This is a genomic window from Bradyrhizobium sp. HKCCYLRH2060, from assembly GCF_051168135.1.
GTDB lineage: Bacteria > Pseudomonadota > Alphaproteobacteria > Rhizobiales > Xanthobacteraceae > Bradyrhizobium.
Genome location: NZ_JBNPUK010000005.1, coordinates 282,852 through 338,834, shown reverse-complemented (window position 1 = coordinate 338,834; position 55,983 = coordinate 282,852). Strand labels below are relative to the sequence as shown.

Sequence of the window (55,983 nt, the reverse complement as noted above, 5' to 3'; positions counted from 1 at the left end):
GGCCCTATGCCTCGACGCTGTTCGACTACGTCCGCCACGCGATGCCGTTCGGCAGCCCGCAGTCGCTGAAGGTCGACGAGTACTATGCGCTGGTCGCCTATGTGCTCTATCTGAACGACGTGATCACCGATCAGAACTTCGAGCTGAGCAACAGCAATCTCGCCACGATCAAGATGCCGAACGAGGGCGGGTTCATCATGGATGACCGGGCCACGAGCGAGAAGGCCTTCTGGCAGAAGGATCCCTGCATGAAGAACTGCATCGCGCCGGTCAAGATCACCGGACGCGCGACGGCGGTCGACGTCACGCCGGAAGAAAAGGACGGCAAGCCGCGAGGCGTCGAGTGAGGATTGCCGGATGCAGCCGCCGCGAGATGCTGTTGGCGGCCGCATCCGTCGCCCTGGCCGGAAGCGGGGTTGCATCCATCGCCGCTGCAACCGAGCCACATAGGCTCGCGTTGCAGATCAGCGACGAGGATCCGGCCAAGATGCGCGCGGTGCTCGACGTCGCCGCGAATGTCTCCCGCCACTATTCGGGCGAGGGCGCGGAGGTCGAGATCGTGATCGTCGCGTTCAATGGCGGACTCGACATGCTGCTGGCCGACCGCTCGCCGGTGAAGGAGCGGGTGCTCGGCTTCGCCAAGTCGATGCCCAATGTGAGCTTCATCGCCTGCGGCAATACCTTGGAGACGCTCGCGAGCAAGGAGGGACGGCGGCCGCCTCTGCTCGATGGTGTCACGGTCGTCAAGACCGGGGTCGCGACCCTGCTGGAGCTGTCCGAGAAGAACTGGACGATCGTGCGTCCCTGAGGAATTTGCGATGCGGTGGTGGCTCGCTCTTGTCGTCTCGTTCATTGCGTCGATCGCATTCGCGGCCGAGGAGCCGCGCGAACTCACGATCGGCGGGCGTACGGCGCTCGGCACGCTCCGACTGCCGGCGCAGTCTGGACCGGATGTGCCGCTGGTGCTAATGACGCACGGCACGCTCGCGCACAAGGATATGGAGACCATCCAGGGCCTGTCCAAGGCGTTGGCCGAGCGGGGCATCGCCTCGCTCGCGCACAATCTCGTGCTCGGTCTCGATCGCCGCACCGGCATGTACGATTGTGCCAAACCCCATGACTATGTGACGGACGATGCGGTCGTGGAGATCACCGCCTGGCTGAGCGAAGCGCGCAAGACGTCGTCGCACGTCTTCGTCCTCGGACATTCGCGCGGCGCCAATCAGGTCGCGCGCTATCTAGCCGCCAATCCCAAGGCCGCGGTCGACGGTGCGATCCTCCTGGCGCCGGCGACGGCGAGCATCGAGACCGGCTTGAGAGACGCCTATGCGGAGAGCTACGGCCAGCGATTGGCGCCGCTGCTCGACAAGGCCGAGGCTGCGATCGCCGCCGGGCGCGGCGGTGATTGGATGTCGGTGCCGGGCTTCATCTATTGCCGCGATGCCAAGGTGACGGCGCGCGCATTCGCAGCATTCTATCGCGCCGACCGGCGCCAGGATACGGCGGCGCTGATCGCCGATGTGAGCCTGCCGGTTCTGGTGCTTGCGGCAGCGCAAGACAAGACGGTGCCGGACGTGGCAGCGTCGTTCGCGCCGCTGGCCTCACGCGCCGGCAGCCGTGTCCGACTGGAGACGATTGACGACGCAGATCACTTCTTTCGCGATCTCGCCGCCGAGGATGCCGCTGATCGCATCGCAGGATTCATTGCAGCCGCGCGCTAGGAGCCACCATGGAACGTCGATCTTTGATGCAAGCTGGTCTTGCCAGCCTGTTTGGAATCTTCGGTGTCAGCAGCGCACGCGCGGCGACGGAATCTCCGCGCCAGCGCGTCGCCTATCATCTCGCCGATCAGGACCGCGCCCTGTTCGTTCTCGGCAACCTCCAGAACCACGTCGATGGCACCGGAGGACCTGGACGCGCAGACATTCGCCTGGTGATCCACGGTCCGGGCTTGCGGGCCTTTCATGCGATTTCGGCCGACCAGACCATCTCGGCTCTGGCCGAGCGCCTCATGAAGGCCGGCGTCGGCTTCGAGGCCTGTGCGAACACCATGAAGGCGCAGGGCGTGAAGCTCGACGATCTCTTGCCGGGCTTTGCGGTGGCGGAGAAGGGCGGCGTCGTGCGCCTCACCGAGCTGCAGCAGAGTGGATACGCCTACCTGCGCCCGTGACGGGCACATGCGTCCTTGCCGATGCCGCCCGGCAGGTTGAGCGGCCGGCCTGAACGACGGGAGCGCCTGTGCTCACCGCATTGATCGATCTTCTGGGCGAGGAGCTGGTGTCGCTGCTGTGCGGGCTCGCGGCCGGCGGCGCGTTCGGCTTCTTCGCCCAGCGCAGCCGCTTCTGCCTCCGGGCGGCCACGATCGAGTTCGCGCGCGGGCAGGGCGGTCCGCGGCTGGCGGTGTGGCTCCTCACCTTCGCCTCGGCGCTGCTGGGCACCCAGGCGCTGGTGGCAATGGGCCTGCTCGACGTCTCCGAAGCGCGCCAGCTGGCGCAGCAGGGCAGCATTTCCGGCGCGATGATCGGCGGCACGCTGTTCGGCTGCGGCATGATCCTGGCGAGAGGCTGTGCCAGCCGTCTGCTGGTGCTCTCGGCCAACGGCAATCTGCGGGCGCTGCTGTCCGGCCTCATCTTCGCGGTGACGGCGCAGTCCGCCTATCGCGGCCTGCTCGCGCCGGCACGCGAGTGGCTCACCAATCTTTGGCTCGTCGACGGCGGACCGTCGCGCGACATCATGAGCCTGTTCGGCGGCGGTACGCCCGAGAAGCTCGGCTTCGGCATGCTGTGGTTCCTGGCCGGGCTCGCCGCCGTGTCGAAGTTTCAGGTTGGCCCGAAGATCCTGCGCTCGGCGGTGGCCGCGGGCGCGGCGGTCGCCGGGGGCTGGCTCCTCACCTATCAGCTCGGCCAGGCCTCGTTCTCGCCGGTGCCGCTGAAGAGCCTGACATTCAGCGGTCCTTCGGCGGAGCTGCTGATGCAGGTGCTCGCCAGCCCGCAACTGAAGCCGGGCTTCGATCTCGGCATCATTCCGGGTGTGTTCATCGGCTCGTTCGTTGCGGCCGCGCTGGCGCGCGAACTCAATCTCGAAGGCTTCTCGGATGGGCGCGGCATGCGCCGTTACATGATCGGCGCCGTCCTGATGGGATTCGGCGCGATGCTGGCGGGCGGCTGCGCCGTTGGCGCCGGCGTGACCGGGGCATCGGTGTTCGCGCTCACAGCGTGGATCGTGCTCGGTGGCATGTGGTTGGGTGCGGCCGTCACCGATTTTGTCGTCGACCGCTGGCTGTTCGCCACCAAGCCGGCGCAGAGCCCGGTTCAGTCGCCCTCCGCCATGCCTTCTTGAGGCATCCTGCGGAAGCGAGCCTGCCTCTGCCGAGCGGCATTGCAAATGCAGCGTTAAAGAGCAGCATTCATGAATCTCCGGTCACAGGCTCGTCGATGCCTGGTGTGTCGGCGCACTTCCAGCCTCTGACGAAAAATACTGTCTGATCAGATCAGATCGAACCTGAAGACACGCGTCTTTGCGTCGTCACGCCGGCGCGCAGATCGCGTAGTCCGCGGTTGGCTACAGGAGATGCGCGCCGAACACGGCATTCGGACCATCACGCCCGAACATCACGTTGGTAGATCCCATTCTGGAGATCCCGCATGTTAACCAATTTGCGAAGGTCGGGTGTTACCGTCGCGCGGGGGACGGCGCAATCATGCGGCGGACCGATACGAATCGCTGGGACGACGAAAGGCACGCGAGATGTCGCAACTCTCCATTCGAGCAAAGATGGCGGCCGTCATTGCGCTGCTGCTGGTGGCGATGTCCATCGTCGGATTGCTGGCCGTCCGCGGCATGCAGACAATCAATACGCATACCGAAATGATCGCCAAGAACTGGCTGCCAAGCGTGCGCGTGCTCGGCGAGTTGCGTTCGGCGATCAACCTCAATCGGGCGCAGCTCCGGGCCTACATGACGGCTGATACGACTGAGGAGAAGGACAATCTCGACCGCAACATGAAGGCAACGCTCGTCGTCATCGCGACGGCGCGCCGCTCCTATGAGGCGATGATCTCGTCGGCCGAGGAGCGCAGCCTGTTCGAGAGCTGGTCGCGGGGCTGGGAGCAATACGTCAAGGCTGCCGATGGTGTGCTCGAGGTGCTGCGCGCAGGGAACGGCAATACGACCAAGCAGGCGAGCGATCTGTTCAACAAGACGGTCCGGAGCGTCGCCAATCAGTCGGACGAATTTCTTCGAAAGCTGATTGACCTCAACAATCGTGGCGCCGACGCCGAAACCAGGATCGCCGCGGATGGCTATGCGGAGGCGTTTGAATTGATGTCGACGGTCATCGTCCTTGCCGTTCTCGCCGGCATCGGCATCGGAAGCTGGTTCGTTCGCGACATTTCCCGGTGCATCGCTTCCATCATCAGGCCGATGCAGGCGCTCGGTGAGGGCAACCTGGCGATGGAGATCCCCTATCGCGGCCAGAAGACCGAAGTAGGCATGATGGCCGACGCCCTGGAGGTCTTCAAGACCGCCCTGATTGCGAAGAAGCAGGCCGACGACATCGCTTCGAAAGAGGCGCAGGTGAAACTGGAACGCAGCCGGCGGCTCGACGAGATCACTGGCCGCTTCGAGGCCGTGGTCGGCGAGATCGTCGACACCGTGTCCACGGCATCGAGCACTCTGGAGGGTCACGCCGGCGGGCTCAGCAACACGGCGAGCCGAGCCCAGAACCTCGCCACGTCCGTCACCGCGGCTTCCGAGGAAGCCTGCACCAATGTGCAGTCGGTGGCATCTGCGACCGAGGAGCTCTCCGCGTCCGTCAACGAGATCAGCAGGCAAGTCCAGGATTCCGCCCGGATGGCCAATGAGGCGGTGGCACAGGCCCGCAAGACCAATGAACAGGTCAGCGAGCTTTCGAAGTCCGCTGCCCGCATCGGCGACGTCGTCGAGCTGATCAATACGATTGCCGGACAGACCAATCTGCTCGCGCTGAATGCAACGATCGAGGCCGCACGCGCCGGCGAGGCCGGCCGCGGATTTGCGGTGGTCGCATCCGAGGTCAAGGCGCTGGCCGAGCAGACGGCGAAGGCCACGGGCGAGATCGGCCAGCAGATCTCCGGCATCCAGTCCGCCACCCAGCAATCGGTCGGTGCCATCCGCGACATCAGCATCACCATCGAGAAATTGCAGGAGATTTCGTCGACGATCGCATCGGCCGTGGAGCAGCAGGGCGCCGCGACGCAGGAGATCTCGCGCAACGTCCAGCACGCGGCGGCGGGAACGCAGCAGGTCTCGGCCAACGTTGCGGATGTGCAGCGCGGCGCCGTCGATACCGGAACCGCCGCGTCCCAGGTGCTGTCCGCCGCGAAATCGCTGGCCGACGACAGTGCCAGACTGAGCATGGAAGTGAAGAAGTTCATCGCCGGCGTGAGAGCCGCCTAGGAGCTCGCAGCGACCGAGAGCCGCAGAGATCCGATCTCGCCGCCATTCGCCGGGCCGCGTCGGGGGTGCTGGACAGGTGCGCAGGCCCCGGCCACCCCTCGCCGGCCATCGCTTCTGCGTTGGCCTGCGAGCCCAATCTCGATGACTTCTCCCTGCGGCCGCGGCAAGCTGCGCGACCGAGTCGCGTGGTGACGATGGGCTTGCGAGGCCCGCGCCGACATGAATAGAGCGCGTGGGGCCGCGGCGGATCAAGCTCCGCCGCGGCTTGCGCGGGGCTGCCGTTCCCGAAGTCGTCAGTGCCGCTGTTTCCTCACCGTCACGCTGCCGCAGAGCCCCGCCTCTTCACCTATCGGCATCGTCACCTATCGGCACCCGCTGAATTATAATTGCATAAATTCGAATATATGCATATAGTGGCGTACGTCGGTCGCGGCGCTGGGCCGCGTCAGCAGGGAGGACCCGTCGTGGCAATGATGAACGACGTCATGGTCAAGGATCTGGGCACGTCCCGGGGGATCGACTGGTCGCCTTATCTGGTCGGCGCCGGCATCGGCATCCTCAGCTGGGTGGCCTTTGCCGGGTTCGGCGACCCGCTCGGCGTGACGACGGCGTTCTCGCGCATCGCGGCGCTGTTCGCCGCGCCGGTGATCGGATCCGACGCCGTCGCCGCCAACAGCTATTGGAAGTCGATGCCGCTGAAATGGGACTATGGCGTCTGGTTTCTGGTCGGCATTCCGCTCGGCGCATTCCTGTCGGCGGTCATCTCCGGCACGTGGCGCCTCGAGCTGGTGCCGGAGGTCTGGAGGGAGCGCTTTGGTCCGTCGGTGTTCAAGCGCTTCGTCGCTGCGTTTCTCGGCGGCATCGTCATCATGTATGGCGCGCGTCTGGCCGGCGGCTGCACCAGCGGACACGGCATTTCAGGCGGTCTGCAACTGGCGCTGTCGAGCTGGCTGTTCCTCGCCGTGATGTTCGCGACCGGCCTTTTCGTGTCGCGCCTCATGTTCCGCAAAGCGTAGGAGAAGGGCCATGACGTCGCTGATGAGCATCGCCGGCCCGCTGTTGATGGGCGCCGTGTTCGGCTATCTGCTACAGCAGGGCAAGGTCACGAGCTGCAACGTGATCGAGAATCAGTTCCGGCTGCGCGACTTCACCGTCTTGAAGGTGATGGGCACCGCGATCGTTGTCGGCGGCATCGGCGTGCTGCTGCTGGTCGACACCGGCAACACCAAATACTACGTCAAGGACGCCAACATGCTCGCGGTCGCGCTCGGCGCGGCGCTTTTCGGCATCGGCATGGTGGTCTACGGCTACTGCCCGGGCACCGCGCTCGGCGCCATCGCCAGCGGCAGCGTGCATGCCGCAGTCGGCGCTTTCGGCATGATCGTCGGCGCGATCCTCTACGCGCTGAGCTTCGACTGGGTGAAGGCCCACGTCCTGAATGTTTGGGCGCTCGGCAAGGTGCGGCTGCCCGACATCACCGGCGTGCCGGATGGCGTCTGGTTCGCCGCGCTCGCGATCGGCGCAGGTGCGTTCTTCTTCTGGGTCGAAGCGTCCGAGGCCAAGGCGAAGCGGATACAGGGCTAGGCTGAAGTCGCCCGAGTGCCCCCACGTCAAACAGTGAGAGGTTCCTCCCATGCTATCAGGACTGTTCAGCAGGTTGACCGGGTCGACCAGCGTGCCGGCGATCGAGCATGATGAGCTGGTGCGGGCGCATCAGCAGCGAAGCTGCGTCATCGTCGACGTGCGCGAGCCGCATGAGTTCAAGGGCGGCCACATCCCGGGCGCCGTCAATCACCCGCTGTCGCGTTTCGACCCGGGCAACCTCGTGCACGACAAGCCGGTGGTTCTGATCTGTCAGGCCGGCGGCCGCTCGGCCACCGCCCTGCGGCGGGCGCTGTCGGCCGGGCGGCAAGATATCCGCCACTATGCCGGCGGCATGAGCGGCTGGCGGGCGCGGGGCGGCCCTGTCGCGTAGGCTCGTACTGTCCGACCAGCCCGACATTCAGCGATGTCATGGCCTGAGATCGAAGATATGCGAAGTTGAACGTCGGCATGTCTGCAATCAACGGGGATTGCGGCAGGTTAATAACAAGTCGGGGGACGGGAGTTTCGCTAGCAACGTCGCGCCGCCCCGTCGCGAGAGTTTGCTGTTAGTCCGCTACAATGGCTGACTCGTTCAGGAATAATTAGTTGCAGCGCTGCAATACTCGGACACCAGTCGACGTTCGAGGATCGCATGTTGAAGTTTGTTGGCTTGAGAACCCGGATCACCCTTTCTCTGGTGATCGGTGCGGCAGCGACGGCCCTCTTCGTGCTGCTGGTCGCCATGTGGATCATCGGCGGCATCATCGACCGCGCCAATGAGCGCGAGCTCCACGCCCAATATGACACCTTCAATTCGCGCCTGCAGCTGGAGTCGACCCGCGCGGAAGCGATGAGCGCGGTGGTCGCCAAGATCCCCGCGGTCCAGGACGCCATGGCGCAGAACGACCGCGACGCCTTGATGCGGCTGTTCGGTGCGGGCATGGCCAGCCTGAAGGCCGATTACGGTGTCGACCAGTTTCAGTTTCACACGCCGCCGGCGATGTCCTTCCTGCGGGTGCACCAGCCGGCCAAGTTCGGCGACGATCTGTCGGGATTCCGCAAGACGGTGGTGGCCGCCAACACCGACCGCAAGCCGATCGTCGGGCTGGAGGGCGGCGTTGCCGGCCTCGGCCTCCGCGGCGTCGTACCGATCGTTTCCGCCGGCAAACATCTGGGCTCGGTCGAGTTCGGCCTGACCTTTGGCCAAAACTTCTTCGACGAGTTCAAGCGCAGCCGCAGTGTCGACGTCGCGTTCCGCCTGGCTGGCGACACCGGCTTCAAGCTGTTCGCGACGACGATCGGGGAGACCTCCTTCTTCGCAAGCGGCGACTATCGGGAGGCGTCGGCCGGCGGCTTCCTGTCGCGCCAAGGACAGCTCAAAGGTGTTCCGGTCGTCGCGTTGCTGGGCCCGATCAAGGATTTCTCCGGCAAGCCGATCGGTGCCGTCGAGATCGTCATGGACAACAGCGAGTTCATCCAGGCTCGCAATCGCGCCGGGGCGTTGGCAATCGGGATGACGCTGGCCGGCCTCGTGCTGATCGCGCTCGCCGGGCTGTTGATCGCGCGCAGCATCTCCCGCCCGATCGTCCAGATGACGAGCGCGATGCGCGAGCTCGCCGACGGCAACCTGGACGTTCGCGTCCCGGCCGACTGGCGCAAGGACGAGGTCGGACAGATGGCACGCGCCGTTTCGATTTTCAGGGACAACGCCGTCCGGATGAGGGATCTGCAGGCGGAGCAGGAGAAGGCCCAGGCTCGTGCCGAGGAGGACCGGCGCCGCATGCTGATGGAGGTGGCCGATGGCTTCGAGGCCAGCGTCCGCGGCGTCGTCGACGCAGTGTCGGCTGCGGCCATCGAAATGGAGGCGACCGCCCGTTCGATGTCGGTGACGATCGATCAGTCGAAACAGCAGGCCCTGACGGTATCGCAGGCGTGCGGCTCCGCATCGGACAATGTCAACACCGTTGCCTCGGCGGCCGAAGAGCTGTCATCCTCGATGAACGAGATCAGCAAGACGCTCGAGCGTGCGTCGTCCGTGGTTCGCAAGGCGGCGGACGAAGGGCAGCAATCCAACGACAAGGTGCAGCGGCTCAACCTCGCGGCCGGCAAGATCGGCGAGGTCGTCGCGCTCATCACCCAGATCGCCAGCCAGACCAATCTGCTGGCGCTGAATGCGACGATCGAGGCCGCGCGCGCCGGCGAGTCGGGCAGGGGATTCGCCGTCGTCGCCAGCGAGGTGAAGACGCTGGCGACCCAAACGGCCAAGGCAACGGAAGAGATCGGGGCTCAGATCGCCGCGGTTCAGGCCGAAACCGCCGCTGCCGTCCACAGCATCGGCATGATTTGCGCCACGATCCAGGAGGTCGATGAGATCTCGACCATCATCGCCTCATCGATCGCGCAGCAGGACGCGGCGACCCGCGAGATCGCCGGCAGTGTGAACGTCGTTGCCGGCAAGACCCAGGACGTCACGCGCAACATCGCGGGCGTCACGTCCGGCGTCGTGCAGACCGGCCATGCCGCCAACGAGGTGCTGTCGGCGGCCGGCGAACTCGCGCAGCAGTCGACCCGGCTGCGCAGCGAGGTCAACCAGTTCCTGGCCCATATCAGAGCGGCCTGACCGCTCGTTGGGCGGCTGACGTATCGAGCTCGCCGACACGCCGATCGCTCCGGCGTATCCGCCACGGGCGCGAGCCGGGGCGGGGCATCCTGTCCCGTGGCTCACGCCTGCTTCGCGGCCGCCTTCTCGAGCCGCTTCGCCATCACGCGCCAATAGGTGCCCGGCATGAACCGCTGCAGGAGATCCATGAAGCGGGCATCGCTGCCGATCAGGATGCGGGGCTCATTGCGCTCGATGCCCTGGATGATCCGCAACGCGGCGTCGCGTGGGCTGGTCCTGGCGAGCCGCTCGAACCGCTCGATGGCCTGCACGCGGCGCGCATTGTCGGTCATGCCGTGGCCAGCGCGAGCATTGCGCGCAATCGCCGTGGCGATCCCGCCGGGATGCACGACCGACAGCCGCACCGGACTGCCGGCGGCTGTGAGCTCGTGGCGCAGGCTCTCGGAAAATCCCCTTACCGCGAACTTTGCCGCGGCGTAGGCCGATTGGCCGGGCGGAGCGATGATGCCGAAGATCGAGGACAGGTTGACGACATGCGCTTCGCGCCGGCGCGAAAGATGCGGCAGGAACGCGCGCGTGCCGTGCACGACGCCCCAGAAATTGATGTTGAACAGCCAGTCCATCTCCGCCTGATCGATCTCGGCGAAGCTGCCGAACAGTGCCACGCCGGCATTGTTGACGACGATGTTGAGGCCGGGATGCGCGCGGGTCGCGTCCTCGGCGAACTGCGTGACCGCAGCCACATCGCTGACGTCCAGCCGGTGCGTGGTCACCTTGCGGCCGCTTGCGGTGAGCTCGGCGGCGAGGCTTGCGAGGCCCGCCTCATCGCGATCGGCAAGTGCGAGATCGCAGCCGCGCGCCGCCAGCTCCTGCGCCAGCGCACGGCCAATACCGCTGGCTGCGCCTGTCACGGCGGCAGCTGCGCCTCGAATGATCGTCATTGTCGCTTCACTCCCCTGATGGACCGGTTCCACGTGCCTGGTTGAATTGCAGCTGGGTTTTCTGCCACTTTTTCTGATTGGAACCGAACCATCCGGCGGTTCAGCTTTTAACTCACATTACTTTACGAGCACACATTCGTGGAGGACCTGCATGGGACAGTCGCAACCTTTTCGCGCCACCGCACTGATCGTGGAAGACGATCTGGCGCAGCGCGAGATGATCACGCTGCTGCTCGAAGAGAGCGAGTACGACGTGATCGCGTGTGAGAGCGCGGAGGCCGCCGAACTCGTCCTGAACAAGCCGGGGCATCGCATCGTGCTGCTGATGACCGACGTCAATCTGGCGGGCCGCATGAACGGGGTCGAGCTTGCCCATGTCGCCAAGGCGCGTCACCCCCACATCAATGTGGTCGTCACGTCTGGCCGCCCGTTGTCGCAGCCGCTGCCGGGCGGCACAAAGTTCTGGAGCAAGCCGTGGGCGCCGCTGGACGTGCTGCGCGAGGCCGAGGTGACGCTCGAGCGCACGCCCGATATCGGATGAGGCAAGGTCTCGCGTCGCCAGCGTTGCTCAAAGGGTGATGCGTGGCAAACGCCGACCGGTGGAGACGTAGTAGAATCGGCTAGCGGTCGAGCCAACTGAGAGCCGGGTGGAAGCCGCGCTCCCACCCGGGAAGTGCAACTACTTCTTCTTGGCAGCCTTCTTGGTCTTCTTCGCAGCTTTCTTGGTGGCCTTTGCGGCCTTCTTCGCCTTCTTCGCCATGGAATCCTCGTCAGGAGTTTTGATGGATTGCAACGCGACTTCGAGGCTTCGCTGGCGCACGCCAGCCATGCATCAGCCTCGGGTGTCGATCCCAGCAGATTCGCGAAGCTCTGCCTCACGCCGTCACCAGCGCCGTTGCGCTTATCCACAGCTCGATGCATTGGCCGGCCAGTTGCGCCGCTGGCGCTCGGGTCGTGACAAGGTTAGCGGATCGTAAAAAGTGTCTTCATTGATTCAAAACCAAGGCGCAATCTTGGTTGCGCCCTTGAGGAACCGTTAACTGCGCCGCGCCCATGTTGCCCCGAACAACAGGGTAGCTCATGAGCGTGGCGTTATTGAACATCGAGGACAGGGCCTGCGGCGTCCTGCTGTCGGGATGCTGAACGTTCCGACGCTGTGGACCGCCTTCGTGGTCAATTTCCTCGCGTTGGGCCTGATCTGGGCCTACGTGATGCGCAGCTATCCCAATCTGGATTCGGCACGGTACTGGACGGCATCTGCGTTCATGTGCGCGCCGGCGGCGACATTCGCGCTGACGCGGTTCTATTTTGGCTCGTTCGTTCCGCTGCTGGCCGGCGGCTCGCTGATGACCTTCGCGATCTGCCTCGCGGCGATGGGCGTGGAGCGCTTCTACGGCTACAGGGCGTCGTGGCGGCTGAGCCTGACCGTCGTCGCGATGACCTGCGCGTCGATCGCATTTTTCCAATACGCATACGACCACGGCCCGCTGAGGATCCTGTGCTACTCGATCGGGCAGGCGGTCCCCATGGCGATCATCGCGCGACTGGTGCTGGATGCGAGGCGCGGGCCCGTCAATCCGGGAGCGCGGCTGGCCGGCCTGCTGTCCGTTCTGATAATCGCGGTGTTTGCCGCGCGGTCGATCGGGGCGTTCATCGGCGCCGATTTCAATTTCAGCCACTCCACCGACGGCCAGGCCGCCGCGGTGCTGCTGCTGATCTTCCTGTCGATGTCGCTCAATTTCGGCTTCCTGCTGATGGCGGTGGACCGGCTGCGCAACGAGGTCGCCGATCTCGCGCTGCTCGACGATCTCACCGGCGTCGCCAACCGCCGTCACCTGATGCAGCGCCTGAGCGAGGAGTGCGCGCGCGCCGAGCGCTCGCGGCGGTCGTTCGCGCTGTTGGTGATCGACCTCGACGGCTTCAAGATCATCAACGACACCCATGGCCATGCCGCCGGCGATGCCTGCCTGCAGCACTTCACGCTGATGGCCCAGACCCGGCTGCGCCCCGGCGACATGCTGGCCCGCACCGGCGGCGACGAATTCTGCATCGTGCTGCCGGCGTCCTCGCTGCGCGAGGGCGCGATGATCGCGCGGCGCATCCTGCAGGTCTGCCGCGACGATGCGGAGGCCTGTGCCGGCGCCGAGGTGCCGATCGAGGTCTCGATCGGCGTCGCCGAATGGAGCGAGGATGTCGGCGCATTCCCCGACCGGCTGATGGCGCGGGCGGACCAGGCGCTGTATGTCGCCAAGAAGGACGGCAAGAACCGGTATGCCGTCGTCACTCCTGACCACGAGACGCCGGCGCTGGCCCCGGACCAGATCGAGCCGCTGGTGGCAGCGCCGCGCCGCCAGGATGCCGCCGCCGGGTAGGCGGTGCTATCATTGCCGGCCATGAGGCCGGTCCTGTTCTCCCTCCGCGCAGCGCTCGCGCTGCTTGCCGTCACGCTCCCTCCGCCGGCCTCGGCCGAGGAGCTCGCCGCGCTGGCCCGATCATCCGGCACGCCGGAAATCCCGGGGCTCAGAATCGTCTGGCTGGCGCCGTGGGGCGATCCGCACCTCGCCCATCCCTGGACCAACATCATCGTGCACCAGACCGAGGGGCCGGCCGGGTCGGCGCGGGCGGGGGCGCTGGCGCAGGCCAAGAACCCGAAACGGCGTGGCGTCACCCTGTGGGTCGAAACCGACGGCACCGTGTACTGGGCAGTGCCGGAAACCCTGGTGACGCTGCATGGCGACGGCGCCAACCGCAACGACAACCGCTATATCGACAACGGCCCGACCTATCGCAAGGTCGTGCGCGACAATTCCATCGGCGTGGAGTTCGCCGGCAACTATCCCGACGTCACCACGCCTCCCACCGAGGCCCAGATCGCCGCCTGGCGCATCCTCTCGAAGCTGCTCCGGCTGCGCTACAACATCCCGCGGGAGCGGATCTATGCGCACAACTGGGTCGACTACAAGGACGCCCGCTATTGCGAGGGCTGTGCGCTCGCCGGGCTCGCCCGCGCCGCGCCGGACTGATCGCACCTAACAAAGAAGCCGGCGTCTCCGCCGGCTCCGATCGCATCCAAAGACCACCTTCAAGCAAGCCGCGCGCCTAGTGCGCGGCCTCCAGCGCCGCCGCCTCCTGCTTGGCGATGGCGCCCTTGACGGCGGACTGCACCTTCTCGAACGCGCGCACCTCGATCTGGCGCACGCGTTCGCGCGACACGCCGAACTCGGCCGCGAGGTCCTCGAGCGTCATCGGCTCGTCGGCCAGGCGCCGCGCCTCGAAGATGCGGCGCTCGCGCGCGTTGAGCACGCCGATCGCGCCGTTCAGCGCCTGCCTGCGGTGGTCGTACTCCTCGTGCTCGGCCATGATGGCTTCCTGGTTGGGCGAGTTATCGACCAGCCAGTCCTGCCATTCGCCCGCTTCGCCGTCGTCGCGGATCGGCGCGTTCAGCGAGGCGTCGCCGCCGAGGCGGCGGTTCATGTCGACCACGTCCTGATCGGTTACGCCGAGGCGCTTCGCGATCAGCTTGACCTGATCCGGATGCAGATCGCCTTCATCCAGCGCGTTGATCCGGCTCTTGGCCTTGCGCAGGTTGAAGAACAGCTTCTTCTGGTTCGCGGTCGTGCCCATCTTCACGAGCGACCACGATCTCAGGATGTACTCTTGTATCGACGCCTTGATCCACCACATGGCGTAGGTGGCGAGGCGAAAGCCCTTCTCGGGCTCGAACCTTTTCACCGCCTGCATCAGGCCGACATTGCCTTCCGAAACGACTTCGGATATCGGCAGGCCGTAGCCGCGATAGCCCATGGCGATCTTGGCCACGAGCCTGAGGTGGCTGGTCACGAGTTTATGCGCTGCGTCGCTGTCGTCATGCTCACGCCAACGCTTGGCGAGCATGTACTCCTCCTGCGGTTCCAGCATCGGGAACTTGCGGATCTCGGCGAGGTAGCGTGAAAGTCCCGATTCTCCGTTGAGAACCGGCAGAGTAGCTGTACGGGCCATCGAGCGCCCTCCAGTTGGTTCAGGCCCCCGATAGCGGCGGGCCAGGCAAAGCGGTCGCTTGGTTAAAGCCGGCCGGTTTGCGACGTTCCATGCGTCGACCATTCGACGCAGGCGCAACATACACCATTTTCGCCCCCCGGTGGAAGGATTCCGGGGGTCACGACCCCGTGTGGCTCCATTAAGTTTTTGACATGCTTGCGTTTTTCTGAAGGTCCTGCGTCATAGCGCCGCTCGCAGGGCGCGCCCCAAAAGAGAAAGATCCTCCGGAAGCTCCGATTCCCAGCGCATTATTTCTCCCGTCCGGGGGTGCTCGATCACCAGCAGATAGGCGTGCAGCGCCTGCCGGCCGAGCGCCTCGAGCGCCGTCCGCGCGCCCGGCGCGAGCTGGTTGGCCTTGGTCTTGAAATGCGGGCCATAGACGGCATCACCCATCAGCGGGTGCCCGAGATGGGCGAGATGCACCCGGATCTGGTGGGTGCGCCCGGTCTCGAGATGGCAGGCGATCAGCGACGCCACCGGCTTGCCGTCGCGGCCGGTAAAGCTCTCCTGCACCTCGTAATGGGTGATGGCCTCGCGCCCCTTGGGCCGCACCGCCATCTTGTCGCGGGCATGCGGATGGCGGTCGATGGCCGCGTTGATGGTGCCGTGCGGCCGGTGCGGCACGCCCCAGGCAAAGGCGAGATAGCCGCGCTCCATCGCGCCGGTGCGGCCGTGATCGGCGAACTGCGCGCTCAGCGAGGCGTGGGCGTGGTCGTTCTTGGCGACCACCATCAGGCCGGTGGTGTCCTTGTCCAGCCGGTGCACGATGCCCGGCCGCTTGACCCCGCCGATCCCGGAAAGACTGGCGCCGCAATGCGCGATCAGCGCGTTGACCAGCGTGCCGGTCTCGTGCCCGGCCGCGGGATGCACGACGAGGCCGGCCGGCTTGTCGATGACGACGATGTCGTCGTCCTCGTAGATGATTTTCAGCGGGATCGCCTCGGCCGCGGGCTCGGCCGGGACGGCCTCCGGAACGTCGATTGTGATCGTGTCGCCGGCTGTGACGTGATAAGCGGGGTCCCGCACCGCCGCCGCGCGGAGCGACACCTGTCCGGCCAGGATCAGCGCCTTCAGCCGCGACCGCGACAGCTCCGGCAGCCTGGCTGCCAGCACGCGATCGAGCCGCGGCGAGCCTTCGTCGCCGGCGACCGTGACCGTCATCAGACCGTGGGATTGTGAAGTCGAGATGTCCATGAACTCTACCGTTGCGCCCGAGCCGTCCTCGCCCGAGCAGGCCCAGCTGATGGCGCGGCTGCGGCGCATGATGATGATCGCGGGCGTGACCACCTCGATCGCGATCGCAGTGCTCCTGGTCGCCATCGGCTACCGCCTTTTCCGCGGCGAGGGAAGCACGGCGTCAGGCCCGGACCTCACCGCCATGCTGCCCAAGGGCGCCCGCATCGTCGCCACCGGCACCGCCGGCGACCGCCTCGCGGTGACCCTGGATGTGGGGGGCACCACGGAGATCCGCACCTTCGACGCCAAGACCCTGAAACCCACCGGCCGCCTCCGCTTCGCGGTGGAACCGTAAGGGCAGGGCGGTTTCGCCCGCCCGTTTCGGCCCCTCTCTCTTTTGGCCCCACCTCCGACGACACGGGCAGTCAGCGCCTCCCCCGCCTGCGGGGCGAGACGAGCGAAGCTCGCTCTGAGAGCTTGCATCGCATCTTCAGTGCGATGCGAGTGGGGGGAACTCTCTCCATTGGCACCAGCGCCCGCGGCGCCCCCACCCCAACCCTCCCCCGCAAGCGGGAGAGGGAGCCCACAGCCCTCGCGGCCGGCTGCTTTCATCCCATGATGGCCGAATGAGCGATCCTCGCCACCCGGGGCAGTCCGTTCCCCTCCCCCTTGTGGGGAGGGGCTAGGGGAGGGGGCCCACACGGGGAAAGACCCTTGGGGCACGGACACCGCACCCCCACAAATTCTGCATCCGCCGTCTTGCGGCGCGGCGCGTTCAAGGCTATGCGGTTCACCTCACGCTCCCTTCGTCTAGCGGTTAGGACGCGGCCCTCTCAAGGCTGAAACAGGGGTTCGATTCCCCTAGGGAGCGCCATTCCCCGGCGCTCAACCCTTCATCTCCGACCCTCGCGACGCGGCTCCTCGGCCTCGCGGCGCACATTCGCGTCCGAGCTTTGCTTCATCTCGGCACCCTCCAGAAGAAGGGCGCAGGGAAGGCCGGGTGCAGGCCGCACCCATGGCCCGCCTGCAGAAAGAAAAGCAGGCGGCAGTCACCACAGGATTGGCCGAACAACCGGCCTTCCCTGCGCGATGGGTTGAACGGCTGCTCCGTGCTCTCCCAGGGGACCGGGCTTGCTTGCCCCCGTCATCGGGATGTCGCCGACCAAGACACCAGCGTCGGGGTGTCGGGACCACACGGCTTGACCGTCCGCTCGGGGTCGTTCGTCCGCACGCGAAACGCGCACTGCGACCCCAGGCGGCCACCGCATCTCCCGCTCCACGGTCCGTGACGATCGCGAAACGCCCCTTCAGTGAGCAGGAGACGGCGAAGAGCATCGATCTGATTTGCCCGACGACACAAGGCCGGATTTGCCCGACGGAATGCGGCAAACTGGCACGACGGGCAGTTGGGGCGGGTGCGGGAGCGAGTTTCTAGCCAGCTTGGGACCGCAATAAGCGATGCCTTCAGCTCAGAGCCGGTAGCTACCTGCGATCGGAACGGCGCGACCCAATTTCGTTCTAGACGAGTTTTCCCTCGCGGTACATTTTTCGCCTTGTTCTTGCTCGTCTACATCGCGCATGCAACTAATGGCTGTGTTTTAGAGGGAAGACGTTTATGCTTTGCCCCGAACCATCGTGTAAAACGGAGGTTCTCCCCCACGTGGAAAGGTGCCACGTTTGCGGTACCGATGTAGGATTTCCAAACGTGAGGGCTGCAGATAGCGCTGAGGAAATTTCTGCGCTGCAGAAGCGTCTGCAAGACGCGCAAACCGCAGCAAATGCTCGAGGTAGCTTGGCGAGGCTCAAAGAGTTCGGATTGGCGGTAGCTCAATCTTCTGCAGTTTTGGCCCGCTCACTTGGCGATTTGGATTCGTTCATAAAGAGCGACAAGTCGCTGTATGTAAGCTTCCACAGCCAAGTCCGCGCAAATTCAAGAATACCAGAAGACAATGACTGGGACAAGGGGCGAATAGCGGCAGAGAGTACTATTCATCCGCACTATACTGAGAAAATAAATTATACAGCTCTATCGTTGGACGGAAGAGGAGTATTTTGGTGGGGTGAATACTCAATTGTATTGAGGAGCCCGCATATCGCACGTCGTACGTCGGTCTTCGAAGAGAACCCTTTCGTATTCTGTGAGCGACATCACATTGTCGCTGGAAGGCGGCCTCCGCTGGGCTTTAGAGCTGATTGGACGCGCAGGCAGGATCTCGCGATGGCGAAGCTCGCAGACAAGATCTCCGTCAACACGCTTCCAGCGGAGTTTGCGACTATTTTGCTCAATCAAGGTACGTCCGCTGGCGACGCGGACTTCGTGGAGTGTCATATCTTTGGACCTCTGCACCGATCCTCCATCGAAAAGGTGATCGGTCCCAAACCTAAGAAGCGAGCAGATCTGGTAATCTGGAAAAGCGTTCTGTCTCAGCTGAAGAAGCTTGGCGTTATCGTGGAGGAAGTGTGATGGACGCCGTTCTGTCTGGCCAAGCCGCGGCATTGATATTCTTGCAAGGCGCAGAGGCGCGTGTTGTGCGATTGGGGGACCGGTCTGAGATTTTGGTGCGGCGCGAGGATGCGGGCTATGTTCTGCAAGGATGCAACGATGCGGTGTTTAGAACAAGAGTAACTGAATCGGAAGCTCGAGCGCAGTTGGAAGATGCGTGGGAAGACGATCGCGCGCTTCGTTTGTCGCTTATTGCCCTCGATCTAGAAGAGGAAAGCGATCTGCGAAATGAGGCTGCCGATTGTCTCGAAGAACTAATTGGCATTAGTCACGCAAAGAGATTCGTAGAAAATCGCTTGTACTCACGGGTGCTGCCGAGCGATGCCGATCCGACTTTTTTGCGGGATCCCGAGCGTTGGCCTTTGGTTTCCGATTTGATCCAAGACCTTGTCGCAAAACAGGCATCGATAGAGCTGCATCGCCGTGCATGGGACGACCTTCGCGAAGAGCTTTTCGCCGAGGGGAAGCCAGCGTTCGAAGAGGAGGCGATTAGGAGGGGGGCATTCAGAGTTCTCGCGTCCGTGGATCCCACCAAGCGAGATCCCAATATCGCAATTTTCGAATGCTATGGAATTCTACGTTCGCTTCCCAATTCGAGAGAAATAGTCTCTGAGTGGACCAGGCACTTTAAGCGAGCCAGTATCCGACCGATTATTGTTCCGGATTTTGATCGTGAAGCCGATCTGTCTCAAGAACAGCTCGATACGGTTTCGGCATACAAAGAATATCAAAATGCCATTCAGCAGCAGAAAGCGATCATTGAAAAGATGCGGGTCGGAAATGTGAAGATCGCTCGCCGGTATACTGATGAATTGATAGACGCTCAGCTCAAAACGAGTGATCCCCATTTTGCTGCCAAGTCGCTTTGTAAGCTAGCGCAGAAAGCTAAATCGCTTGGGCTTTTCTCATTGCAGTTGGAGTGGGCTGAAAGGGCTGTGAAGCTTGCTCCCGATGATAGTTGGGCACATGGCCAAGCTGCCGATGCCCTGATTCAGTTCTCTCGACTAGACGAAGCATTGGCTGAGTTTGACTTGGCTGAGGCTCACGGAGATGCAGGTTTTGCTGCGACCGGGCGTGCTCGAATCCTTCGTCATCAGGGCCGGTTGGATGAGGCTCTGCTTGCGTTTCGGTCTGCGCAAAGCTCTTATCCGGGTGATCCTTTTGCGTGGTCCGGAAGCGCGGAGACATTACGAGACATGTGGAGGCTTGATGACGCCTTGAATGAATATCGTGAGGCAATCAAGCGCTTTCCAGATGAGCTCTTTCTTCAATGTGGGATGGCGGCAGTCCTATCGGATCTCGGTAAGCTAAGTGAGGCCCTTGAGGTCTATAGCTCTCCTCAGTTGAGGGATGAGGTGGTCGCGCTTAGTGGGAAGGCTACGGTTCTCAGAGCTATGGGTAAGTTTGCTGCAGCCTTAGAAGCGGCGAATTACGCGATTGAGCTGCATCCAACTGATCCGTCTGCAAGATGCTCCCAAGCCGAAATTTACCGTGTGCGGGGAGATTTGCCGGCCGCGCTTCAGCTCTACGAGGAAACAAAAAGAAGCTCGCCAACGATATCCGTTGCTTATGCGGGATATGCAGAGGTCCTGCGCGATATGCGGAGATATCCAGAGGCAATCGCGGCTTACGAGTCTGCTAGAAAGTTGTTTCCATCCGACGTTTATATTGCGAATGGATATGCTAACATTCGAAAGGTGAACGATGAACTTGAAGAGGCGTTGCGCCTTTACGAAGAAAATGTGCGACGATTTCCTTATAGTCTGGTGGCAAAGGCAGGGCGCGCGGACCTTCTAAAAAGGCTTGGACAGTACGAGGATGCGCTCGGTGCATATGAGCAGATCATTCGAGTTTCACCTACCTTCGCTGCTGCAAAGAACGGGAAAGCGGCCATTCTCATCGTCCGCGGCGAGTATGCAGCCGCGCTCTCATTGCTGCCGAGCGGAGAGCCATCGACCAGGGATGATTGGATAGCATGGAATATCCGTGGAATGGCCCTCATAAGGAGCGGAGAGATAACGCAGGGCATTGCTCACCTGGAGGCTGGTCGGATTCAGACGCCCTTCGCTAGGGAGCGGCGTTACTTTGAGAGGAGTCTTAGCGTCGCGAGAATGCGTCGAGGCGAATTCGCTGAAGCAATCGATGTCCTGAAAGATGTTGGGGGAATGGGATTGTCAAACGTCTTGAGGCTGCATGCCTACGCTGGGCAGGGGCAATTGGTTCAGGCTAATAAGACATATCAACAGCTGTCGGACAATTGTCCAACTCAGTTGCTAGACCTCAAAGACGCCATCGCTGCACGGTTTGGAATTATTGGGGGCGGAGCGCCGCATGCCAATGATAATTGGATCTTCAGCAGAGAAACCGAGGTGTTGTTGCAGGCCGCTTAGGAACGTCAATTTGCTGGAAATGGCAGGTGCTTGATTTGTGTCATCAATCTAAGCATAGATCTGTATTTCTAGCCATGACGGAGGCTTGAGTCACTGTCTCTCGTCGTCGCTTGCACAGAAAGCGGCGCCACCCACACGATGCCGTTGCGCCGTATCTGGTCCCAAAAGGTTAGGTGACGAAGACTTGTTGCTCGGAATGATGGTCTTTTGATCGTCTCGATAGTCCGCTGTGAATGAGTAATCCCACTACCAGCGACCGGATCTGGGTCATGTGCACTGAGTCGTCACGTAGCTAAAAAATCCTGCGCCTATCCTAACGCACGCTCACCACCAAATTCAGCGGCCCCCGAAACCCGAACCCGTGCCACCGCACGCTGGCTGCATCCACCAGCTCCATCCGTGGAAACCGCTCGAACAGCATCGGCAGCAGGATGGCGCCGACGGTGCGGCGGGAGAGGTGGGCGCCGGCGCAGTGATGGGGGCCGTTGCCGAAGGCCTGGTGGGGGTTGGGGTCGCGCAGCGCGTTGTAGTGCTCGCCGTCGGTGAACAGCTCCTCGTCGCGGTTGGCGGAGGCCTGGATGGTCATCACGGTGTCGCCCTTCGGGATCAGGCAGCCGCGGATCTCGGTGTCCTCCATCACCAGGCGTGAGCTCGCCTGGATCGGCGCCACCCAGCGCACGCCTTCCTCGAAGGCGGAGCGCCATTTGTCCTGCGCCTTCACGGCTTCGAGCTGGTCCGGGTTGGTGAGCAGGCCGTAGAGGATCGTCAGCAGCGCGTCGCGCGGCTCGTTGATGCCGCCGCCGATCGCGATCTTGATGTTGGCGATGATCTGGCTCTCGGGGATCGGGTTCTTCGCGTTGACCATGAAGGACAGCGCAGAGGAATCCGGCGCGGCGCGCACGCGCTCCATGTTGGCGCGGATGCAGCGGTCCATTTCCGCATTGGCGATATCGGACGCGTCGAATGGCCCCGGCGTCCAGCCGAAATTGCCGGCGCCGTCGATCAGCGCCTGCGACCAGCGCTGCATGTCGGCATCGCTGGCGTCCGGTATGCCCATCACTTCAGAGAGGATGCGCGCGGCCAGGGGGCCTGCGAGCGCGGGGAACAGATCGACGATCTCGCCGCGCGGCAGCCGGTCGAGATACGCGGTTGCGAATTTGGTGTAGAGCGGCTCCCAGACGGCTTCGATCGTCTTCGGCATCAAGGCGGGCATCATCGCCATCCGCTCGGCGCGGTGCTCGTCGTGATCCTTGCGCATCAAGGTGTGCGCGAGGAAGGCGCGCTTCATCGGCGTGTTCGGATCGTCGGACGAGAACAGCGCCGCGTTGTCCTTCACATATTTGGTGTCGGCCGCCTTGGTGAGGAACGTCCGGCCCACCGACTTGACCCGCAGCACCGGCGCTTCGCGGCGCAGGCGACGGTAGATGGGATAGGGATCGCGCGTCAGCTCCGCGATGGTGATGGTCTCGTCCAGGGGAGCCGGAGTCTGAGACAGGGTCGCGGTCGGCATGGGGCGCTCCTGTTGGATGCGGGCCAGCGCGTGTCGTGCCCGAGGATAGTGGCAGGGACGGAGCCGTGCAATCCCGCTCCGCTGCCCCGGGCTGGGACGAGCGCCTGATCTGAACGAGCTCCGACCTCGCCAGTTCCGCTGCTGCAGCGATGCCGCCGCGGGATTCACGCCTCCGGCTTGGTCGTGCCGTTCTCGACCGCCGGCGTTGATGACTGCGATCGAGGACTCGCAACGCCGATACAGCCCGATCCAGCAGGAGGTCGCGATCGCGTCGGGGCGGCGGCGGTCGCGCCACAGCAGCAACGGGGGCGGTGAGCCCTCGGCGATCGCAAGCGTCTCCTCATGGCTGAATCAGCGACGGGCCGGTGCCGTGGCTGGATCGCCGATGTCGCCGGTCGTCAGGCAGCGTTCGGGCGGTGAGTTCCCGGCACCCATTTGGCGGGTCAGTCCTGCGCAGCCGGTGAGACCTCCTGCGGCTTCGTCAGCAGTTCTCCCTCGCGGCGCAGCTGTCCTGCGGTGAGAAGATCCTGGAGGCTGCCTTGCAGCACCTCGCGCAGCTGGGCGCTGGTCGACCCGAAGCCGAACAGGCGGGCGACCGCCTGGATCAACTGGTCTTCCTCGGCACCGAAGTTCTGCGCCACGACCTGCATGATGGCCGCCTTGATCTCGTCCGGCGGCAGCATCTCGGGCTTGCGCAAGGACTGCGATTGCACGTCCTCGCGCGTTCGGACGATGATCGCCTGTCCCGGCACGGCGTAGAACGGACCTCCGGCGATCTGCCCCTTCGCCACTGCCGATCCCAGCGCCGTTCGCACGGCATCGCGGATGCGATTGCCGGCGCGGGCAAGGCCCCAGGCCGATCTGATCCGGACGATGATCTCCGATTCATGCACCGGCCCTTCGACGGCGACGATCTCGACGACGTGCCGCGTCATGTCGGCGAGCGGCGTCTCGTGCGGTTCGATCTCCCGACGCACGCGCAGCTTCGCCTCTTCATAGAGGGCCACCGTCGGTGCCTGTGCGAGCATCTCCAGAGGGCGCTGCTCGGCCTGCTCCGGCACCGGCACGGCGGGGAGTGGCGGAGGCTCGGGGTGAGCTCGCGCGGCCCCCTGGTCGATGTCGTGCCAATGCGCCTTTGCCGCCTCGATCGCGCGAACAACCTTGTCTGTCTCTTCCTTGGGACGGAGAAACCAGTCGGTCGACCAGATGCGATGCAGCACCCAGCCATGCGCTTCCAGCACGTTCTGCCGCAGGCGGTCGCGGTCTCGCGCCGAACGGGACGCATGGTACTGGGCGCCGTCGCATTCGATGCCGAGCAGGAAGCGGCCGGGCTTGTCGGGATCGACGACGGCGAGGTCGACGAAGAATCCGGCGGTGCCGATCTGGGTCTTCACGTCGTGGCCGAGCGCCCGCAGCGTTGCGGCGACCTGCTCCTCGAACACCGAGTCGGGATCGCGGCCGGTCTCCAGCGCGATGCCGAGCTGCCCGGTCTGCGCGAAGGTCAGGAACGTCTTCAGCGCGGCGATGCCGCGGCCCTTGGCGCGCGACAGGTCGATGTCGTCGCCCGTGATCGAGGAGAACACCTCGCATCGGAGCTTGGCGCGCGAGATCAGCACGTTCAGCCGGCGCTCGCCGCCGTCGGAGTTGAGCGGGCCGAAGCTCATCGAGACGAAACCCTCCTTCGTTCGCCCATAGCCGATGGAGATGAAGATGACGTCGCGTTCGTCGCCCTGGATGTTCTCGAGGTTCTTCACGAAGAACGGCTCGCTGGCCCCGCGGACGAAGAAGCTCTCCGTTGCCGGATTCTCCTTGCGCAGGATTTCGAGCTGATCCTGGATCGCCTGGCGCTGTGCCACCGAGAAGGTCGCGACGCCAAGGCTGCGATCCGGCGTCTCGCGCGCATGGCGCATGACGGCCTCGGCGACGAGCCGCGCTTCCCTGGGGTTGGTCCGGCTGCTGCCGCGCTCATAGTGTGCATCGGGGGTGTAGTTGAACTTCAACCCCATTCCCGCAACCGCATCGTACGGGCTCGGCACGATGAACAGCCGGTTGTCGTAGAACTGCTTGTTGGACACGGCGATCAGCGACTGGTGCTTGCTGCGGTAGTGCCAGTTCAGCATCCGATGCGACAGGCCCTTGGCAAGGCAGAGGTCGAGAATGCTCTCGGCGTCCTTGACCTGGAAGGTCGGCTGATCCTCGTCGTCATTGTCCTCGTCGTCATTGCCCGTCAGCTTCGCGAAGAAGCGCGTCGGCGGCAACTGCCGCTCGTCGCCGACGACCACCATCTGCCGGCAGCGCGCGACCGCGCCGAGCGCATCGACCGGCTCGATCTGCGAGGCCTCGTCGACCACCAGAAGATCGAAGGCGATCGCGCCGGGCTTGAGGAACTGGGCCACCGACAGCGGGCTCATCAGGAAGATCGGCTTGATCTGCTGAATGACCGGACCGGCCCGTTCCAGGAGCTGGCGGATCGGCAGATGATTGCGCTTCTTGGCAAGCTCGCCGTTCAGCACGCCCAGCGGCCCGATGCCGCCGGCGTTGCGCGGCAGGGCCGCGGCATGCTCGTGGGCGATCTGGTCGCGGGCCAGCTGCATGCGCGCGACGTCGAGCTTGCGGAAGCCGTCGACCAGCCGGTCGTGCGATTCGCCGTCGAAGCGCTTCAGCTCGGGATGATCGGCGAAGATCACGCCGCGCATGGCGTCGTAATAGGACCGGTCGAAGGCGGCTTCGAGCGCTTCGCCGGGCAAGGAGCCGTCGAGCGCGCGGTCGGCCAGCGCGGCGAGGCCCTGCGCGCGCGCAAGGCGGACCCGACCCATGAACGCGATCCAGCGGGTGAGGCGCTCGGTCGCGGTCTGCCACTCCGACAAGGTCTGCGACAGGCCGTCCAACCGGATCTGGTCGCCGTCGTCGAGCGGGATGCGGGCAGGCTCCAGCTGGAGGAAGTCGATCAGCCTGCCGAGCCCGGACCTCAGACTTGCGAGGCCGTCGTCGAGCTGTTCGATGGATCGCCGATCATCGGCCGACAGCGTGAGCTGCGTCAGCCGCTGGCGCGTGTCGTCGTTTGCGAACGGTTTGGGGAATGCGGTCCACCAGCTCGCCAATCTGGACAGCGCGTCCCAGTCCGACTGTTCCTTCTGCCACGCCGTTCCGAATGCGGTGCTGCCGGCGGCTTCGACCTCCGCGAAGGACCGGCGAGCGGCTTGCGCCGCGATGAGGCCGTCGAGCAGCAGAAGCCGCTGCTCGAGCGTTTTCGGCATCGGCACCTTCAGGTACGAGGCCAGCAGCGCCACCTGCTCGCGATAGCGCGGGCTGAGCAGGCGCAGCCAGGAGCGGCCTTTCTCGGCGATGACCTTGCGGCACTCGGCGATCGGTGCATCCCAGGCGGCCTCGACGAAGGCGCTCTCGACGGCCGTCCTCAGTTTCGCGTAGCGCAGTCCCTTGTCGATGATGTCCGTGATGAGTCCGGCCTGGCTCCAGATGGCATTGCGGAAGGCGGTCCGGTCGCACTCCGGCATCGCGGCCGCGGCCTGCGCAAAGGCCAGCACTGCCGTGGCGTCGGCCAAGGTGGCCGGCGGCGGGAGATCGAGCAGCGTGCCGAGGCGGGCCGCGCCCGTGGAGACGCTGCCGACAACATTCGAGATGTCGTCCAGCGATCTCCGCAGCTCGGTCATTTCGGCGGGATCGAGCGCGTCGCGGCCGACACCGCGCCAGGGATGCAGGTGCGGCGCGCCGTCGGCCGCAATTCGTTCAGCGAGTTCGGCGATCAGCTCGCGCCGCCGCTCCAGATCCAGGGGAGACCAGGACGGCGCGCCCTGCAACGGGTAGGGGGGCTGTGCGGAGTTGTCCCCGCAGCGCACGAGATGACCGAGCAGCCTGAACGGTGTCAGCTCGCTCGGCTGATGCGGCTGGTGCATCATCTCCGCATGCCGGTTGAGGCCATCACGGCTGTCGGTCAGGCGCTGCACCAGCGTGGCTTCGCCGCGCGGGACCGCGACCTCGGCCGATTTGCAGCGCTTCAGCTCTTCGAGCAGAACGCGCTTGTTGGCCTTGTTGGAGTGCAGCTCCAGCGCGAGCGCGCCGAGACCGACATGCTTCAGCCGCCGGTGCACGACCTCGAGCGCCGCCATCTTCTCGGCGACGAACAGCACCGTTTTCCCCTCGGCGGCAGCCGACGCGATGATGTTGGTGATGGTCTGCGACTTGCCGGTGCCAGGCGGTCCCTTGACGACGAGGTCGCGTCCACGGACCACTTCCTCGATCACCACGGCCTGCGATGAATCCGCATCGACGACGTGGTTCATCGCCACCGGCTGGATGACGGAATCGATCTTGCCGTTATCGGCCACGATCGGCTCCGCGCCCTCGAAGCCGTCCTGAAGCAGCGCTGCGATCAGGGGATGACGATCGAGGCTGCCATCTGCGGGCCAGTTGTCAGGGTCCAGATCGCGATACATCAGGAACTTGGAGAACGAGAAGAAGCCGAGGACGATCGCGTCCGCCCTGACCTCCCACCGCTGCTTGCTGGCGACCGTCTCCGCGACGCCGGCGAGATAGGTCGCGATGTCGACATCGTCCTCGTCGCCAAAATCCTCGATCTTGAGTCCGAACTCGGCGTCGAGCTTGGCCTGGAGCGAGAGGTTCGGCGACGGCGGCTCAGCCCGCGAGACCAGGTGAAACCGATCGGCGGCACTGCTGCGCTCGAGACGGACCGGCAGCAGGACGAGCGGCGCAAAGCGCTCGACGTCGGATTTGTCGTCCTCGAACCATTTCAGCAGCCCGAAGGCGAGATAGAGGATATTGACGCCCTGTTCTTCCTCCAGCGTTCGTGCGTCGTACCAGATATCCAGCAGGCGCTTCTGCAGCGCCTCCGATGACAGCCGGGTCTTGAGCCGGGTGTCAGGCTGCCGGGTCTCTGACTCCGAAGCATCTAACTCCGAATCAGCCTTGCGCTGTTCCACCTTGACGCTCGGCGCGTCGGACCGAGGTGCCGGCAGGCTCAAGGGCAGGGTGCCGTCCGCTTCCGCAGCCTCCGCCTTCGCCGGCAGGAACGTGAAGCGCTTGCCTTCACCGAGAAGCTCGAACAGCGCAGCGGAGCGCGCGCCGACGATGTCGATGGTGCGGATGGTCTTGGTCTTGAGCGGGATGTGCACGAGCCGGTTGCGCGTGCCCAGATCGAGCAGCGCGCGCCGGTCCGCCAGCAATCGGTCTCGTACGGATGTGGTTGCCACGTGCAATCCTCCTGCGGTTCGAGGATTGCAACCCGGAGTGATCGCGGTCAAGCATCCGGCGCGGTGGCGAAGGGGTCGATGAGTGATGGTTCATCTTCCCCATGAAGAGGTCTCATCTCCCAATCGCGGGAGATGAGACGGGTATTTCCCGGGCCGACTGTTCCTAGGCCGCCGCCTTGTGCCGCGCCAGTTCCGCCTTGTAGAGCTCGAACTCCTCGGCGATGGCGCGCGCGACCGACGGCCGTGCGCGCAGGCGCTCGTAATAGGCCTTCACGGCCGGCCATTTCGCGAGCTGGACCGGCGGCGTCGCCATGGTCCAGTTGATCACGGTGACGAGATACGCGTCGGCGACCGTGAAATGATCGAGCAGATAGTCGCGATCCCGCAGGTGGTTATCGAGATGATCGAGCCGCGACAGGTTCTTGTTCAGGACATGGGCCTTCATTTCCTCGGGCGCGGTCTTGTCGAGGATCGGAATGAACAGGCCCTTGTGCAGCTCGGTGCCGATGAAGCACAGCCATTGATGCAGGCGGCTGCGGTCCATGCCGGGGCCGGTGCCGAGCTTGGCCTCGGGGAAGCGATCGGCGACATATTGCAGGATCGCGGCATTCTCGGTCAGCAGGTCGCCGTCATCGGTGCGGAGCGTCGGGACGAGGCCGAGCGGATTGACGGCGCGGAAATCGGAGCCGTCGTTGAGGACGATCTTGGTCTTGGGGTCGACCTCGAGATAGTTCGCTTTGGCGCCGGCTTCGTAGAGCGCGATGCGGGTGGCGAGCGAGCAGGCGAGCGGCGAGAAATACAGGTCCATGGACGTCTCCCTCGGGCTCCGGACCGGAGCGTTGATTGATTTTTATACTGTCCCGCATAATATAAGGCCGGTCAAGGAATTTAGTGCGAAATGGTACAAAAAAAGAAGGGGCCGCCGCAGGGCGACCCGCCCCCCGATAAAGCGATCGAGCCGAAGCGGCGCGGCAGGCCGCGGGCGTATGAGCCGGAGGTCGCGCTCGGCAAGGCGCTCGACCTGTTCCGGTCGACCGGTTTTGCGGCGACCTCGCTCGACGATCTCAGCGCCGCCACCGGCATGAACCGGCCGAGCCTCTATGGCGCGTTCGGCGACAAGCGCGAGCTCTACATCAAGAGCTATCAGCGCTATCGCGACAACGCGCGCGCCCTCATGGGCGACGTCTTCAGCAACGATTGGCCGGTGCGACGGCAGCTCGAGCAGATCTTCGCCACGGCGCTCGACATCTATCTCTCGGGCGAGGAGGGACCGCGCGGCTGCTTCACGGTGATGACGGCCGGCTCGGAGGCGGTTGCCGATCCCGACATCCGCGCCATGGTGCAGAACGCGTTGACCGAGCTCGACAAGGCCTTCGCGCACTGCTTCCGCCGCGCCAAGGAGAAGGGCGAGCTGCCGGCGGACGCCGACCCCGCCGTGCTGGCACGGCTGGCGTCGGCGACGATCCACTCGATCGCGGTCCGCGCGCGCGCGCGGGTGCCGCGTCAGGAGCTGGAGGCGATCGTCGCCGGCGCAATCGATATGATGATTGGCAAAAAATAGCGTTTCAATATCCCCTGACGCGATCGACCAGGTTGCGCAGCGCTCCGCCGGCCTCGAAGGTCGCGATCTGCTCGGCGACGTAGCGCGAGATTGCGTCGGCGTCGGTGTCGGCTGCGTTGTGCGGCGTCAGCACCACCTTCGGGTGGGTCCAGAACGGGCTGTCGGCCGGCAGCGGCTCCTGGCCGAACACGTCGAGCGAGACTGAACCGAGTGTATCGTCGTCGAGGCAGGCGAGGATGTCGGCCTCGTTCTGCAGCCCGCCGCGTCCGGCATTGATCATGACGGGGGCGCCGAGCGGTGAGCTGCCGCGAAGCCGCGCGAACATCCTGCGATCCAGAATGCCGCGCGTATCCGGCGTCAGCGGCAGCAGCGACACCAGGATGTCGGTCCGCGCCAGGAACGCATCGAGCTGCGCCGCGCCATGGAAGCACTCGATGCCGTCCGCCTGCTTTTCGCTGCGGCTCCAGCCGGCGACCTGGAAGCCGAGCCGCTTGAGCACCTCGGCGGCGTCGATGCCGAGCGTGCCCAGTCCGAGAATGCCGACTCCGATCGCGGCCGCCGGCCATTGATACTTGGGCGCCCAGCGCTTCACGCGCTGCGACTCGCGCAGATACAGCTCCTGCCGATGATGCATCAGCACGTGTAGCACGACATATTCGGTCATCCGCGCCGTGAGATCATCGACCGCGACCCGGACCAGCGGCACGCTCGGCAGCGTCTTGTCGGCCATCAGCGCGTCGACGCCGGCGCCGAGGTTGAAGATCACGCGCAGGTTCGGGAAGCCGGCGAGCTCGCCGGGCACCGGTTTCCAGACCGCCGCGTAATGCACGTCGGCCGGATCGAGGCCGGCATCGGGCAGCAGCACCACCGGGCGGTCGCCGCAGACATCGTCGAAACGCGCCTTCCAGCGCTGCGGCGACCAGTTGTCGGTGCCGCCATGGATCAGGAGCGCCAGCGCGCCTTTGGTCATCGGAGGGTCCTCGAGCTTATGTGACGCGTTCCACATACCAGATCGTGCGGGCAGGCCAATCTCCGGCCATCAACACGGAGACATCGCCATGCGCAAATTGCTTCTCGCCACTGCTCTCGTCATCTCATCCGCCTCGGCCCAAGTCCCGGCTCAGGCCCAGACCATCGACGTCGGCTCGATCCTGTCGGCCAACGGCATTTCCATTGGCAAGGGCGGCAGTCAGCCGCAGGCCGGCAGTCAGCAGGGCGCCGCGGCCGGCATGGCGCAAGGTGCGGGTGGTCAAAGTGCCGCAGGGCAAGGTCAGGGGCAAGGTCAGGCCCAAGGTCAGTCGCAGCGCCAGGCCGGCCGGGCCAAGCAGCCGCGCGAGAGCGCGCAGGAGACGCGGGCGCGCAACATCGCGGCCAAGTACGGTATCTCCTGGTAGGCCGGTCGTTCCGGCCCACGGAACCGGCGAAAATTCTTCGCCGGTCTGTCGGCTCCGGGCATACTCCGCCGTCTTGAAGACGAATGGAGATGCCCTCCGATGTTGTATGCGCTGCTCTGCTATCATGACGAGGACGTCGTCTGCACCTGGAGCAAGGACCAGGACGCCGCCGTCATGGCCAAGCTTGCCGTTGTGCAGGAGAAGCTCGCCAAGCAGGGGCGGCTCGGGCCGGTGGCGCGGCTGCTGCCGACCACGGCCGCGACGACCTTCCGGAAGGAGGATCCGCCGCTCGTCATCGACGGTCCCTACGCCGAGACCAAGGAGCAATTGCTCGGCTTCTATCTCGTCGACTGCGCGAATCTCGACGAGGCGCTCGAGGTCGCGCGCGAGCTCGGCGAGGCCAATCCCGGCGGCTCCTACGAGATCCGTCCCGTCGGCACGTTCAGGCCGGGCGGAGCGCTGGCATGAGCGACGCGGCCTGGATCGATGCAGCCCTGACATCAGCACGTCCCCAGGCCGTCGGCGCGCTGCTGCGCTATTTCCGCGACCTCGACACGGCGGAGGAGGCGTTCCAGAACGCCTGCCTGCGCGCTCTGAAGAGCTGGCCGCAGAACGGGCCGCCGCGCGATCCCGCGGCCTGGCTGATCATGGTCGGACGTAACGCTGCCATCGACGATGTCCGCCGCGTCCGCCGCGAGCAGCCGCTGCCGGAGGACGAGGCGATCTCCGATCTCGACGATGCCGAGAGCGCGCTGGCCGACCGGCTCGACGGCTCGCATTATCGCGACGACATCCTCCGTCTGCTGTTCATCTGCTGCCACAAGGACCTGCCGGCGACCCAGCAGATCGCGCTGGCGCTGCGCGTGGTGTCCGGGCTGACGGTGAAGCAGATCGCCCGCGCCTTTCTGGTCGGCGAGACCGCGATGGAGCAGCGCATCACCCGGGCCAAGGCGCGCGTCGCCCAGGCGAACGTGCCGTTCGAGACGCCGGGCGCGGTGGAGCGCTCGGAGCGCCTGACCGCGGTCGCCGCCATGATCTACCTGATCTTCAACGAGGGCTATTCGGCCAGCGGCGAGACCGCTGCGCTGCGCCAGCCGCTGTCGGAGGAGGCCATCCGGCTGGCGCGGCTGCTGCTGCGCCTTTTTCCGAGCGAGCCGGAGATCATGGGGCTGACGGCGTTGCTGCTGCTGCAACACGCGCGCAGCGCCGCCCGCTTCGATGCGGAGGGGATGCCGATCCTTCTCGACGACCAGGATCGTTCGCTGTGGAACCAGCCGATGATCGCGGAAGGCGTAGCCCTGATCGACAAGGCGATGCGCCATCGCCGCAGCGGACCGTATTTGATCCAGGCCGCGATCGCGGCGCTGCATTCGCGCGCCGCGCGCCCGGAGGACACCGACTGGACCCAGATCGACCTGCTCTATGGCGCGCTGGAAGTGGTGCAGCCCTCGCCGGTGGTGACGCTCAATCGCGCCGTTGCGGTGTCCAAGGTCCGCGGCGCTGAGGCGGCGCTCGACCTGATCGCGCCGCTCGAAGGGCGGCTCGCCAACTATTTCTATTTCTTCGGTGTGCGCGGCGCGCTGCTGATGCAGCTCGGGCGCACCGACGAGGCACGGACCGCCTTCGACCGCGCCATCGCGCTGGCGCACAGCTCGGCGGAGGCCGCGCATATCCGCATGCAGCTCGACCGGCTGATGCGCGACGGTGCGACGGCTCGGGCTCGGGTCGGCCAGTGAAATTCTGCCGAGATTCGATCTAAAATTCTGCACCGGGCTGTCGGTGGCACGCTCCTTCATTCGTCCTTGGAGCAGCATCACGGGGGAGGAGCTGCAGATGACGACGATCACCTTGGAAGAACCGGTCTCGCGCGCCGAATTGTGGAGCGGGCGCATCCTGAGCGGGCTGGTGACGCTGTTCCTGCTGTTCGACGGCGCGATCAAGCTCGTTCCTCTGCCGGTCGTCACAGAAACGCTGGACCAGATGGGCTATGGTGCAAGCGACGCCATGGCGCGTGCCCTCGGCCTCATCACGCTTCTCTGCACCGTGCTCTATATCCTGCCGCCGACATCGTTCGTTGGCGCGATCCTGCTGACAGGCTATCTCGGCGGCGCCATCGCCTCGCATGTCCGGATCGGCAGTCCGCTGTTCAGCCACGTCCTGTTCGGCCTCTATCTCGGGCTGATGCTGTGGGGCGGCTTGTGGCTCCGCGACCGCCGGCTGCGCGGACTGCTGCCGCTCTCGCGCTAACGAATGATCTTTCAACCAAGGAGGATGACGATGATCTGTCCCTATCTGACGTTCAACGGCGATTGCGAACAGGCGTTGAAACACTACGGCGAGGTGCTCGGCGCCAAGGTCGACATGATGATGCGCTATGGCGAGGCGCCGCCGGAGATGCCGTCCGCGCCGGAGCACAAGGACAGGATCATGCATGTCCGCTTCTCGATCGGCGACGGCGTCCTGATGGCCTCGGATTCGCCGCCCGAATATTATCAAGGCAAGCCGCACGGAATCTCGGTCTCGCTCCAGATCGCAGACCCGGCCGAGGCCGAGCGCAAGTTCAACGCGCTGCTCGCAGGCGGTGCCGTCACCATGCCGTTTGGCAAGACCTTCTGGTCCAAGGGCTTCGGCATGGGCGTCGACCGCTTCGGCATTCCGTGGATGATCAATTCCCCGGCGGACGGCTACGCGGCGTGACGCCGCTAGCGGCACGAGGCGTACATCGCCTTGAGCTCGCGCCCGCGCAACAGCAGAAGCCGCGACGTCAGGCCGCCGCGGCGCTCGATCCAGCCGCGCACCGGCCTGGGATAGGTCTGCAGCACCAGCTTGGAAGCCTCGGGTTCCGCATAGACGCGGCCGCGCCGGTCGACCGAGCGTGCGGCGTGGAAGCCGAGGGTGGCCCGCCGCGTCACGCAGATGCGGTCCTCGGGCACCACGCTGAGCACCAGCGTGCAGGCCGACAGGCAGGGCCCGTCGATGATGACCCGCTCGCCGGAGGCGCGCACCTTCTCGAACAGATCGAGGAACGGACCCACCTCGCCGCCGGGCGAGGAGATGATGCGGACGTCGGCGCGCGCCAGCATCGTCGCGATCCCCCACAGGACGGCCGCGAGCAGCAGGGTCAGGATGATGCGCATCCGGCTCGGCATCGTTTCATGTGTTCCTGCGTTGGCCGCGCAAGGTCGGCAATCCGATTCCCGCGGCATCGAAGCCGCCATCGACGGCCAGGATCTGTCCGGTGATATAGCTGGAGCGTTCGGAGCTGAGAAACAAGATGGCCTCGGCGAGCTCGTCCTCAAGGCCGTAACGATTGAGCGGAATGGCGTCGTGATAGTCGGCGCGGATCTCCGGCGTGTGCACGTCCTTGGCCATCGCGGTCTCCACCGGGCCCGGCGCCACCGCGTTGACGCGGATGCCGGCGGACGCGAGCTCGACCGCGAGCTGCTTGGTCAGATGCGCCAGCGCCGCCTTGCTGGTGCCGTAGGCGGAGCGCAGCGTGGAGGCGCGGACGGCCGAAATCGAGGTGATGTTGACGATGGTGCCGCCGTGCTCGCGCATCAGTGGCACCGCGGCGCGCGTGCACAGAAACGGCCCGGTCAGGTTGACGTCGAGGATGCGTTGCCAGTCGGCTTCGCTGGTTTCCATGATCGGGGCGAAGCGCGCCACGCCGGCATTGTTGACCAGCGCATCGAGACGACCGAACCGGCCGGCAATGCGCGCCAACGCATCGGCGACCATCGCCGCGTCCGCGACGTCGCAATGCAGCGCGAGCGTTCGATCGGGGGATTTGAGTGCCGATGTGGCGTCGTCGAGCAGCGTCTTCTCGATGTCGAGAAGCGCCACGCGCCAGCCCTCATGCAGAAATCTCTTTGCTGTCGCCAGCCCGATGCCGCGTGCCGCCCCGGTGATCAGGGCGACCTTGTCAGTCAACGTCGTCGTCGATGTTTCCGTCACAGGGGTCGACTCCTCGGGCCGGCAGTCCGGCTCTTCTCGTCGTTGAGTCCTAACATGCGCTGCGCGGATCGGCTGTGAAGGCCGTCACATCTGTCAGTGTACGTTCAATCCAGCTCCACGCGACGCGTATAGCCAGCGAAGTTCGTGGGCGTTGTCAAACAGCCAGGGGTAGCAGCGGGCACATCGGTTCGCGTTTTCGCGGTGTCAAAGCATCCGAGTCGTGCTCGCCTTGGTCTCCCTCCCGATCGGAGGGAGCAGGGAAGACCGGGAGCTCGCCGCCCCATGGCTCCCGGCGGGAAAAATGCACGGGGCAGGAACCACAAGGTTCTGCTGAGACATCACGGCCTCCCTGCGCGATGGTCTGACGGCTTCTACGCGCTCTCCCCGGGACCGGCTGTCTTGCCCCCGTTTCCGCCACAATGCGTTCATGCATCGGACACGGCATCAGCATCGGGATGACAGGACCACACGATTTCGCCGTACGCGCCGCGTTGTTCGTCTGCGCGTCCTCATATGAGCATGATCTTGTCGGAAAGCTGTGGCGCAATGCGTGTCAACGGCCTCCGGTTCCGAATCATGCTCCACGCTGCAACATCGACGCGTCCACCGCATCCTGCTCCCCACGTTCGTGACGATCGCGAAACGTCTCTCTCGATCGGGAATAGGACGTGGCTAAAAGAGCGTGAATTCTGGAAAGGCGAAATAGAACTATCTTTACGGGTAGGACTGGACAAGGGTAATCGACTTGAAAGTCTTCACGAAAAGAGCTCCGTGGCATGGGCGGTGTCGCGGCCGCGCCACAGCCTGCCAAGGCGCATTCCCCCGTGGAATTGGACAGTCCCGCCGTCGGCTGATTTGCCCGTCGTCGGGTCGCTCTCGGACGTGTCCGGGACGAATCTGAACCGGTAGCGTAGAGTTTTAGAGTCTCGGTAGAATCGACATGGGCGATCTATTCATCAGCCGGCGAATCACTCTCGTCAGAACCACGGAGCTGCACGCTTCGTCGCACGGGTCGAATGGTCTGAGGCGCGGGTGCGGCGCGTTGCTGTTGTCGTGCATTGTCCTCGGGCTCGCGGCGTCCGGCGCCGCCGGAGCGGATGGCAGCGTTGCTGCGAAACCGGCAGAGACCGAGCAGGCCGCGCACGATGTCGCGCCGCCGCAGCAGCCGCAGACCGCGGAGCCCGAGACGGTGGGGCGGCCGTCGGACGTGCAGACGCCGGCTCCGAAGGTGGTCGTGCCATCGACCGAGCCTGCGAAGCCGGTCGCGGCTGAGCGCAAGGGCGACGCCAAGACCACGAAGAATCTGTCGGTGCCTCAGCGCGCGCTGCCGGCCGACGTCGCGCAGATGATCGGCCGCAAGATCTGGCTCAACGAGGCCGGGGGACGGCGCGACGCGATCACGTCGTGGAATGCGGGTGAAGAATTCGCCTCGCTGGGAATCGGGCATTTCATCTGGTACCCGGCCACCGCGAAGCCGCCGTATGAGGAGGGCTTTCCGGGGCTGATCGCATTTCTGCGCAAGGGCAAGACGCCGTTGCCTGCATGGCTCGACAAGACGCCGACTCCGGCATGCCCCTGGACCAGCCGGGCCGACTTCAAGCGGAATTTCAACTCGCCGCAAATGCGGCAATTGCGGCAGTTCCTGCTCGACACGATTGCGGAGCAGACGCAGTTCCTGGTGGCGCGTGCGCAAGGCGCAATGGACAAGATCCTCGCCAACACGCCCGACAGCGCCGAACGCGAGCACATCGTCGCGCAGTATTCGCGAGTCGTCCGCGCCTCGAACGATCTCTATCCGCTGATCGACTACATCAACTTCAAGGGCGAGGGCACCAACCCATCCGAGACCGCCGTGGACAAGGAGACGGGCCAGCGCCAGGGCTGGGGTCTCAAGCAGGTGCTGCTCAAGATGAACGGAACCACGACCGAGTCCAAGGCCGTGCTCGCCGAATATTCCGACGCGGTGCAGGTCGTGCTGCAGCAGCGGGTGCGCAATCTACCCTCGAACCGCGTGTGGGAGGCGGGCTGGCTGCGTCGCGCCGAGACCTATCGCCGTCCGATCGCGCAACTCGAGCAGACCCCCGAGCGCGCGCCGCGCAGGTCGTCGCGTTACAGGGCCGACAACACGCGGTTCTGATGGGAGCATCGTTCCGGACGATCGAGGGGCGTGCGATCCGCGCGGCCCATGCGCGTGTCCGGCAAGTGAGCGTCTGATCACGACTTGCCCGAAGCGGCCTTCTTGTCGGCAACCACCTTCTCGTAAGCCGCCCTCAGCCGCTGACCGACGCTTGGCCCGGCCTTCCTGCGCCGCTTCGTGCCGAGATGAATCTCGCGCAGCTCATCCATGAACTCGGCCCACATCTTCGGCCCGCCTTCCATCAGCAGCCTGGCGCGGATGCCGAGCTCCTCTGAAACCGGTAGATATTTGTAACCCCAGCCCGCCATCTGCGCGAGGATCGGCAGCAGCTCGATGCCCTGCTCGGTCAGGGAATAGATGCCTTTCTGCTTGTGGCTCGGATCGTCCTCGCGGCTGATGATGCCGGCGGCGAGCAGCGTCTTCAGCCGGTCGGCGAGAATGTTCGAGGAGATGCCTTCCTCCGAGCCGCCGAGCAGCTCGCGATAATGCCGGCGATTTCCGAACATCATGTCACGGATGATCAAGAGGCTCCATTTGTCGCCCACTACTTCGAGCGAAAGGTTGATCGGGCAGCCGGAACGCTGAAGGTCGGACATCGACGTCTCATTGGGAGGGATCGCATATAAACCGCTTGCAATATTGCACCGGTCTGGGCATTCTCCAACTGCTTGCAAAATGAAAGCAGTCAGGGAGGAGCGTCGATGGCGAGACTGGTGATGTGGAACATGATGACGCTGGACGGCATGGTTGCGGGCCCGAACGGCGACATCTCCTGGCACGAGGATGTGTGGGGCCCGGAGCTAGAGCAGATCTCCGAGACGCAGCTGCAGGAGGCGGGCGGATTGCTGTTCGGCCGGGTGACCTACGATCTGATGGCCGGCTATTGGCCGACGGAGAAGGGCGTGACCGCCGACTTCATGAACAGCATCCCCAAATATGTTGCCTCCCGCACGCTGTCTCGCCTGCCATGGTCGAACGCGCATCTGCTGGGTCCGCAGCTCGCGGCTGAGGTCGACAAGCTCAAGCAGGAGAATGCCAAGGACCTGTTCCTGTTCGGCAGCGCGGACCTCGCCTCGACGCTTGTGGCGTCCGACCTGATCGATGAGTTTCGAATCGCGATCAATCCGCGCGTGCTCGGTGCCGGACGCCCGCTGTTCAAGCCGGGTCAGGCCTTGAAGCTCCGCCTGATCGACAGCCGGGCGCTGTCCAACGGCGTCGTCATCGCGCGCTACGCCCCCGTTCGGGACGTGTGAGCCCTATCTTGCGCCGCGTTCCGTGTCCCGGGCGAGCGCAGGTCTTTCAACTCACGCACCCGCCCGTCCAGCCCCTCACCTCAGCCCCCTCGAACAACGGGGCGCGGGAGCGCGCCGTCCTGCGGCCGCGCGTTCGGGACCAAACAACTTGTTCTCACCCCAACCTATCAGGAGCTTAAGATGTCCCTGACCCTTTACTATCATCCGCTGTCGTCGTTCTGCTGGAAGGTGCTGATCGCGCTGTATGAGAACGACGTTTCGTTCACGCCGAAGCTGATCAATCTCGGTGACGCGGATGAGCGCGCGGCGTTCTTGAAGCTGTGGCCGGTCGGCAAATTTCCCGTGCTGCGCGACGAGCAGCGCACGATTCCGGAATCGAGCATCATCATCGAATATCTCGACCAGCACTATGCGGGCGGGACGCGCTTCATTCCCGATGATCCCGATCTCGCCTTGCGGACACGTCTGCGCGATCGCTTTCTCGACCTTTATCTGCACATGCCGACGCAGACCGTCGTGTTCGACCGGCTGCGGCCGGCCGATGCCCGCGATCCGCTCGGCGTCGCCGACGCGCGAAGCCGGCTGCGCACGTCCTACGCGATGCTCGAGGCCGAGCTGCCGCCGCGTGGCTGGGCGATGGGCGACCCGTTCACCCTGGCGGATTGCGCGGCCCTGCCGGCGCTGTTCTACGCCGACAGAGTCGAGCCGCTGGGTGACGGGCTGCCTGGGGTCACAGCCTATCTCGACCGGCTCAAGGCGCGGCCATCCGTGGCGCGGGTGCTCGCAGAGGCCCAGCCTTATTTCCACATGTTCCCGCAAGAGGCGGGCTGAACCGGGAACCCGGTCAAAATAATCGCGAGGGCGTGTCGGCGGCGCCGGGACCGGATCGTCTTACTGATGCGGGCAGGGCAGTCCTGCCGCACAGCATCAGGAGAGAAGCCATGCGGTTCATGGTGATCGTGAAGGCGACCCGGGACACGGAAGCCGGAATCCTGCCGACCACCGAGGAGTTCGCGGCGATGGGCCGATTCAATGAGGAATTGGTCAAGGCCGGCATGATGGAGGCGGGCGAGGGCCTGCATCCGACCGCGAAGGGCGCGCGGATCGACTTCTCGAACGGGACGCCGAGCGTCGCGCGCGGTCCATTCGACCTCTCCGGCGATCTCGCCGCCGGTTTCTGGATGATCAAGGCCGGCTCGCTCGACCAGGTGATCGCGCACATGACGCGCGCGCCGTTCCCGAGCGGCCAGATCGAGATCCGGCAGGTCTATGCACCGGAGGATTTCGGCGAGACGTTCACATCCGAATTGCGCGAGCGGGTCGAACGGCTGCGTGCGCAGGTCGCCAAGGGCTGAACCGCGACCCTGATCAGGAGAGGAGAAACGCGGATGCGATTCATGATGCTGATGATCCCGCTCGGCTATGAGAGCGCGCCGCCCGACGTGGAGCTCGATCCCGAGCGGGTCAAGGCGATGATGCGCTACAACGAGGCGCTGAAGGAGGCTGGCGTGCTGATCACGCTGGAGGGCCTGCATCCGCCGTCGATGGGGGCGCGGGTCTCGTTCGCGGGCGGCAAGCCCGCGGTGACCGACGGCCCGTTCGCGGAGGCCAAGGAGGTGCTCGGCGGCTATTGGATGATCGAGGTCGCGTCGCGCGACGAGGCGATCGCCTGGGCCAGGCAGTGCCCGGCCTCGGACAACGAGATCATCGAGATTCGCCAGGTCCAGGAGATGGCGGACTTTTCCGAGGAGGTGCAGCAGGCCGCGGCCGGCTTCGCCGAGCTGCCGCATGCCGGCCGTGTCTGATCGATCCGTTTCACAGCAGGAGAGGGAAGTGCAATGAGCGACAACAGCAACACCTATCTCGCCGTCTTTCTCGGCAGCAAGACCAGTCCGGCCTCGAAAGCCTGGGAGGCGCTGTCCGAGACGGAGCGCAATGCCAGGGGACAGCAGGGCATGGCGGCCTGGCATGCCTGGGTCGACCAGTACAAGGACGCGATCCTCGCGATGGGCGGGCCGCTCGGCAAGACCAAGCGGGTCGACAAGGGCGGCGTCAACGACATCGCCAACGAAATGGGCGCGTTCACCGTGGTCCGCGCCGCCTCGCATGAGGATGCGGCGAAGATGTTCGTGAACCATCCGCATTTTGCGATCTTCCCGGGCGAGCGGGTCGAGATCATGCCGGTGCTGCCGATCCCGGGCGGCGGATAGTTTCCAGTGGCGAGGACGCGCGGCCTTTGCCGCGCGTACGTTCTCAAGCGGGAAAATGCTCGACATGCGTCTCGGCGGTGCGGCCGAAATAGACCACGCGGCGGCCGGCAAACGACACCAGGTAGCCGGCGCAGCCGGCGGCTTTCGCCTTCTCGCAGAAGGCCACGTAGTTGTAGTCGGCGGGATTTGCCTGCGCCCATCGCACCAGATGCGCGATCTCCCGGGCATCGAAGGCGGGCGCGACGCGTCCGGCTGACGGCTGCATCGCGAGCGTCGCATGGTCGCCGTCGGGCAAATAGCAGGTCTGGGTGTTGCAACGATAGTCGACGGTGTAGCTCTCGAATCCGGCAGCCATCAGCCGGCCGACGATTTCCGGAAAGCTCAGGCTGCCATCGTGGGCAGCATCGAGGCATGTCTTGGCAATGGAAATCCGGTCCGTGTCCATATCGGCGTCCTTCGATGAATTGAGTGCGTTCAGTCCAACGGGATCGTCTTGAGGCCGCGTCTTTCGGCGAGCGCCTTCAGCAGGCGGTTGAGCGTGTGGTGCTCGCTTTTGCTGAGCACGCCGAAATAGGCTGCGTCATTCGCATCGGCCAGCGCGGCAAGCACGGGCACCTTGAACCGTCCCTCGGCCGTCAAAGCGAGGCGGTGCCCGCGCTTGTCTTCCGGGTTCTCCGTTCGCGCGATCAGGCCTTTGCCCAGAAGCCGATCCGCAAGCTTGCTGACCGCCCCCCGGGTCAGGCCCATCCGCTGCGCCAGAACGGAGGGGGGCATCGGGCCTTGGTCGTAGAGCGCCCGCATGAACGACCATTCCGCAACCGTGACTCCCTCGGCCGCGACCTTCCGCGCGAATTCCTGCGACACCGCGTTCGACACCATCCGCATCCAGAAGCCGGTATGGTCAGTCAGGTCCGAGACGGGGGTCATGTGATCGCCATGTGGTTGACAAGGAAACTAAATGGATTTGGTTTCCTAGTCAACTATATTTGGGCAAGCCTGCGCGCCGGGACGCCGGGGGCCGGCCGCAGGACTGCGGACAGCCGCAGGCCGCCTGAGCAAGTTCATCGACGCCGCGGACCGGGACGGAAGCGCTCCGTCACTCTCGGCGGTGGTCGGCGACTGTTGGCACGTTCGAAAAGTCTCTGGCGTCTTTTCGTCCGGCTCATGTAAAAGCCCTTCACATGAGCTGGCGCAAGGAGCAGCGCCGCGCCGAGCGCGGCTATCATCACGGTAACCTCAAGGAGGCGCTGCTGCAGGCGGCGCTCGACCTGATCGCGCAGAAGGGGGCTGCCGGCTTCACCTTCGCCGACGCCGCCCGCATGGCCGGCGTCAGCCCGGCCGCGCCGTACCGGCATTTCCGCGACCGCGACGAGTTGCTGTCGAGCATCGCCCAGCGCGGCTTCGAGCAGTTCGAATCCCAGCTCTCTGCGGCGTGGGACGATGGCCGCCCCGATACCGTTACGGCGTTCGAGCGCGTCGGCAAGGCCTATCTCGCTTTCGCCCGCGCGGAGCCAGCGTTCTATTCGGCGATGTTCGAATCCGGTGTGCCGGCCGACTCCACGGCGGGCCTGCTGGCGGCCGGCGAGCGGGCGTTCGGCGTGATCCGCGCCGCGGCCGAGCGGCTGGCGGCGCTGGCGCCGCCTGGCGTGCCGCGGCCACCGGCGATGATGATGGCGCTGCACATCTGGTCGATGGCGCACGGCATCGCCTCGCTGTTCGCCCGTGGCGACGCCGCCCGGCGCAAGCTGCCGATGTCGCCCGAGGAGCTGCTGGAAGCCGAGGTGCTGATCTATCTGCGTGGGCTCGGCTTCCCCACCGATCGCCGGCCTGCCGGGTCCTCCGCCGCCGAGCCGCCGCCGCTGCCGGACGACGACAAGCCGGCCGGGCCCTGGGGCCGCCCGAAATAAGGTTCAAAGACGAGCGAGAAATAATTCGGGCGGCGCGTCAGGCGGTCGCCTTGACAAAATCCCGGGTTGGTCTAGCTATGTAAATGTTATTTACATTCACACGGCATGGCGCCGCGAATGGAGAGGGAGATGGCCTACACCGCAGATGTCAATCGTTGGCGCGGTTCGGAGGAGGAGCAGAGGTACCGGCCCCATATGATGGAGTCGCCCTGGCATCCCGGCTGGATCGCCGTGACCGTGCTCGGCTTCATCATCTGGTGGCCGATCGGACTTGCCCTTCTCTTTTTCACACTCGGGAGCAGAAAGATGGCGTGCTGGAACGGCGGTGATCGCTGGTCGAACAAGATGGAGCGGATGCAGTGGAAGATGGACCGCATGCGCGACAAGATGGAGCGCCGCGGCTTCGGCTTCGGGTTCTCGGCGCCGTCGTCGAGCGGCAACCGCGCCTTCGATGAATACCGCATGGAGACCCTGCGCCGGCTCGAGGAGGAGCAGCAGGAGTTCCGCGACTTCCTGACCCGGTTGCGCCACGCCAAGGACAAGGAAGAGTTCGACGCGTTCATGGCCCAGCACAAGCCGCGTCCGGCGACCCCGCCGAACGACCAGCCCTCGAGCTGATCGCCCCTCACCCTGACGCCGCAGGGCTTTCAGCCCCCGCCCTGACGGCACAAGACGCCCGCCTGCGGTTCCCCGCCGGCGGGCGTTTTGCGTTTCCCGTTACCGTCCGGCTGCGGCGGCTGGCCGCTGCCGACGCCGGCCAAAATGGTCAAGCGGCTGATCACAAAGGCTCTATCTGGCTGGTCCGGCTGGACCTTTGACCTCCGCAATACTCCGCGGTAACCCCGCCTTAACCCCGGACGGGGTTTGGTTAAGGGGCGCTTACGCGCGCCAAGAGCCCTTGTTTTGACACGTTGGCAGAGGAAGCAGGCCGCTTATGGCTTCGGCGGGCCTCTTAAAGCGATCAGTTCAGGGTTTTCTCGCGCAGGCGCTTTCCGCCGCGACAGCATCCGGCATGGAACGGCGGCTGCATGGTCCCGGGCGTCCCGGGATGATTGGTTGAGAGGATACTTGCAGATGTCTGTCGATAGCGGCGGCCTGTCCCTGATCGATCTGTTCGGCAATGCCGGCTGGGTGGTCCGGATCATCATGCTCGGCCTGATCTCCTGCTCGATCTGGGTCTGGGCGATCGCGATCGACAAGATGTTCCTGTTTTCACGCACCCGCCGCTCGATGGACCGGTTCGAGCAAGCCTTCTGGTCCGGGGAATCGATCGAGGAGCTGTACCGGGTGCTGTCGGCGAAGCCGACGCAATCCATGGCGGCGTGCTTCGTGGCGGCGATGCGGGAGTGGAAGCGCTCGTTCGAGGGCCATGCGCGCTCCTTCGCCGGCCTGCAGATGCGCATCGAGAAGGTGATGAACGTCTCGATCGCGCGCGAGGTCGAGCGGCTGGAACGCCGTCTCCTGGTGCTCGCCACGGTCGGCTCCGCCGGCCCGTTCGTCGGCCTGTTCGGCACGGTCTGGGGCATCATGACCAGCTTCCAGGCGATCGCGGCCTCCAAGAACACCTCGCTGGCGGTGGTCGCCCCGGGCATCGCGGAGGCGCTGTTCGCCACCGCCATCGGCCTGATCGCGGCCATCCCGGCGACGATTTTCTACAACAAGTTCTCTTCGGAGGTGAACCGGCAGGCGCAGCGGCTGGAAGGCTTCGCAGATGAATTTTCCGCCATCTTGTCCCGTCAGATCGACGAGCGGGGATGAGGGCAGGTATAGTGGCATCCGGATCGTGAGTACCACAGCATGGGCATGAGCATGGGCAGCGCGTCCGGCGGCAGTGGTCGCCGCGGTCGGCGCAAGGCGGCCGTGATGGCGGAGATCAACGTCACGCCGATGGTCGACGTCATGCTGGTGCTGCTGATCATCTTCATGGTCGCAGCGCCGCTGCTCACCGTCAACATCCAGGTCGACCTGCCCCAGGCGCAAGGCGGCTCGGCCTCGACGGCCGACGCCAAGCCGCCGCTCGAGGTGACCGTGAAGAAGACCGGCGGCGGCTGCGCGTCGAAGGTCGACGTGTATCTCGGCGACTCGCCGATCGCGATCAACGAGCTCGGGCCGAAGATCAAGGCGATGAAGGATGCGGGCGCCGGCGGCGCCGACAACGTCGTCAAGATCCGCGGCGACCGTGACGCCTGCTACTCCGACATGATGAAGGTGCTGGGCCTGGCGCGCGACGCCGGCTATCGCGCCAGCATCGTCGTGCTGCCGGATCAGGGCTCATGACGTCGAAAGACCTCATCCGGTTCGTGCGCACGCGCAAGGGGACGGTGCTGTCCGTCGCCCTGCACGTGCTCGTGCTGTGCTGGGGTCTGTTCAGCTTCTCCGCGCGCTCGATGGTGGCGCCGCCGGAGGACCTGGTGCCGGTCGACGTGATCTCGGAGGACAACAGCTCGAAGGCCAAGGCCGGCGCCCTCACCGGCAAGAAGGAAGCCCAGAAGCTGCTGGCCGACAAGATAGGCGAGAAGAAGCCGACCGAGGACATCGTCGGCAAGGTCGATACCAAGCAGGTCACCGAGACCGATGCTGCGCCCGAGCCGCTGCCCAAGCCGGAGAAGCCGGTCGAGAAGAAGCCCGACCCGCCGAAGCCGGTCGAGAAGCAGCCTGATACGCCTAAGCCCGTCGCCGAGAAGAAGCCGGAGCCGCCGAAGCCCGCGCCGGCCGAGAAGCCGAAGCCGGAAGAGAAGAAGTCGGATCCGTTCAATCCGGACCAGATCGCCAGCATGCTCAACAAGGACAAGACGAAGCATCCGCCGAAGCCGCAGCAGGCCGCCGCGGCGCCGCCCAAGCACAAGAGCGAGCGCAAGTTCGACGCCGAGAAGATGGCGAGCCTGATCAATCAGAAGGACCCGACGCGCCAGGCCGTGACGGGTTCGGAGCTGAACGCCAACGCCGCGCTCGGCGCTGTTCATGGCACGGCGGAGAGCAATGTCGCGAGCTGGCAGGCCGCCTTCCAGGAGGCGGTCACGCGCTGCTTCACGACGCCTTATAACGGCGTCGATGAAGACAAGATCGAAGTCGATATCGACATCCAACTCCGTCCCGACGGCTCGCTGGCCGCCGTCCCCTCGGTCGCGGGAACGCGAGGGCCGCCGCGGGTGAGCGCGGCGATGGCGGATAGCGCGAAGCGTGCGGTCGAGAACTGCGCGCCCTACGCGTTTCTGCCGAAGAACCGGTACAATGAGTGGAAGTTGATCCCGACGACATTCAATCTCAAAATGATGAATTCGATGCGAGGCCGAACTTGACGACACCTCCAACGCGCAAGACTGGATTCACCACGCGGCGCCAGGTTCTGCTGGCCGGAGGAGCCGCGATGGCGGCGTGGGGCGCGGGACCCGCCTTCGCTCAGCAGCGTCTGCAGATCAATCCCGGCGAGTTCAAGCCGATCCCGATCGCGATTCCGCCGTTCGTTCCCGGCGGTGCGGGCGATGCCGATGTCGGCAACGGCATCGCGCAGGTGATCACGAACAATCTGAAGCGCAGCGGCCTGTTCGCGCCGGTCGACCCGGCTGCGTTTCCCGAGCGCATCAGCAATTTCGAGGCGCCGCCGCAGTTCGCCAGCTGGAAGCCGCTCAACCTCACCGGGCTCGTGACCGGCCGCGCGACGCGGCAGCCGGACGGGCGCCTGAAGGCCGAGTTTCGGCTGTGGGACCCGAACTCAGGCCAGCAGCTCACCGGGCAGCAATATGTGACGGCGCCGGAGTATTGGCGGCGCATCGCCCATATCATCTCCGATCAGATCTACACGCAGATGACCGGCGAGAAGGGCTATTTCGACAGCCGCGTGGTGTTCGTCGACGAGAGCGGGCCGTCGGAGCGGCGCGTCAAGCGGCTGGCGCTGATGGATCAGGACGGCGCCAACGTCCGCTATCTGACCCGCGGCGCCGACCTCGTGCTGACGCCGCGATTCTCGCCGTCGAGCCAGGAAATCACCTACATGGAGTTCGGGCAGGGCGACCCGCGGGTCTATCTGTTCAACATCGAGACCGGCCAGCGCGAGATCGTCGGCAACTTCCCGGGCATGTCGTTCTCGCCGCGGTTCTCGCCGGACGGCCAGCGCATCATCCTCAGCCTGCAGCAGGGCGGCAACTCCAACCTGTTCGTGATGGACCTGCGCTCGCGCACGACGACGCGTCTCACCGACACGCCGGCGATCGACACCTCGCCGTGCTACTCGCCGGACGGCAGCCAGATCTGCTTCGAGAGCGATCGCGGCGGCAAGCCGCAGATCTATGTGATGGCCTCCAGTGGCGGCGCCGCGCAGCGCATCTCGTTCGGCGAGGGCAGCTACTCGACGCCGGTGTGGTCGCCGCGCGGCGACTACATCGCGTTCACCAAGCAGGGTGGCGGCCAGTTCGCGATCGGCATCATGAAGACGGATGGCTCGGGCGAGCGCATCCTCACCGCCGGCTTCCACAACGAAGGGCCGACCTTCTCGCCCAACGGCCGCGTGCTGATGTTCTTCCGTGACCCCGGCGGCACCGCCGGCCCGTCGCTGTATTCGATCGACGTCTCCGGCCGCTTCGAGCAGAAGGTGCCGACGCCGGGCTTCGCCTCGGATCCGGCCTGGTCGCCGCTGCTGTCGTGACGGCGAGCGAGCCTCTGGGCCCGCTCACGTCGTGGTGGACGCGATTTTTCGAGTCGCGCGATGCGTGTTCCCGTAAAATATGGAACCATTCGTTGCAGCAACCGGGTAGTGTTTGCCTAGTTGGCTGAATTTTCGAGCGAATCCGAGCACTTCGCGAGTGCGGAAACGCTCTGCTAACGATGTTCCCTCAGAAAGACTTCACCTGCGAACGGTAATGTTGCGCACCGAACAGGACGCGTGCGCACGAATGCAGCTTGCCACTCAGAACGGAGAAGACGATCGAAAGTTGTCGCCTGCGATCCAGGCGGCTCTCGTCGACTCCCTCTTCCAGGATCCCGGCCCGATGTTCGCCGGCGCACTCTGCGCCGCCGTCGCCGCCGTCATGACCGCGATCAAGAGCGGCGACGTCAATCTGTGGCCGTGTGCCGCGATGCTGATCATCGCAGGAGCGTTCCGCTCGCTCGACATGCGCTACTATCGGAGCCTGTGCGACGCCGGCCGCCTCACGCAGACGGCGGTCGAGCGCTGGGAGGTTCGCTATCAGATCGGCGCCATGATCTATGCGCTGGTGCTCGGCATTTGGTGCGTGGTCGCCCTGGTCGACAACAGCGACCCGGTGGTGCACCTGATCGCGATCACGGTGACGCTCTGCTACATGTCGGCGGGCGCAGGCCGGACCTACGGGCGGCCCTGGATCTTCCACGTCCAGATCCTGCTCGCCTGCGGACCGCTCGCAGTGGCTCTCGCGATCCACGGCAGCCCTTATTACCTGGGCATGGCGGCGTTCTGCGTCCTGTTCTTCGTATCGCTGAAGCACATCTCGACCAACCTGCAACGGATCTTCGTCCAGGCCTTTGTGGCGCGCGAAAGCGAGGCTGCACTGGCCAAGCAGTTCGATACGGCCCTGAACAACATGCCGCACGGCCTGTGCATGTTCCGCTCCGACGGGCGTCTGGCCGTGATGAACCATCGCTTCGGCCAGATGATGAACCTGCCGGATGACATCCTGCAGCGTGGCGGCAAGGCGGCCGACATCATCAACGCCTGCGTGATCGCAGGCTCGATCTCCGCTTCGAGCGGCCGGCTGATCCTGGCCGAGATCGAGCACACCAAGACCCATAATGTCATCACGAGCGATCCCGACGTCGCGCGCGACCGGTCGCTGTCCTGGACCTTCCAGCCGATGGCCGACGGCGGCGCCGTGGTCCTGCTCGAGGACATCACCGAGCGGCGGCATGCCGAGGCGCGCATCTCGCATCTGGCGCGCTACGACGAGCTCACGACCTTGCCGAACCGCGTCAGCTTCCGCGACGAGATCGAACGGCTGCTCAGGATTCCGCAGCGGCACGGCGAACTGTCCGCGCTGCTGTTCGTCGATCTCGACCGCTTCAAGCAGGTCAACGACACGCTCGGCCACCCCTGCGGCGATCAACTGCTCTGCGCGGTCTCCGAGCGGCTGCGCGACATGCTGCGTCCGGAAGATTTCGTTGCGCGCTTCGGCGGCGACGAGTTCGTGGTGTTCCAGCGCAACATCCGCTCCAACGACGACGCCGCGATGCTGGCGCGCCGGATCGTCGACCAGCTCAGCGAGCGCTACAAGATCGACAATCACCTGGTCGAGATCGGCGCCAGCGTCGGCATCGCGATGACCGCGCCGGGGATCAGCGCCGACACCCTGCTGAAGAATGCCGACATGGCGCTGTACCGCGCCAAGGCGGAGGGACGTGGCACCTTCTGCTTCTTCCGCGACGAGCTCGCCCAGACGGTGGAAGCACGCCGCATCCTCGAGCTCGACCTGCGCAAGGCGCTGGCGAACGAGGAGTTCGAGCTGTTCTACCAGCCGCTGGTCAACCTGAAGTCCGGCAAGATCTCCACCTGCGAGGCGCTGCTGCGCTGGAACCACCCGGTGCGCGGCACGGTCTCGCCGGTCGACATCATTCCCGTCGCCGAGGACATGGGCCTGATCGTCGATCTCGGCCGCTGGATCCTGCGCAAGGCCTGCCTGGAATGCATGAAATGGCCGGATGCGGTCAGCGTCGCCGTCAACTTCTCGCCGCAGCAGTTCCATCAGCGCGATGTGCTCAGTGAGGTCCGCTACGCGCTGGAAGTGTCCGGGCTGCCGCCGCATCGGCTCGAGATCGAGATCACCGAATCCTCGCTGTTGCGCAACACCCAGCTCACCCACGATGTGCTGTCGCAGCTGCACATGCTCGGGGTCCGCATTTCGCTCGACGATTTCGGCACCGGCTATTCCAGCCTCAGCTATTTGCACAACTTCCCGTTGGAGAAGGTCAAGATCGATCGCTCTTTCCTCGAAGGCATCGACAGCGATCGGCCGCTGACTCTGTTGCGCGGTGTCGCAAGATTGTCCGCCGATCTCGGCATGTCGGTGGTGGTGGAGGGCATCGAGACCAACGAGCAGCTCGAACTGGTCAGCGCCGACGGCACGGTCACCGAAGCGCAGGGCTATCTGTTCAGCCGGCCCGTCCCCGCAATCCGCATCCGGCAGCTCCTGAATGCATCGCATGGGCGCCGTTCGAGCGACGGGGCGATCGCGGCCGCCGGCGGGACACGTTCGATCGCTTGATCGCTCGACCTCCGCCTTGATGCGGAGGTGCCGCGAAGATCGACCAGTGGAGGCGAGCCCTGTGCGCTGCATCCCGCCGGTCCGAGCATGGCTCGTATGTGAATGGCGATGTGACAACCCCACGTCGCATCATTCGGAAACATTGCACGTGTATGCCAAGCGAATCCGTTTCGATTTGACACGCAAGTGATCCGAAGCAATCCGTCCAGCACTGCATCCAATCCCGTAAGTCACGGTTAAGTCTCCGGGATTCTACGTGCCGTTAACTTTGTACCGCCGAAAGCTTTGCGTCGGCATTAACCCGCTGTTAAGCTCATACTGCTCGTAGGAGTTGTGTGAAAAGGGGTTGCGGATGAAGTCGGCGGCTAGAGTGAGTGCCGTTGCTGAACAGAAGTCGGATGTGCTGGAGAACGTGGATTATCGACTGGCGCTGACTGCTGAGGACAAGGACGAGATCTATCGGCTGCGCTACCGCGCCTATCTGCGTGAAGGCGCCATCCTGCCGTCGCCCAGCGAACGCGTCAGCGACGAATATGATGATCTTCCCAACAGCTTCATCTTCGGCGTCTACGTCAATGGCGAGCTCTACAGCTCGATCCGCATCAGCGTGCTGAACTCGCAATGGCGCCGATCGCTGTCCTCGGACATGTTCGCCGACCTGCTGCATCCCGAGCTCGATCGCGGCAAGGTCATCATCGACCCGACACGGTTCGTCGCCGACCATGAGAAGGCGCGGCTGTTTCCGGCGCTTCCCTATGTGACCGTCCGGCTCGGCTACGTCGCCTGCGCCCATTTCAACGCGGATATCGGTCTCGCCAACGTGCGCCCGGAACATCGCGCCTTCTACAAGAAAGTGTTCCTGCAGGAACCATGGGGTGAGCCGCGGCTCTACTCCGGCCTCACCAAGCCGGTCGGCCTGGTGGCGGCGCATTATCCGTCGATCCGCGATCGCGTGTTCCAGCGCTTTCCGTTCATGCGATCCAGCGCGTTCGAACGGCGGATGCTGTTCGATCGTCCCGCGCCGGACGCCTTCACTGATTCGTTCAGGATTCAGGCGGTCGCGAAGGCCGGCTGATCATCGGCCGATATCGGGGCCGGTTCGGCCGTCCGGCCGGTTCACACCGTGGCGCTGATGCAAAAATCAGCGAAAAGCGCCCTGCTGCAGGCGCTGAGCGGCTTGCCTTCACCCTGGCGCCACATTTACAACCCATTAACCATCGCGGTCGCTTTTCGGGTTTCGTTAGCATTTGACGGGGTTCGGCAAGACCCCATCAAGGTTGACGGAACGTTCGCTTAACCATCGCCCTGTAGACCGGATGGCAGTCTAAGAACGTGAGCGTGGAGGCTCCGGGAATGAAATATCAGATGCGTATCCTCCAGGGATTGAAGTTGGCAGCCGTGCTGGCCGTGGCGCTGTCGATGGGCGCCTGCGCCAACAAGAATCTCACCGGGGCCGACGGGGCGATGGCCAGCGCTGCGACTCCAGGCAGCCAGCAGGACTTCGTCGTGAATGTCGGCGATCGCGTCTTCTTCGAGAGCGATCAGACCGATCTCACGCCGCAGGCGATCGCGACCCTGGAGAAGCAGGCTCAGTGGCTGCAGAGCTATCCGCGCTACTCCTTCACGATCGAGGGCCATGCCGACGAGCGCGGCACCCGCGAGTACAACATCGCGCTGGGCGCGCGGCGCGCGCAGTCGGTCCGCAACTTCCTGGCGTCGCGCGGCATCGACCAGGGCCGCATGCGCACCATCTCCTACGGCAAGGAGCGGCCGGTGGCGGTCTGTAACGACATCTCGTGCTGGTCGCAGAACCGCCGTGCGGTGACGGTCCTGAACGCCAGTTCATAAAGCTGAACGAATCCGTTGCTGATGAAGCCGGCGTCGCCCATCGACGCCGGCTTCGTCGTTTCTGGTCGGCGGGTCTCGTCCGGACTTGGTCTTGTCTTCGCTTGAACGTCATTTGTATCTATCGCATTTCTGCTTTACAGCCTCGCTCACAGGCCTGTTTTCAATGTCTCGCCGATCCGGTCGTCAGGGCAGCATGTCATTCATGTTTCTTCCACGGAGCGCCGCCGCGATCCTCGCCGCGCTCGTCATTTTCTCGTGCCAGGCAGTTTCGTCGCGGGCGCTCGCCCAGACCGATGACGATGATCCCGAGATCCGGATTCAGCGGCTCGAAAATCAGCTCCGGCAACTGACCGGTCAGAACGAGGAGCTGCAATATCGCAATCGCCAGCTCGAGGAGCGGCTGCGGCAGTTGCAGAGCGCTGCACCCGGCGGTGCGCCCGCGGCGCAGACCAACGCGGCTGCTCCCGCGCCGGCCAATCCCGCTTACGGCCAGCCCCCTCAGGCGGCCAACGGCCAGCAGCCCTATGGCCAGCAGCCGTACGGCCAGCCGCAACAGGCCTATCCGCAGCAGCAGCCGGTCTACGCGCAGCCGCCCGCCGTCGGTGCGCCGGTGCAAATCGTCCAGGAGCCCGCGGCCCCCGGTCGGGGCCGCCGCGGCGATGCGTTCGACCCGAGCCAGAATCCGACCGCTCCAGGCGCCCCGCAGGCGCTCGGCGGCGGCCAGTTGCCGATCCAGCCGGGTGGCGGCCAGCCCGCTGGCCGTCCCGTCGGCGATCCCGCGGCTCTCGCCAACACCGCGGGCGGGCGCTATCCCCAGGGCGCGCCGCCGGCCGCCGCGCCGGGGGCGGGCGGACTGGAGACCGCGCCGCCGCGGCAGACGCCGCGCGACGAATACGACCTCGGCATCGGCTACATGCAGCGCCGCGACTACGCGCTGGCCGAGCAGACGATGCGCAACTTCACCCAGAAATATCCGAACGATCCGATGGTCGGCGACGCGCAATACTGGCTCGGCGAGAGCTTCTACCAGCGTCAGCAATATCGCGATGCGGCCGAGGTCTTCCTCGCCGTGACGACGAAATACGAGAAGTCGGGCAAGGCGGCGGATGCGCTGCTCCGGCTCGGCCAGTCGCTGGCCGCGCTGAAGGAGAAGGAGGCGGCCTGCGCCGCGTTCGGCGAAGTGACGCGCAAATATCCGCGCGCCTCGGCGGGCGTGAAGGCGACCGTCGATCGCGAGCAGAAGCGGGTGAAGTGCTGAGCGCCTGCGGGCGAGGGGAGGCCTCTCGCCTATAACCGGCGGGGCGGATAGGCTGCGGCGCCATGTCGAAGGCCCGTTCCGAAGCCGATCTTGCGATCTCCGCCGCCGAAGCCGAGCGCCTGTTCGCGCCGCTTTCGGCCGCGCCCGCACTGGTGCTCGCCGTATCGGGCGGTCCCGATTCGATGGCTCTGATGTGGCTCGCGGCGCGGTGGCGTGCGGGGCTCGCACAGGGACCGCACCTTGTGGCCGTGACGGTCGACCATGCGCTGCGGCGCGACTCCGCCCGTGAAGCCCGCATGGTGAAGGAGATCGCGCGCCGGCTCGCAATTCCGCACCGGACCCTTCGCTGGACCGACGCGAAGCCGGACACCGGGATTCCCGAAGCGGCGCGGCTGGCAAGATACCGCCTGCTGGCGCGCGCGGCGCGGCAGGCGCGTGCCGGACACGTCGTCACCGCCCACACCCGTGACGACCAGGCTGAGACGGTGCTGATGCGGCTGTTGCGCGGCAGCGGCATTGCGGGGCTCGCGGCGATGGCACCGCTCAGCGAGCGTGAAGGGGTGTTGCTGGCGCGGCCCCTGCTGAACGTTGCCAAAGTCCGGCTGGTAGCGACGCTGCGCTCGGCCGGAATCCCGTTCGCAGATGACCCGACCAATCAAGATCCCGCCTTCACCCGGCCGCGGCTGCGCGCCCTGATGCCGGCCCTGGCCGCGGAGGGCGGCGATGCCCGGACGCTGGCGATGCTGGCCGACCGGCTCGGACGGGCCAACGCCGCGATCGAATTGATGGTGGATGGCGCCGAACGCTATCTCGCACTGCGCGCGGCCGGGAGCAGGCCGGTCGGCGGGGGTCACGGCGAGACCTTCGAGGCGCGCGCCTTTGTCGCACTTCCAGCCGAAATCAGGCTGAGGCTGCTGATCCGCGCGATCAATCGCATTGGAACCGAAGGTCCCGTGGAACTCGGCAAGGCAGAGTCGCTGCTGGCGAGGCTGGACCGGACTCTTGCGGGGATCGCAGATGGTGGTACGTCTGCTCCGGGCAGGCTAAAACAGACCCTGGCTGGTGCACTGGTAAGCATGACGAGAGAGACGATCCGCATCACGCCCGCGCCGCCGCGGCGCTCGCGCGGGATTTGAAGCGGTTCACCGCCTTCGCGGACGCTTAACCACCTGCCTTGGCGACGCTTTCCCGCGCCATTTTTTGAGCGGGAATCGGGCTAGGATGCGATAAATAGTCCTTTCTAGTTCCCTTGGCATTGCCGTGAGTGGTACCTAGATTACGAGACGGTCGACCGGGGGATTCCCTCGTGGCTACCCAGGGATGAGTCCGAGGACTAACGGCCGCGATCCGCGCGACCACGAAGGAAAATCGATGAACGCCAATCTGCGCAATTTCGCCCTTTGGGTCATTATTGTCCTGTTGCTGTTGGCGCTGTTCACACTCTTCCAGAACCCGGGGCAACGCGCGTCGTCGACCGACATCAACTTCTCGCAGTTGTTGACCGAGGTCGATCAGGGCAATGTGCGCGACGTCGTGATCCAGGGGCCGGAGATTCACGGTACCTTCAAGAACGGCTCGTCGTTCCAGACCTACGCGCCGAGCGATCCGAACCTCGTGAAGCGGCTGTACGACGCCAAGGTCAACATCCAGGCCAAGCCGCCCGGCGACAACGTGCCGTGGTTCGTGTCGCTGCTGGTCTCCTGGCTGCCCTTCATCGCGCTGATCGGCGTCTGGATCTTCCTCTCCAGGCAGATGCAGGGCGGCGCCGGCAAGGCGATGGGCTTCGGCAAGTCGCGCGCCAAGATGCTGACCGAGGCGCATGGCCGGGTGACGTTCGAGGACGTCGCCGGCGTCGACGAGGCCAAGCAGGACCTGCAGGAGATCGTCGAATTCCTGCGCGATCCCGGCAAATTCCAGCGGCTCGGCGGCCGCATCCCGCGCGGCGTGCTGCTGGTCGGCCCTCCGGGCACCGGCAAGACGCTGATCGCGCGCGCCGTGGCCGGCGAAGCCAACGTGCCGTTCTTCACCATTTCGGGTTCTGACTTCGTCGAGATGTTCGTCGGCGTCGGCGCCAGCCGCGTCCGCGACATGTTCGAGCAGGCGAAGAAGAACGCGCCCTGCATCATCTTCATCGACGAGATCGACGCCGTCGGCCGCCATCGTGGCGCCGGTCTCGGCGGCGGCAATGACGAGCGCGAGCAGACCCTCAACCAGCTGCTGGTCGAGATGGACGGCTTCGAGGCCAATGAGGGCGTGATCCTGATCGCCGCCACCAACCGTCCCGACGTGCTCGATCCGGCGCTGATGCGTCCCGGCCGCTTCGACCGCCAGGTCGTGGTCTCGAACCCCGACATCATCGGCCGCGAGCAGATCCTGAAGGTTCACGTCCGCAAGGTGCCGCTGGCGCCGGACGTCAACCTCAAGACCATCGCCCGCGGCACGCCCGGCTTCTCCGGCGCCGACCTGATGAACCTCGTCAACGAGGCCGCCCTGACCGCCGCCCGCCGCAACAAGCGGATGGTCACGCAGTCCGAGTTTGAGGAAGCCAAGGACAAGGTGCTGATGGGCGCCGAGCGCCGCTCGATGGTCATGACCGAGGAAGAGAAGATGCTGACCGCCTATCACGAGGCGGGCCATGCGATCGTTGGCCTCAACGTCCCGAGCCACGACCCGATCCACAAGGCGACCATCATTCCGCGCGGCCGCGCGCTCGGCATGGTGCAGTCGCTGCCCGAGGCCGACCGCCACTCGCACACCCGCGAATGGTGCGTCTCCAAGCTCGCGATGATGTTCGGCGGCCGCGAGGCCGAGGTGCAGAAGTTCGGTCCGGAGAAGGTGACCAACGGCGCCACCGGCGACATCCAGCAGGCCACCAACCTCGCGCGAGCGATGGTGATGGAATGGGGCATGTCCGACAAGCTCGGCCGCGTCCGCTACCAGAGCAATGAGCAGGAGGTGTTCCTGGGCCATTCTGTGGCGCGCTCGACCAACATCTCCGACGATACCGCCCGCCTGATCGACTCGGAAATTCGCGGCCTGATCGAGGCCGGCGAGCAGGAGGCGCGCCGCATCATCACCGAGAAGCGCGACGATTGGGAAGCGATCGCCCAGGCCCTGCTGGAATACGAGACGCTGACCGGCGAGGAGATTCTCGACCTGCTCAAGGGCAAGAAGCCGAACCGCGAATCGGCGATCGAGCCGTCGACGCCGCGCGCGTCGGCCGTGCCGCCGGCCGGCAAACCGCGGCCGCGACCCGATCCCGGCCTGGAGCCGCAGCCCCAGGCGTGAGCCAAGAGACGCGACAGGCTTCCGGCGGTCAGCCCGTCTGATCCGGAAGATCGATAGACACGAAAGGCCCGGCTTGCAGCCGGGCCTTTTGTTTGTTTGGAGATCTGTGCCGGCGGGGATCCGAACCGCGGTGATGAGCGGGGGAACTCTTGCCAAGTTGCCGCGGACCGCATCCAGCGGCGTCGCTCGCCTTACGGCTTGTCGAACCAGGCCTTCCACTGCGGGACGGCGGTGGCGAACGTGCCGCGATGGCTGGTCGGTCCCGTCGACACCGCCTCGACCTTGCTGTTGCCGGCCCCGATCGCCTGCTGGTAGGTCATCGCCAGCCGGCCCAGACCGGTCGAGATCGCCTCGTCGGTCTCGCCGTAATAGTTGCGCACCGGCGTCTTGATGATCCAGCGATAGGCCTGCGTCTGCGCGACCAGGCGGCCGTAGGCCGACGCCGCGAAATACTCCGCGTCGAAATAGTCGGGCTTGAGCAGCTTATGCAGATCGGTCGGGACGTCGGCGACGTTGAA

The 55,983-nt window shown here is 65.0% G+C and carries 54 protein-coding genes and 1 tRNA gene (2 of these 55 running past the window's edge); 41 read left to right on the top strand and 14 right to left on the bottom strand.

Features of this window, described 5'->3' with window-relative positions:
- From ACQR10_RS14105 to ACQR10_RS14060, 10 genes are all read left to right on the top strand, one after another.
- A protein-coding gene (locus ACQR10_RS14105; RefSeq protein WP_315805479.1) for a c-type cytochrome crosses the window boundary here: on the top strand, nt 1-347 show its end. 412 nt of this gene lie to the left of the window's left edge; the window shows 347 of its 759 coding nt (coding positions 413-759); its start codon lies beyond the left edge, outside the window; its stop codon occupies nt 345-347.
- Nucleotides 348-373: 26 nt separating this feature from the next.
- Nucleotides 374-808, top strand: a complete 435-nt coding sequence (locus ACQR10_RS14100) for a DsrE family protein (RefSeq protein WP_316217982.1) — start codon at nt 374-376, stop codon at nt 806-808.
- Between the two features lie 10 nt (nt 809-818).
- Nucleotides 819-1,721: an alpha/beta hydrolase gene (locus tag ACQR10_RS14095; RefSeq protein ID WP_316217965.1), complete on the top strand. Its 903-nt coding sequence runs from the start codon at nt 819-821 to the stop codon at nt 1,719-1,721.
- A gap of 8 nt (nt 1,722-1,729) precedes the next feature.
- Complete coding sequence (locus ACQR10_RS14090) at nt 1,730-2,170, top strand: DsrE family protein (protein WP_409997992.1); 441 nt, start codon at nt 1,730-1,732, stop codon at nt 2,168-2,170.
- A gap of 68 nt (nt 2,171-2,238) precedes the next feature.
- Nucleotides 2,239-3,339 carry a YeeE/YedE family protein gene (locus ACQR10_RS14085; protein WP_315805477.1) on the top strand — a complete coding sequence of 367 codons (1,101 nt, stop codon included), beginning with the start codon at nt 2,239-2,241 and terminating at the stop codon, nt 3,337-3,339.
- Nucleotides 3,340-3,747: 408 nt separating this feature from the next.
- Nucleotides 3,748-5,436 (top strand): methyl-accepting chemotaxis protein, encoded by a 1,689-nt coding sequence (locus ACQR10_RS14080; protein ID WP_316217964.1) that lies wholly within the window; start codon nt 3,748-3,750, stop codon nt 5,434-5,436.
- 473 nt (nt 5,437-5,909) lie between these two features.
- The gene (locus tag ACQR10_RS14075) at nt 5,910-6,452 is read left to right on the top strand and encodes a YeeE/YedE thiosulfate transporter family protein (protein ID WP_315805520.1); all 543 of its coding nucleotides are present in this window, start codon (nt 5,910-5,912) and stop codon (nt 6,450-6,452) included.
- A 10-nt stretch (nt 6,453-6,462) separates the two neighbouring features.
- Complete coding sequence (locus ACQR10_RS14070; protein WP_316217963.1) at nt 6,463-7,020, top strand: YeeE/YedE thiosulfate transporter family protein; 558 nt, start codon at nt 6,463-6,465, stop codon at nt 7,018-7,020.
- Between the two features lie 49 nt (nt 7,021-7,069).
- Nucleotides 7,070-7,411 carry a rhodanese-like domain-containing protein gene (locus tag ACQR10_RS14065; protein WP_315805474.1) on the top strand — a complete coding sequence of 114 codons (342 nt, stop codon included), beginning with the start codon at nt 7,070-7,072 and terminating at the stop codon, nt 7,409-7,411.
- Between the two features lie 261 nt (nt 7,412-7,672).
- Nucleotides 7,673-9,640 carry a methyl-accepting chemotaxis protein gene (locus tag ACQR10_RS14060; RefSeq protein ID WP_316217962.1) on the top strand — a complete coding sequence of 656 codons (1,968 nt, stop codon included), beginning with the start codon at nt 7,673-7,675 and terminating at the stop codon, nt 9,638-9,640.
- A gap of 101 nt (nt 9,641-9,741) precedes the next feature.
- On the opposite strand, the gene ACQR10_RS14055 is transcribed toward ACQR10_RS14060, so the two are convergent.
- Nucleotides 9,742-10,581 carry an SDR family NAD(P)-dependent oxidoreductase gene (locus ACQR10_RS14055; protein WP_316217961.1) on the bottom strand — a complete coding sequence of 280 codons (840 nt, stop codon included), beginning with the start codon at nt 10,579-10,581 and terminating at the stop codon, nt 9,742-9,744.
- Nucleotides 10,582-10,732: 151 nt separating this feature from the next.
- Between ACQR10_RS14055 and ACQR10_RS14050 the strand changes: the two genes are divergently transcribed.
- Nucleotides 10,733-11,122 (top strand): response regulator, encoded by a 390-nt coding sequence (locus ACQR10_RS14050; RefSeq protein WP_315805471.1) that lies wholly within the window; start codon nt 10,733-10,735, stop codon nt 11,120-11,122.
- Nucleotides 11,123-11,260: 138 nt separating this feature from the next.
- Here ACQR10_RS14050 and ACQR10_RS14045 read toward each other — a convergent pair whose 3' ends face one another.
- Nucleotides 11,261-11,410 carry a hypothetical protein gene (locus ACQR10_RS14045; RefSeq protein WP_316217960.1) on the bottom strand — a complete coding sequence of 50 codons (150 nt, stop codon included), beginning with the start codon at nt 11,408-11,410 and terminating at the stop codon, nt 11,261-11,263.
- 307 nt (nt 11,411-11,717) lie between these two features.
- On the opposite strand from ACQR10_RS14045, the gene ACQR10_RS14040 reads away from it, so the two are divergent.
- Entirely contained in the window at nt 11,718-12,953 is a 1,236-nt protein-coding gene (locus ACQR10_RS14040) for a GGDEF domain-containing protein (RefSeq protein WP_316217958.1), read from the top strand.
- Between the two features lie 21 nt (nt 12,954-12,974).
- A complete protein-coding gene (locus tag ACQR10_RS14035; RefSeq protein ID WP_316217957.1) occupies nt 12,975-13,604 on the top strand; it encodes a peptidoglycan recognition protein family protein in 630 nt (209 codons plus the stop codon).
- A 76-nt stretch (nt 13,605-13,680) separates the two neighbouring features.
- Here the strand turns inward: ACQR10_RS14035 and rpoH are convergent, their stop codons facing one another.
- Nucleotides 13,681-14,580 (bottom strand): RNA polymerase sigma factor RpoH, encoded by a 900-nt coding sequence (gene rpoH / locus ACQR10_RS14030; protein ID WP_315805519.1) that lies wholly within the window; start codon nt 14,578-14,580, stop codon nt 13,681-13,683.
- A gap of 219 nt (nt 14,581-14,799) precedes the next feature.
- Nucleotides 14,800-15,780, bottom strand: a complete 981-nt coding sequence (locus ACQR10_RS14025; RefSeq protein ID WP_434911983.1) for an RluA family pseudouridine synthase — start codon at nt 15,778-15,780, stop codon at nt 14,800-14,802.
- Nucleotides 15,781-15,811: 31 nt separating this feature from the next.
- Here ACQR10_RS14025 and ACQR10_RS14020 point away from each other — a divergent pair, with 31 nt between their 5' ends.
- From ACQR10_RS14020 to ACQR10_RS14005, 4 genes are all read left to right on the top strand, one after another.
- Nucleotides 15,812-16,150: a hypothetical protein gene (locus tag ACQR10_RS14020; RefSeq protein WP_316183578.1), complete on the top strand. Its 339-nt coding sequence runs from the start codon at nt 15,812-15,814 to the stop codon at nt 16,148-16,150.
- A gap of 444 nt (nt 16,151-16,594) precedes the next feature.
- Nucleotides 16,595-16,669, top strand: a tRNA-Glu gene (locus ACQR10_RS14015).
- 831 nt (nt 16,670-17,500) lie between these two features.
- Nucleotides 17,501-18,259 carry a hypothetical protein gene (locus ACQR10_RS14010; protein WP_434911982.1) on the top strand — a complete coding sequence of 253 codons (759 nt, stop codon included), beginning with the start codon at nt 17,501-17,503 and terminating at the stop codon, nt 18,257-18,259.
- The gene (locus ACQR10_RS14005) at nt 18,259-20,688 is read left to right on the top strand and encodes a tetratricopeptide repeat protein (protein WP_434911981.1); all 2,430 of its coding nucleotides are present in this window, start codon (nt 18,259-18,261) and stop codon (nt 20,686-20,688) included. The genes ACQR10_RS14010 and ACQR10_RS14005 overlap by 1 nt, the downstream gene beginning before the upstream one ends.
- A gap of 313 nt (nt 20,689-21,001) precedes the next feature.
- Here ACQR10_RS14005 and ACQR10_RS14000 read toward each other — a convergent pair whose 3' ends face one another.
- The 3 genes from ACQR10_RS14000 to ACQR10_RS13990 form a co-directional block, all read right to left on the bottom strand.
- The gene (locus ACQR10_RS14000) at nt 21,002-22,198 is read right to left on the bottom strand and encodes a cytochrome P450 (protein WP_434911980.1); all 1,197 of its coding nucleotides are present in this window, start codon (nt 22,196-22,198) and stop codon (nt 21,002-21,004) included.
- A gap of 443 nt (nt 22,199-22,641) precedes the next feature.
- Nucleotides 22,642-27,426 (bottom strand): DUF3320 domain-containing protein, encoded by a 4,785-nt coding sequence (locus ACQR10_RS13995; RefSeq protein WP_434911979.1) that lies wholly within the window; start codon nt 27,424-27,426, stop codon nt 22,642-22,644.
- 163 nt (nt 27,427-27,589) lie between these two features.
- The gene (locus ACQR10_RS13990; protein ID WP_434911978.1) at nt 27,590-28,234 is read right to left on the bottom strand and encodes a glutathione binding-like protein; all 645 of its coding nucleotides are present in this window, start codon (nt 28,232-28,234) and stop codon (nt 27,590-27,592) included.
- Nucleotides 28,235-28,324: 90 nt separating this feature from the next.
- Here ACQR10_RS13990 and ACQR10_RS13985 point away from each other — a divergent pair, with 90 nt between their 5' ends.
- On the top strand, nt 28,325-28,987 hold the full coding sequence (locus ACQR10_RS13985; protein WP_434911977.1) for a TetR/AcrR family transcriptional regulator: 663 nt from the start codon (nt 28,325-28,327) through the stop codon (nt 28,985-28,987).
- A gap of 4 nt (nt 28,988-28,991) precedes the next feature.
- On the opposite strand, the gene ACQR10_RS13980 is transcribed toward ACQR10_RS13985, so the two are convergent.
- Nucleotides 28,992-29,957, bottom strand: a complete 966-nt coding sequence (locus ACQR10_RS13980) for a 2-hydroxyacid dehydrogenase (protein ID WP_316217948.1) — start codon at nt 29,955-29,957, stop codon at nt 28,992-28,994.
- Nucleotides 29,958-30,045: 88 nt separating this feature from the next.
- On the opposite strand from ACQR10_RS13980, the gene ACQR10_RS13975 reads away from it, so the two are divergent.
- The 5 genes from ACQR10_RS13975 (at nt 30,046) to ACQR10_RS13955 (ending at nt 33,078) form a co-directional block, all read left to right on the top strand.
- Nucleotides 30,046-30,381 carry a hypothetical protein gene (locus ACQR10_RS13975; protein WP_315802569.1) on the top strand — a complete coding sequence of 112 codons (336 nt, stop codon included), beginning with the start codon at nt 30,046-30,048 and terminating at the stop codon, nt 30,379-30,381.
- A gap of 99 nt (nt 30,382-30,480) precedes the next feature.
- Nucleotides 30,481-30,849, top strand: coding sequence for a YciI family protein (locus ACQR10_RS13970; protein ID WP_315802570.1), 369 nt, complete (start codon nt 30,481-30,483; stop codon nt 30,847-30,849).
- Nucleotides 30,846-32,117: an RNA polymerase sigma factor gene (locus tag ACQR10_RS13965; protein ID WP_315802571.1), complete on the top strand. Its 1,272-nt coding sequence runs from the start codon at nt 30,846-30,848 to the stop codon at nt 32,115-32,117. The genes ACQR10_RS13970 and ACQR10_RS13965 overlap by 4 nt, the downstream gene beginning before the upstream one ends.
- 97 nt (nt 32,118-32,214) lie before the next feature.
- Entirely contained in the window at nt 32,215-32,628 is a 414-nt protein-coding gene (locus tag ACQR10_RS13960; RefSeq protein WP_315802572.1) for a DoxX family protein, read from the top strand.
- Between the two features lie 30 nt (nt 32,629-32,658).
- A complete protein-coding gene (locus tag ACQR10_RS13955) occupies nt 32,659-33,078 on the top strand; it encodes a VOC family protein (protein ID WP_315802573.1) in 420 nt (139 codons plus the stop codon).
- 5 nt (nt 33,079-33,083) lie between these two features.
- On the opposite strand, the gene ACQR10_RS13950 is transcribed toward ACQR10_RS13955, so the two are convergent.
- On the bottom strand, nt 33,084-33,530 hold the full coding sequence (locus ACQR10_RS13950) for a hypothetical protein (RefSeq protein WP_315802574.1): 447 nt from the start codon (nt 33,528-33,530) through the stop codon (nt 33,084-33,086).
- 4 nt (nt 33,531-33,534) lie between these two features.
- Nucleotides 33,535-34,335 (bottom strand): SDR family NAD(P)-dependent oxidoreductase, encoded by an 801-nt coding sequence (locus tag ACQR10_RS13945; protein ID WP_315717595.1) that lies wholly within the window; start codon nt 34,333-34,335, stop codon nt 33,535-33,537.
- Between the two features lie 940 nt (nt 34,336-35,275).
- Here ACQR10_RS13945 and ACQR10_RS13940 point away from each other — a divergent pair.
- The gene (locus ACQR10_RS13940; RefSeq protein WP_315802575.1) at nt 35,276-36,472 is read left to right on the top strand and encodes a hypothetical protein; all 1,197 of its coding nucleotides are present in this window, start codon (nt 35,276-35,278) and stop codon (nt 36,470-36,472) included.
- Nucleotides 36,473-36,549: 77 nt separating this feature from the next.
- Here the strand turns inward: ACQR10_RS13940 and ACQR10_RS13935 are convergent, their stop codons facing one another.
- Nucleotides 36,550-37,068: a winged helix-turn-helix transcriptional regulator gene (locus ACQR10_RS13935; protein WP_315802576.1), complete on the bottom strand. Its 519-nt coding sequence runs from the start codon at nt 37,066-37,068 to the stop codon at nt 36,550-36,552.
- A gap of 105 nt (nt 37,069-37,173) precedes the next feature.
- Between ACQR10_RS13935 and ACQR10_RS13930 the strand changes: the two genes are divergently transcribed.
- From ACQR10_RS13930 to ACQR10_RS13910, 5 genes are all read left to right on the top strand, one after another.
- A complete protein-coding gene (locus ACQR10_RS13930) occupies nt 37,174-37,725 on the top strand; it encodes a dihydrofolate reductase family protein (protein ID WP_315802577.1) in 552 nt (183 codons plus the stop codon).
- A gap of 180 nt (nt 37,726-37,905) precedes the next feature.
- A complete protein-coding gene (locus tag ACQR10_RS13925; RefSeq protein WP_315802578.1) occupies nt 37,906-38,556 on the top strand; it encodes a glutathione S-transferase family protein in 651 nt (216 codons plus the stop codon).
- 110 nt (nt 38,557-38,666) lie between these two features.
- Complete coding sequence (locus ACQR10_RS13920) at nt 38,667-39,080, top strand: YciI family protein (protein ID WP_315802579.1); 414 nt, start codon at nt 38,667-38,669, stop codon at nt 39,078-39,080.
- A gap of 33 nt (nt 39,081-39,113) precedes the next feature.
- Nucleotides 39,114-39,530: a YciI family protein gene (locus tag ACQR10_RS13915; protein ID WP_316217946.1), complete on the top strand. Its 417-nt coding sequence runs from the start codon at nt 39,114-39,116 to the stop codon at nt 39,528-39,530.
- A 33-nt stretch (nt 39,531-39,563) separates the two neighbouring features.
- Complete coding sequence (locus ACQR10_RS13910) at nt 39,564-39,935, top strand: hypothetical protein (protein WP_315802581.1); 372 nt, start codon at nt 39,564-39,566, stop codon at nt 39,933-39,935.
- Between the two features lie 43 nt (nt 39,936-39,978).
- Here ACQR10_RS13910 and ACQR10_RS13905 read toward each other — a convergent pair whose 3' ends face one another.
- Nucleotides 39,979-40,380, bottom strand: a complete 402-nt coding sequence (locus tag ACQR10_RS13905) for a DUF1398 domain-containing protein (RefSeq protein WP_315802582.1) — start codon at nt 40,378-40,380, stop codon at nt 39,979-39,981.
- A 29-nt stretch (nt 40,381-40,409) separates the two neighbouring features.
- Entirely contained in the window at nt 40,410-40,862 is a 453-nt protein-coding gene (locus ACQR10_RS13900; RefSeq protein ID WP_315802583.1) for a MarR family winged helix-turn-helix transcriptional regulator, read from the bottom strand.
- A 254-nt stretch (nt 40,863-41,116) separates the two neighbouring features.
- On the opposite strand from ACQR10_RS13900, the gene ACQR10_RS13895 reads away from it, so the two are divergent.
- From ACQR10_RS13895 to ftsH, 12 genes are all read left to right on the top strand, one after another.
- Entirely contained in the window at nt 41,117-41,842 is a 726-nt protein-coding gene (locus ACQR10_RS13895) for a TetR/AcrR family transcriptional regulator (protein WP_315802584.1), read from the top strand.
- Between the two features lie 129 nt (nt 41,843-41,971).
- Complete coding sequence (locus ACQR10_RS13890; RefSeq protein ID WP_315802585.1) at nt 41,972-42,460, top strand: DUF2852 domain-containing protein; 489 nt, start codon at nt 41,972-41,974, stop codon at nt 42,458-42,460.
- Between the two features lie 456 nt (nt 42,461-42,916).
- Nucleotides 42,917-43,600, top strand: coding sequence for a protein TolQ (tolQ, locus tag ACQR10_RS13885; RefSeq protein ID WP_315717584.1), 684 nt, complete (start codon nt 42,917-42,919; stop codon nt 43,598-43,600).
- A gap of 39 nt (nt 43,601-43,639) precedes the next feature.
- Complete coding sequence (locus tag ACQR10_RS13880; RefSeq protein ID WP_315802586.1) at nt 43,640-44,119, top strand: biopolymer transporter ExbD; 480 nt, start codon at nt 43,640-43,642, stop codon at nt 44,117-44,119.
- Nucleotides 44,116-45,141 carry a cell envelope integrity protein TolA gene (locus tag ACQR10_RS13875; protein ID WP_434911976.1) on the top strand — a complete coding sequence of 342 codons (1,026 nt, stop codon included), beginning with the start codon at nt 44,116-44,118 and terminating at the stop codon, nt 45,139-45,141. Before ACQR10_RS13880 ends, ACQR10_RS13875 begins: the two co-directional genes overlap by 4 nt.
- Before the next feature lie 68 nt (nt 45,142-45,209).
- Nucleotides 45,210-46,484, top strand: a complete 1,275-nt coding sequence (tolB, locus tag ACQR10_RS13870) for a Tol-Pal system beta propeller repeat protein TolB (protein WP_315802857.1) — start codon at nt 45,210-45,212, stop codon at nt 46,482-46,484.
- 247 nt (nt 46,485-46,731) lie between these two features.
- Nucleotides 46,732-49,071: a putative bifunctional diguanylate cyclase/phosphodiesterase gene (locus ACQR10_RS13865; RefSeq protein ID WP_315802588.1), complete on the top strand. Its 2,340-nt coding sequence runs from the start codon at nt 46,732-46,734 to the stop codon at nt 49,069-49,071.
- 352 nt (nt 49,072-49,423) lie between these two features.
- On the top strand, nt 49,424-50,146 hold the full coding sequence (locus ACQR10_RS13860; protein ID WP_315802589.1) for an N-acyl amino acid synthase FeeM domain-containing protein: 723 nt from the start codon (nt 49,424-49,426) through the stop codon (nt 50,144-50,146).
- Nucleotides 50,147-50,424: 278 nt separating this feature from the next.
- Nucleotides 50,425-50,919 carry a peptidoglycan-associated lipoprotein Pal gene (gene pal / locus ACQR10_RS13855; protein ID WP_172133860.1) on the top strand — a complete coding sequence of 165 codons (495 nt, stop codon included), beginning with the start codon at nt 50,425-50,427 and terminating at the stop codon, nt 50,917-50,919.
- Between the two features lie 202 nt (nt 50,920-51,121).
- Nucleotides 51,122-52,177 (top strand): tol-pal system protein YbgF, encoded by a 1,056-nt coding sequence (gene ybgF / locus ACQR10_RS13850; protein WP_316217941.1) that lies wholly within the window; start codon nt 51,122-51,124, stop codon nt 52,175-52,177.
- Nucleotides 52,178-52,239: 62 nt separating this feature from the next.
- Nucleotides 52,240-53,313 carry a tRNA lysidine(34) synthetase TilS gene (gene tilS, locus ACQR10_RS13845; RefSeq protein WP_316217940.1) on the top strand — a complete coding sequence of 358 codons (1,074 nt, stop codon included), beginning with the start codon at nt 52,240-52,242 and terminating at the stop codon, nt 53,311-53,313.
- Nucleotides 53,314-53,548: 235 nt separating this feature from the next.
- Nucleotides 53,549-55,465, top strand: coding sequence for an ATP-dependent zinc metalloprotease FtsH (ftsH, locus tag ACQR10_RS13840; RefSeq protein ID WP_315802592.1), 1,917 nt, complete (start codon nt 53,549-53,551; stop codon nt 55,463-55,465).
- Nucleotides 55,466-55,656: 191 nt separating this feature from the next.
- On the opposite strand, the gene ACQR10_RS13835 is transcribed toward ftsH, so the two are convergent.
- Nucleotides 55,657-55,983, bottom strand: partial view of an alpha/beta hydrolase family protein gene (locus ACQR10_RS13835; protein WP_316217939.1) — the final stretch only. 879 nt of this gene lie beyond the right edge of the window; the window shows 327 of its 1,206 coding nt (coding positions 880-1,206); the start codon falls outside the window, past its right edge — the gene reads right to left on this strand; the stop codon is at nt 55,657-55,659.

Coding starts and splice junctions, on each gene's coding strand:
- ACQR10_RS13900 (WP_315802583.1), bottom strand. CDS start 40,862: ATGACCCCCGTCTCGGACCTGACTGACCATACCGGCTTCTGGATGCGG.
- ACQR10_RS14005 (WP_434911981.1), top strand. CDS start 18,259: ATGGACGCCGTTCTGTCTGGCCAAGCCGCGGCATTGATATTCTTGCAA.
- ACQR10_RS14050 (WP_315805471.1), top strand. CDS start 10,733: ATGGGACAGTCGCAACCTTTTCGCGCCACCGCACTGATCGTGGAAGAC.
- tolQ (WP_315717584.1), top strand. CDS start 42,917: ATGTCTGTCGATAGCGGCGGCCTGTCCCTGATCGATCTGTTCGGCAAT.
- ACQR10_RS14025 (WP_434911983.1), bottom strand. CDS start 15,780: ATGACGGTCACGGTCGCCGGCGACGAAGGCTCGCCGCGGCTCGATCGC.
- ACQR10_RS14100 (WP_316217982.1), top strand. CDS start 374: ATGCTGTTGGCGGCCGCATCCGTCGCCCTGGCCGGAAGCGGGGTTGCA.
- ACQR10_RS13860 (WP_315802589.1), top strand. CDS start 49,424: ATGAAGTCGGCGGCTAGAGTGAGTGCCGTTGCTGAACAGAAGTCGGAT.
- ACQR10_RS14075 (WP_315805520.1), top strand. CDS start 5,910: ATGAACGACGTCATGGTCAAGGATCTGGGCACGTCCCGGGGGATCGAC.
- ACQR10_RS13925 (WP_315802578.1), top strand. CDS start 37,906: ATGTCCCTGACCCTTTACTATCATCCGCTGTCGTCGTTCTGCTGGAAG.
- ACQR10_RS13930 (WP_315802577.1), top strand. CDS start 37,174: ATGGCGAGACTGGTGATGTGGAACATGATGACGCTGGACGGCATGGTT.
- ACQR10_RS13955 (WP_315802573.1), top strand. CDS start 32,659: ATGATCTGTCCCTATCTGACGTTCAACGGCGATTGCGAACAGGCGTTG.
- tolB (WP_315802857.1), top strand. CDS start 45,210: ATGGCGGCGTGGGGCGCGGGACCCGCCTTCGCTCAGCAGCGTCTGCAG.
- ACQR10_RS13895 (WP_315802584.1), top strand. CDS start 41,117: ATGAGCTGGCGCAAGGAGCAGCGCCGCGCCGAGCGCGGCTATCATCAC.
- ACQR10_RS14020 (WP_316183578.1), top strand. CDS start 15,812: ATGAACTCTACCGTTGCGCCCGAGCCGTCCTCGCCCGAGCAGGCCCAG.
- ACQR10_RS13965 (WP_315802571.1), top strand. CDS start 30,846: ATGAGCGACGCGGCCTGGATCGATGCAGCCCTGACATCAGCACGTCCC.
- tilS (WP_316217940.1), top strand. CDS start 52,240: ATGTCGAAGGCCCGTTCCGAAGCCGATCTTGCGATCTCCGCCGCCGAA.
- ftsH (WP_315802592.1), top strand. CDS start 53,549: ATGAACGCCAATCTGCGCAATTTCGCCCTTTGGGTCATTATTGTCCTG.
- ACQR10_RS14095 (WP_316217965.1), top strand. CDS start 819: ATGCGGTGGTGGCTCGCTCTTGTCGTCTCGTTCATTGCGTCGATCGCA.
- ACQR10_RS13985 (WP_434911977.1), top strand. CDS start 28,325: ATGGTACAAAAAAAGAAGGGGCCGCCGCAGGGCGACCCGCCCCCCGAT.
- ACQR10_RS13980 (WP_316217948.1), bottom strand. CDS start 29,957: ATGACCAAAGGCGCGCTGGCGCTCCTGATCCATGGCGGCACCGACAAC.
- ACQR10_RS13940 (WP_315802575.1), top strand. CDS start 35,276: ATGGGCGATCTATTCATCAGCCGGCGAATCACTCTCGTCAGAACCACG.
- ACQR10_RS13880 (WP_315802586.1), top strand. CDS start 43,640: ATGGGCATGAGCATGGGCAGCGCGTCCGGCGGCAGTGGTCGCCGCGGT.
- ACQR10_RS13970 (WP_315802570.1), top strand. CDS start 30,481: ATGTTGTATGCGCTGCTCTGCTATCATGACGAGGACGTCGTCTGCACC.
- ACQR10_RS14065 (WP_315805474.1), top strand. CDS start 7,070: ATGCTATCAGGACTGTTCAGCAGGTTGACCGGGTCGACCAGCGTGCCG.
- ACQR10_RS14070 (WP_316217963.1), top strand. CDS start 6,463: ATGACGTCGCTGATGAGCATCGCCGGCCCGCTGTTGATGGGCGCCGTG.
- ACQR10_RS14045 (WP_316217960.1), bottom strand. CDS start 11,410: ATGGCTGGCGTGCGCCAGCGAAGCCTCGAAGTCGCGTTGCAATCCATC.
- ACQR10_RS13910 (WP_315802581.1), top strand. CDS start 39,564: ATGAGCGACAACAGCAACACCTATCTCGCCGTCTTTCTCGGCAGCAAG.
- ACQR10_RS14035 (WP_316217957.1), top strand. CDS start 12,975: ATGAGGCCGGTCCTGTTCTCCCTCCGCGCAGCGCTCGCGCTGCTTGCC.
- ybgF (WP_316217941.1), top strand. CDS start 51,122: ATGTTTCTTCCACGGAGCGCCGCCGCGATCCTCGCCGCGCTCGTCATT.
- ACQR10_RS14055 (WP_316217961.1), bottom strand. CDS start 10,581: ATGACGATCATTCGAGGCGCAGCTGCCGCCGTGACAGGCGCAGCCAGC.
- ACQR10_RS13960 (WP_315802572.1), top strand. CDS start 32,215: ATGACGACGATCACCTTGGAAGAACCGGTCTCGCGCGCCGAATTGTGG.
- rpoH (WP_315805519.1), bottom strand. CDS start 14,580: ATGGCCCGTACAGCTACTCTGCCGGTTCTCAACGGAGAATCGGGACTT.
- ACQR10_RS14080 (WP_316217964.1), top strand. CDS start 3,748: ATGTCGCAACTCTCCATTCGAGCAAAGATGGCGGCCGTCATTGCGCTG.
- ACQR10_RS13915 (WP_316217946.1), top strand. CDS start 39,114: ATGCGATTCATGATGCTGATGATCCCGCTCGGCTATGAGAGCGCGCCG.
- ACQR10_RS14090 (WP_409997992.1), top strand. CDS start 1,730: ATGGAACGTCGATCTTTGATGCAAGCTGGTCTTGCCAGCCTGTTTGGA.
- ACQR10_RS13905 (WP_315802582.1), bottom strand. CDS start 40,380: ATGGACACGGACCGGATTTCCATTGCCAAGACATGCCTCGATGCTGCC.
- ACQR10_RS14000 (WP_434911980.1), bottom strand. CDS start 22,198: ATGCCGACCGCGACCCTGTCTCAGACTCCGGCTCCCCTGGACGAGACC.
- ACQR10_RS14060 (WP_316217962.1), top strand. CDS start 7,673: ATGTTGAAGTTTGTTGGCTTGAGAACCCGGATCACCCTTTCTCTGGTG.
- ACQR10_RS13865 (WP_315802588.1), top strand. CDS start 46,732: ATGCAGCTTGCCACTCAGAACGGAGAAGACGATCGAAAGTTGTCGCCT.
- ACQR10_RS13935 (WP_315802576.1), bottom strand. CDS start 37,068: ATGTCCGACCTTCAGCGTTCCGGCTGCCCGATCAACCTTTCGCTCGAA.
- ACQR10_RS13920 (WP_315802579.1), top strand. CDS start 38,667: ATGCGGTTCATGGTGATCGTGAAGGCGACCCGGGACACGGAAGCCGGA.
- ACQR10_RS13875 (WP_434911976.1), top strand. CDS start 44,116: ATGACGTCGAAAGACCTCATCCGGTTCGTGCGCACGCGCAAGGGGACG.
- ACQR10_RS13950 (WP_315802574.1), bottom strand. CDS start 33,530: ATGCCGAGCCGGATGCGCATCATCCTGACCCTGCTGCTCGCGGCCGTC.
- ACQR10_RS13990 (WP_434911978.1), bottom strand. CDS start 28,234: ATGGACCTGTATTTCTCGCCGCTCGCCTGCTCGCTCGCCACCCGCATC.
- ACQR10_RS13890 (WP_315802585.1), top strand. CDS start 41,972: ATGGCCTACACCGCAGATGTCAATCGTTGGCGCGGTTCGGAGGAGGAG.
- ACQR10_RS14040 (WP_316217958.1), top strand. CDS start 11,718: ATGCTGAACGTTCCGACGCTGTGGACCGCCTTCGTGGTCAATTTCCTC.
- ACQR10_RS13975 (WP_315802569.1), top strand. CDS start 30,046: ATGCGCAAATTGCTTCTCGCCACTGCTCTCGTCATCTCATCCGCCTCG.
- pal (WP_172133860.1), top strand. CDS start 50,425: ATGAAATATCAGATGCGTATCCTCCAGGGATTGAAGTTGGCAGCCGTG.